51 protein-coding genes (1 of these 51 running past the window's edge) are annotated in these 56,648 nt (G+C 68.3%); 24 read left to right on the forward strand and 27 right to left on the reverse strand.

All coding sequences use genetic code 11. The features are described from left to right. Together FFS49_RS30055 and FFS49_RS30060 are read right to left on the reverse strand one after the other, a co-directional pair. The coding region (locus FFS49_RS30055; protein WP_137910132.1) for a PoNe immunity protein domain-containing protein at window positions 1-493 on the reverse strand (493 nt) is incomplete at its 3' end. Between the two features lies 1 nt (window position 494). Then, window positions 495-719, reverse strand: coding sequence for a hypothetical protein (locus FFS49_RS30060; RefSeq protein ID WP_137910131.1), 225 nt, complete (start codon window positions 717-719; stop codon window positions 495-497). A gap of 117 nt (window positions 720-836) precedes the next feature. Here FFS49_RS30060 and FFS49_RS30065 point away from each other — a divergent pair, with 117 nt between their 5' ends. From FFS49_RS30065 to FFS49_RS30075, 3 genes are all read left to right on the forward strand, one after another. After that, window positions 837-2,249, forward strand: a complete 1,413-nt coding sequence (locus FFS49_RS30065) for a 3-deoxy-D-arabino-heptulosonate 7-phosphate synthase (RefSeq protein WP_105817778.1) — start codon at window positions 837-839, stop codon at window positions 2,247-2,249. Window positions 2,250-2,436: 187 nt separating this feature from the next. Continuing rightward, window positions 2,437-4,608: a hypothetical protein gene (locus FFS49_RS30070; protein ID WP_105817777.1), complete on the forward strand. Its 2,172-nt coding sequence runs from the start codon at window positions 2,437-2,439 to the stop codon at window positions 4,606-4,608. A gap of 16 nt (window positions 4,609-4,624) precedes the next feature. Continuing rightward, a complete protein-coding gene (locus FFS49_RS30075) occupies window positions 4,625-5,332 on the forward strand; it encodes a DUF3142 domain-containing protein (RefSeq protein WP_105817793.1) in 708 nt (235 codons plus the stop codon). A 28-nt stretch (window positions 5,333-5,360) separates the two neighbouring features. Here the strand turns inward: FFS49_RS30075 and FFS49_RS30080 are convergent, their stop codons facing one another. Further along, window positions 5,361-6,011 (reverse strand): LysE family translocator, encoded by a 651-nt coding sequence (locus FFS49_RS30080; protein ID WP_105817776.1) that lies wholly within the window; start codon window positions 6,009-6,011, stop codon window positions 5,361-5,363. 165 nt (window positions 6,012-6,176) lie between these two features. Between FFS49_RS30080 and FFS49_RS30085 the strand changes: the two genes are divergently transcribed. Next, window positions 6,177-7,106, forward strand: coding sequence for a LysR substrate-binding domain-containing protein (locus tag FFS49_RS30085; protein ID WP_039362704.1), 930 nt, complete (start codon window positions 6,177-6,179; stop codon window positions 7,104-7,106). A gap of 94 nt (window positions 7,107-7,200) precedes the next feature. Here FFS49_RS30085 and FFS49_RS30090 read toward each other — a convergent pair whose 3' ends face one another. Continuing rightward, on the reverse strand, window positions 7,201-8,037 hold the full coding sequence (locus FFS49_RS30090) for an alpha/beta hydrolase (protein ID WP_039362703.1): 837 nt from the start codon (window positions 8,035-8,037) through the stop codon (window positions 7,201-7,203). Window positions 8,038-8,207: 170 nt separating this feature from the next. Next, a complete protein-coding gene (locus FFS49_RS30095; protein ID WP_105817775.1) occupies window positions 8,208-9,038 on the reverse strand; it encodes an oxidoreductase in 831 nt (276 codons plus the stop codon). Window positions 9,039-9,132: 94 nt separating this feature from the next. On the opposite strand from FFS49_RS30095, the gene FFS49_RS30100 reads away from it, so the two are divergent. After that, window positions 9,133-10,104 (forward strand): AraC family transcriptional regulator, encoded by a 972-nt coding sequence (locus FFS49_RS30100; protein ID WP_105817774.1) that lies wholly within the window; start codon window positions 9,133-9,135, stop codon window positions 10,102-10,104. A 32-nt stretch (window positions 10,105-10,136) separates the two neighbouring features. Here the strand turns inward: FFS49_RS30100 and FFS49_RS30105 are convergent, their stop codons facing one another. Beyond that, on the reverse strand, window positions 10,137-10,919 hold the full coding sequence (locus FFS49_RS30105; protein ID WP_239170780.1) for a CoA pyrophosphatase: 783 nt from the start codon (window positions 10,917-10,919) through the stop codon (window positions 10,137-10,139). Window positions 10,920-11,039: 120 nt separating this feature from the next. Here FFS49_RS30105 and FFS49_RS30110 point away from each other — a divergent pair, with 120 nt between their 5' ends. After that, window positions 11,040-11,897, forward strand: a complete 858-nt coding sequence (locus FFS49_RS30110; RefSeq protein ID WP_105817772.1) for a PhzF family phenazine biosynthesis protein — start codon at window positions 11,040-11,042, stop codon at window positions 11,895-11,897. A 27-nt stretch (window positions 11,898-11,924) separates the two neighbouring features. On the opposite strand, the gene FFS49_RS30115 is transcribed toward FFS49_RS30110, so the two are convergent. Next, window positions 11,925-13,088 (reverse strand): aldose epimerase family protein, encoded by a 1,164-nt coding sequence (locus FFS49_RS30115; protein ID WP_105817771.1) that lies wholly within the window; start codon window positions 13,086-13,088, stop codon window positions 11,925-11,927. Window positions 13,089-13,193: 105 nt separating this feature from the next. Here FFS49_RS30115 and FFS49_RS30120 point away from each other — a divergent pair, with 105 nt between their 5' ends. Beyond that, window positions 13,194-13,871, forward strand: a complete 678-nt coding sequence (locus FFS49_RS30120; protein ID WP_137910130.1) for a hypothetical protein — start codon at window positions 13,194-13,196, stop codon at window positions 13,869-13,871. A gap of 300 nt (window positions 13,872-14,171) precedes the next feature. On the opposite strand, the gene FFS49_RS30125 is transcribed toward FFS49_RS30120, so the two are convergent. After that, complete coding sequence (locus FFS49_RS30125) at window positions 14,172-15,077, reverse strand: AraC family transcriptional regulator (protein WP_105817768.1); 906 nt, start codon at window positions 15,075-15,077, stop codon at window positions 14,172-14,174. A gap of 119 nt (window positions 15,078-15,196) precedes the next feature. Here FFS49_RS30125 and FFS49_RS30130 point away from each other — a divergent pair, with 119 nt between their 5' ends. Next, a complete protein-coding gene (locus FFS49_RS30130) occupies window positions 15,197-16,105 on the forward strand; it encodes a LysR family transcriptional regulator (protein WP_105817767.1) in 909 nt (302 codons plus the stop codon). Between the two features lie 35 nt (window positions 16,106-16,140). Here the strand turns inward: FFS49_RS30130 and FFS49_RS30135 are convergent, their stop codons facing one another. The 4 genes from FFS49_RS30135 to FFS49_RS30150 form a co-directional block, all read right to left on the reverse strand. Further along, a complete protein-coding gene (locus FFS49_RS30135; RefSeq protein ID WP_105817766.1) occupies window positions 16,141-17,631 on the reverse strand; it encodes a mechanosensitive ion channel family protein in 1,491 nt (496 codons plus the stop codon). Window positions 17,632-17,720: 89 nt separating this feature from the next. Then, on the reverse strand, window positions 17,721-18,134 hold the full coding sequence (locus FFS49_RS30140; RefSeq protein WP_105817765.1) for a DoxX family protein: 414 nt from the start codon (window positions 18,132-18,134) through the stop codon (window positions 17,721-17,723). A gap of 231 nt (window positions 18,135-18,365) precedes the next feature. Continuing rightward, window positions 18,366-20,174 carry a winged helix-turn-helix domain-containing protein gene (locus FFS49_RS30145; protein ID WP_105817764.1) on the reverse strand — a complete coding sequence of 603 codons (1,809 nt, stop codon included), beginning with the start codon at window positions 20,172-20,174 and terminating at the stop codon, window positions 18,366-18,368. Between the two features lie 550 nt (window positions 20,175-20,724). Then, window positions 20,725-21,156 carry a DUF3331 domain-containing protein gene (locus FFS49_RS30150; protein WP_105817763.1) on the reverse strand — a complete coding sequence of 144 codons (432 nt, stop codon included), beginning with the start codon at window positions 21,154-21,156 and terminating at the stop codon, window positions 20,725-20,727. 365 nt (window positions 21,157-21,521) lie between these two features. On the opposite strand from FFS49_RS30150, the gene FFS49_RS30155 reads away from it, so the two are divergent. Continuing rightward, window positions 21,522-22,502, forward strand: coding sequence for an alpha/beta hydrolase (locus FFS49_RS30155; RefSeq protein ID WP_105817762.1), 981 nt, complete (start codon window positions 21,522-21,524; stop codon window positions 22,500-22,502). 83 nt (window positions 22,503-22,585) lie between these two features. Here the strand turns inward: FFS49_RS30155 and FFS49_RS30160 are convergent, their stop codons facing one another. Further along, complete coding sequence (locus FFS49_RS30160; protein WP_105817792.1) at window positions 22,586-24,154, reverse strand: MFS transporter; 1,569 nt, start codon at window positions 24,152-24,154, stop codon at window positions 22,586-22,588. A gap of 83 nt (window positions 24,155-24,237) precedes the next feature. On the opposite strand from FFS49_RS30160, the gene FFS49_RS30165 reads away from it, so the two are divergent. Next, on the forward strand, window positions 24,238-25,284 hold the full coding sequence (locus FFS49_RS30165) for an HlyD family secretion protein (protein ID WP_105817761.1): 1,047 nt from the start codon (window positions 24,238-24,240) through the stop codon (window positions 25,282-25,284). Continuing rightward, window positions 25,281-26,729, forward strand: coding sequence for an efflux transporter outer membrane subunit (locus FFS49_RS30170; protein WP_105817760.1), 1,449 nt, complete (start codon window positions 25,281-25,283; stop codon window positions 26,727-26,729). The genes FFS49_RS30165 and FFS49_RS30170 overlap by 4 nt, the downstream gene beginning before the upstream one ends. Window positions 26,730-26,754: 25 nt before the next feature. On the opposite strand, the gene FFS49_RS30175 is transcribed toward FFS49_RS30170, so the two are convergent. Next, complete coding sequence (locus FFS49_RS30175; protein ID WP_105817759.1) at window positions 26,755-28,026, reverse strand: NAD(P)/FAD-dependent oxidoreductase; 1,272 nt, start codon at window positions 28,024-28,026, stop codon at window positions 26,755-26,757. 226 nt (window positions 28,027-28,252) lie between these two features. On the opposite strand from FFS49_RS30175, the gene FFS49_RS30180 reads away from it, so the two are divergent. The 7 genes from FFS49_RS30180 to FFS49_RS30210 all read left to right on the forward strand — a co-directional run bounded on the left by FFS49_RS30180 (window position 28,253) and on the right by FFS49_RS30210 (window position 36,523). Beyond that, on the forward strand, window positions 28,253-28,525 hold the full coding sequence (locus FFS49_RS30180) for a UBP-type zinc finger domain-containing protein (RefSeq protein ID WP_039362765.1): 273 nt from the start codon (window positions 28,253-28,255) through the stop codon (window positions 28,523-28,525). A 337-nt stretch (window positions 28,526-28,862) separates the two neighbouring features. Next, complete coding sequence (locus FFS49_RS30185; protein ID WP_105817758.1) at window positions 28,863-30,149, forward strand: cytochrome c; 1,287 nt, start codon at window positions 28,863-28,865, stop codon at window positions 30,147-30,149. Further along, window positions 30,146-30,646, forward strand: coding sequence for a (2Fe-2S)-binding protein (locus FFS49_RS30190; protein ID WP_039362674.1), 501 nt, complete (start codon window positions 30,146-30,148; stop codon window positions 30,644-30,646). Before FFS49_RS30185 ends, FFS49_RS30190 begins: the two co-directional genes overlap by 4 nt. Then, complete coding sequence (locus FFS49_RS30195; protein WP_137910129.1) at window positions 30,646-32,907, forward strand: molybdopterin cofactor-binding domain-containing protein; 2,262 nt, start codon at window positions 30,646-30,648, stop codon at window positions 32,905-32,907. Before FFS49_RS30190 ends, FFS49_RS30195 begins: the two co-directional genes overlap by 1 nt. A gap of 104 nt (window positions 32,908-33,011) precedes the next feature. Next, entirely contained in the window at window positions 33,012-33,929 is a 918-nt protein-coding gene (locus FFS49_RS30200) for a LysR family transcriptional regulator (RefSeq protein ID WP_105817756.1), read from the forward strand. A 177-nt stretch (window positions 33,930-34,106) separates the two neighbouring features. Continuing rightward, window positions 34,107-35,324, forward strand: coding sequence for an MFS transporter (locus FFS49_RS30205; protein ID WP_105817755.1), 1,218 nt, complete (start codon window positions 34,107-34,109; stop codon window positions 35,322-35,324). 86 nt (window positions 35,325-35,410) lie between these two features. Continuing rightward, window positions 35,411-36,523, forward strand: coding sequence for an alkene reductase (locus FFS49_RS30210; RefSeq protein ID WP_105817754.1), 1,113 nt, complete (start codon window positions 35,411-35,413; stop codon window positions 36,521-36,523). Between the two features lie 94 nt (window positions 36,524-36,617). On the opposite strand, the gene FFS49_RS30215 is transcribed toward FFS49_RS30210, so the two are convergent. The 3 genes from FFS49_RS30215 to FFS49_RS30225 form a co-directional block, all read right to left on the reverse strand. Beyond that, window positions 36,618-37,292, reverse strand: coding sequence for a phosphohydrolase (locus FFS49_RS30215; protein WP_105817753.1), 675 nt, complete (start codon window positions 37,290-37,292; stop codon window positions 36,618-36,620). Window positions 37,293-37,366: 74 nt separating this feature from the next. Next, on the reverse strand, window positions 37,367-39,265 hold the full coding sequence (locus FFS49_RS30220; protein WP_105817791.1) for an amidohydrolase: 1,899 nt from the start codon (window positions 39,263-39,265) through the stop codon (window positions 37,367-37,369). Between the two features lie 144 nt (window positions 39,266-39,409). Beyond that, on the reverse strand, window positions 39,410-42,454 hold the full coding sequence (locus tag FFS49_RS30225; protein WP_105817752.1) for a winged helix-turn-helix domain-containing protein: 3,045 nt from the start codon (window positions 42,452-42,454) through the stop codon (window positions 39,410-39,412). 399 nt (window positions 42,455-42,853) lie between these two features. Here FFS49_RS30225 and FFS49_RS30235 point away from each other — a divergent pair, with 399 nt between their 5' ends. From FFS49_RS30235 to FFS49_RS30245, 3 genes are all read left to right on the forward strand, one after another. Next, window positions 42,854-43,774, forward strand: coding sequence for an AraC family transcriptional regulator (locus tag FFS49_RS30235; protein ID WP_105817751.1), 921 nt, complete (start codon window positions 42,854-42,856; stop codon window positions 43,772-43,774). 287 nt (window positions 43,775-44,061) lie between these two features. Then, complete coding sequence (locus tag FFS49_RS30240; RefSeq protein ID WP_105817750.1) at window positions 44,062-44,967, forward strand: LysR family transcriptional regulator; 906 nt, start codon at window positions 44,062-44,064, stop codon at window positions 44,965-44,967. A 227-nt stretch (window positions 44,968-45,194) separates the two neighbouring features. Next, window positions 45,195-45,536: a hypothetical protein gene (locus tag FFS49_RS30245; protein WP_124615767.1), complete on the forward strand. Its 342-nt coding sequence runs from the start codon at window positions 45,195-45,197 to the stop codon at window positions 45,534-45,536. Between the two features lie 389 nt (window positions 45,537-45,925). Here the strand turns inward: FFS49_RS30245 and FFS49_RS30250 are convergent, their stop codons facing one another. The 3 genes from FFS49_RS30250 to FFS49_RS30260 form a co-directional block, all read right to left on the reverse strand. Next, window positions 45,926-47,815: an amidohydrolase gene (locus FFS49_RS30250; RefSeq protein WP_105817749.1), complete on the reverse strand. Its 1,890-nt coding sequence runs from the start codon at window positions 47,813-47,815 to the stop codon at window positions 45,926-45,928. 19 nt (window positions 47,816-47,834) lie between these two features. Further along, a complete protein-coding gene (locus FFS49_RS30255) occupies window positions 47,835-48,002 on the reverse strand; it encodes a DUF1427 family protein (protein ID WP_039362659.1) in 168 nt (55 codons plus the stop codon). Window positions 48,003-48,168: 166 nt separating this feature from the next. Next, window positions 48,169-48,855 carry a hydrolase gene (locus tag FFS49_RS30260; protein ID WP_039362658.1) on the reverse strand — a complete coding sequence of 229 codons (687 nt, stop codon included), beginning with the start codon at window positions 48,853-48,855 and terminating at the stop codon, window positions 48,169-48,171. A 306-nt stretch (window positions 48,856-49,161) separates the two neighbouring features. Between FFS49_RS30260 and FFS49_RS30265 the strand changes: the two genes are divergently transcribed. Then, window positions 49,162-49,443 carry a XapX domain-containing protein gene (locus FFS49_RS30265; RefSeq protein WP_047852778.1) on the forward strand — a complete coding sequence of 94 codons (282 nt, stop codon included), beginning with the start codon at window positions 49,162-49,164 and terminating at the stop codon, window positions 49,441-49,443. Between the two features lie 151 nt (window positions 49,444-49,594). Continuing rightward, a complete protein-coding gene (locus tag FFS49_RS30270; protein ID WP_105817748.1) occupies window positions 49,595-50,503 on the forward strand; it encodes a LysR family transcriptional regulator in 909 nt (302 codons plus the stop codon). 249 nt (window positions 50,504-50,752) lie between these two features. Here the strand turns inward: FFS49_RS30270 and FFS49_RS30275 are convergent, their stop codons facing one another. From FFS49_RS30275 to FFS49_RS30290, 4 genes are read right to left on the reverse strand one after another with little or no spacing between them, the layout of a single operon-like run. Beyond that, window positions 50,753-52,243, reverse strand: a complete 1,491-nt coding sequence (locus FFS49_RS30275; RefSeq protein ID WP_105817747.1) for an alginate export family protein — start codon at window positions 52,241-52,243, stop codon at window positions 50,753-50,755. Then, complete coding sequence (locus FFS49_RS30280) at window positions 52,240-53,193, reverse strand: glyoxalase (RefSeq protein ID WP_071336232.1); 954 nt, start codon at window positions 53,191-53,193, stop codon at window positions 52,240-52,242. The genes FFS49_RS30275 and FFS49_RS30280 overlap by 4 nt, the downstream gene beginning before the upstream one ends. A 52-nt stretch (window positions 53,194-53,245) precedes the next feature. Further along, on the reverse strand, window positions 53,246-53,983 hold the full coding sequence (locus FFS49_RS30285; protein WP_039362650.1) for a YoaK family protein: 738 nt from the start codon (window positions 53,981-53,983) through the stop codon (window positions 53,246-53,248). After that, window positions 53,965-54,201 carry a DUF1427 family protein gene (locus tag FFS49_RS30290; protein ID WP_105817790.1) on the reverse strand — a complete coding sequence of 79 codons (237 nt, stop codon included), beginning with the start codon at window positions 54,199-54,201 and terminating at the stop codon, window positions 53,965-53,967. Before FFS49_RS30290 ends, FFS49_RS30285 begins: the two co-directional genes overlap by 19 nt. 451 nt (window positions 54,202-54,652) lie before the next feature. Between FFS49_RS30290 and FFS49_RS30295 the strand changes: the two genes are divergently transcribed. Then, a complete protein-coding gene (locus FFS49_RS30295; RefSeq protein WP_105817789.1) occupies window positions 54,653-55,795 on the forward strand; it encodes an FAD binding domain-containing protein in 1,143 nt (380 codons plus the stop codon). Here FFS49_RS30295 and FFS49_RS30300 read toward each other — a convergent pair. The 3 genes from FFS49_RS30300 to FFS49_RS30310 all read right to left on the reverse strand — a co-directional run. Beyond that, entirely contained in the window at window positions 55,723-55,992 is a 270-nt protein-coding gene (locus tag FFS49_RS30300) for a hypothetical protein (RefSeq protein ID WP_039362649.1), read from the reverse strand. The genes FFS49_RS30295 and FFS49_RS30300 overlap by 73 nt on opposite strands. Next, complete coding sequence (locus tag FFS49_RS30305; protein WP_105817746.1) at window positions 55,989-56,279, reverse strand: DUF4148 domain-containing protein; 291 nt, start codon at window positions 56,277-56,279, stop codon at window positions 55,989-55,991. Before FFS49_RS30305 ends, FFS49_RS30300 begins: the two co-directional genes overlap by 4 nt. A 173-nt stretch (window positions 56,280-56,452) precedes the next feature. Next, window positions 56,453-56,648, reverse strand: the 3' portion of a protein-coding gene (locus tag FFS49_RS30310; protein WP_039362646.1) for an amino acid ABC transporter ATP-binding protein. Its footprint extends 554 nt past the window's final position; only the last 196 of its 750 coding nucleotides appear in the window; its start codon lies off the right edge, out of view; it ends in the stop codon at window positions 56,453-56,455.

Here is a 56,648-nt window from a genome sequence, read left to right on the forward strand (position 1 = left end):
TCGGGTGCCGAAGTTCCGTACCAATCTTTCGGCCGTGGTCGCGACTCGCAATCACGCGATCCAACAAGACGTCCTCACCCTCATTCCCGATCAGGGCGATCAAGCGTCGCCATAGATCGTCCGGAATTTCGAGCGTCAAAGCCAATCCGACCAACCAAAAGCTGATGATGTAGAAATCCAGGTTTCTTGCCCAGCTCCGGCGCAATGCCTTTTGCTCATCCGTAAACACACTTTCACCAAGCTTTACGGATTCTTCCCACGCATCAAGAAGACCCGGGAGATGCTGCGACAAGACACTAACAGCGTCACCACGGGAATACCGATTCAGAATCAATTCAAGGTGATTCAGGGCCAATTCAAATACGTATTGCGGCCGATATCCTGGATTCTCCGGGGGTTCCTTGCACCGAGCCTGCATATCCACAATTCTGTTTTTAGAATATTCAATCCACTTATCCCAATAAGAGCGAGGAGCCAAGGAATCTCTAGTCATTTCAATTTCCAATGATTTTTGAGTCGGGCTGAATTACGAATTTTCCATTCTTGTCCAAAATTCCTACGGTGACATTTCCGTACGGATCAGTGTGGACCAGCCATTTTTCGACACGATTGCTATTGAGTGCATTCTGAATATCTACACTTAGAACTCGATCGTTACTCACGGCGTCCCGCATGCGGTTAAACCCAGTGTTGGCTCCGGTAAGCCAATCATCGCTCATCTGCAATCCGTCAGCAGTTTTCTTGAGCTTCGACGTATCATATTTGTATTCTACGATGACGTAATCAACACCCGGCTTGTTGACTTTATACAGGTCGTCAATGCCTCGATACCGACCATGTCGCTGACACCGCTTCCCGCCCTGCTCGACGAAACCCTGCGCACCGTCGCGCGCCGCTATCGGCTGCCGCCGCTCGACAGCGCGTCATCACCGGCCGACGCCGCGAACCCGGCCGCCACGCTGGCAATCGTGATCGAGGAAGCGCGCCGGATGCGAAGCGACGGACAGACGCCCGACGCGGTACTGCGGCAGCGCTTCATTGACGCCCTCGCGCAGATGATCCGCGATGCAATGGACACGCACGCCGGCGATCCCGCCTTTCAGGCCGCGGTGCTGCGCCACGATGCGCCGAGCGTGCGCGAATACGCGTCGTTGTCCGCGCACGCCGAGCAGGACCGGCGCGCGCTGCATTCGGCCGTCAACGCAATCGCGCACCCGGCCAAGCTCGAGCGCAGCGCCCGCCCATGGCAACGCGACGGGCTCGCGCGGCTGCATGCGGCCGCCACCGCCGCGTCGTGGGCCGACCTGCACGACACGCTGCGGCAGCTGCTCGCGCTGCCCGACATGGCGACCGACGCCGCGTTCGAGCAGGACATCGTCAAGCTGAAAGACAGCCCCGCGCTCGAACGCATGCTGCGCATCGACGCACTGGCATCGGACGAGCACGTGCGTCGCTACCGGGCGCTCTGGGTGCGCCAGGGCCCGCTCGAAGGCAGCACCGTCGCCGTCGCGCAGGGCGTCGCGTCGCAGCAGCGCGGCGCAGCCGTCGAAGCGCTGGCCGCGCAGGCGCTCGACGCGCTGGCGCGCCGGCTCGACGCCGTCGACGCACGCCGCACGTACCGGGTGGTGACGTCGATGCGCGTGCCGTCATCGATTCCGGGCCGCCACGATCGCGCGAAAACCGAATGGGATGCGATCCTGCTCGAACGCACGCGCGGCGATGATCCGGCGCCCGTGTGGAACGTGCGCTTCCTCGTCGAAGCGAAAGCGTCCGCGGACGCCGCCACGACCGACCTGCCGCGGCTGCTGCGCGGCCTGAACCTGCTCGCGCAGGCCGACCCGGACACGATCTATTCGTTCGAGACGCACCAGGGCACGGTGCGCGTGCAGGGTGCGTCGCTGCGCGCGCTGACGACCGACGAAGCGACGCTGCCACGCGAGGTGCTCTATTGCTGCGATGCGTCCGCGGATGCAACGCCACGCCTGCTGGGCGCCGCCAGCCGGATGCAGCTGCTGTCGGCGCAGGCGAGCCTCGAATACGCGAGCGCGCTCGTGCAGCGGCCGGATGCCGATCCGGGCGGCCTGGGTGTCGTCTGGCACGCGCTGCTGACGCTGCCGCAATGGCATGCCGTGCTGCACCAGTACCCGTCGTTGCGGCAGGTCCGCGAGCTGATGGTGGCGATCGACGACTTGCGGGCCGCGATCGACGATGTCGACGAAGGCGGTGTGGCGAGCAGCGCGTACGCGTGACGCGCGAGCCGGATCGGACCGGCGATCGACACGACTAGCCGTCCGGCGCGCACTGGTTGCCGATGCACCGGGCCGCCGCTCGTACCGGCGAAATTCGTGCATCCGTTGCGGTACGATACGCGCCGGGGCGAAACGCCTCACCTGAGAGACCCGGCCGCTGCGGCCCCCTACCCGGCACAAGAAAAAAATGCCCAAAAGCCCATTGCTGCACCGAAACCTGTTCGCCGCGCTGGCGGCCAGCCTGTTCTGCATTCCGGCGGCCCATGCCAGTGGCGACGACGGCTGCTATTCACCGACCACGCTCCGGCAGACCACCTACTCCTGCGCCAACGTGCCGATGCTGAGCCCGGCCAACGACACGCGCATCAACGCGATGCTGATGATGGTCGACAGCACCAAGGTCGCGCAGGCGTTTCCGGACCCGAAGACGATCCCCGCGAAAGACCGGATCAACCAGATCATCGTGCCGTTCCCGATGGACTTCTCCGGATGGATCTATATCGGGCAGAAGGAGCCCGACAAGACCGGCGGCGCAGCGGATACCGGAACACCGTCGAACCAGTACGCCGACGGCGAAGGCAGCATCTGCCGCAGCATGGCGTCGGGCGCCGACGCATTCAACGACGCGCTCGGCAGTGCCGGCGGCCTTCCCGCCGATGAAGCCACGCGCCTGCGCGCGGCGCGCGCCGACATCGCGCAGAAGACCTGCGCCGCCGGCGGCGCGAGTGCCGCGTGGGCCAAACCGCCCGTCAAGTCGCCGCTCGGCCAGCAGTTCGCCGCGTACCTCGACGGCACGAACGCGTTCTACCGCGCCGACTTCCTCACCGCGACCCGGGCCTTCGCAAGCGCGTCGCACAGCGCGAACCCGTGGCTGAAGGAAACCGGGCTCTATATGGCCGGGCGCGCGCAGCTGAACGCCGCTCAGGCCAACGTGTTCGACAACGACAGCCCCACGCCGACGCGCGGCCGCGTGGCGAAGGTGTCGCTCGACGCCGCGAATACGGTGTTTCGCACTTACCTGAAGGTGTACCCGCAGGGGCGCTATGCGACCTCCGCAAACGGGCTGCTGCGGCGTGTCGCGTGGCTCGGCGGGAACGTCACGCAGCAGGCCGACCTGTACGGGCACGCGCTCGCACGCTGGTCGCCGGCGACGTCGAACGTGCCGCTGATCCAGCTGGCGAACGAACTCGACAGCAAGCTGCTGTTCGGAGCGGAATTCGACGCGAGCCAGATCCAGTCGCCGACCGTGCTCGCGACCGTCGACCTGCTGCGCATGCGCACGTCGGACAGCAGCGATTCGAGCCGCGCCAAGCCGCTGACGCTGGACGAACTGCAGGCGCAGAAGCCGCGTTTCGCGAACGCGCCCGCGCTGTACGACTACCTGCTCGCGACCTGGTACGTCCAGATCGGGCACAAGCCGGACGCCGCGCTCGCATTGCTGCCGCAGACGCCCGCGGAACCGCTCGACTACTTCGGCCTGAGCCAGCAGGCGCTGCGCGGCTTCGCGCTGGAAGATAGCGGCCAGTCCGACAAGGCGCGCCAGCTGTGGCGCGACCTGATCCCGCTCGCGAAATTCCGCTTCCAGCGCGAGGCGCTGGAGCTCGCGCTCGCGATCAACCTGGAACAGGCCGGGCTCGTCAACGACGCATTCGCCAACGATTCGCCGGTGCAGAACGCCGCGATCCGCGCCGTGCTGCTGCAACGCTCGGCCAATGCGGACCTGCTGCGCGCGCAGGCGCAAAACCAGGCGAGCGGCGGCGCGCTGCGCGACACCGCGCTGACCACACTGCTGTACAAGGAGCTCACGCGCTCGCATTACGCCGAGTTCATCGCGGATGCCGCGCTGGTGTCCGACAAGCCGGCCGATCGGTTGAAGCCGTTCGTCGCAGCCGGCGCCAGGAACGAAGACGGTTATACATGCCCGTCCGCGCACGACATCGCCACGGCGCTCCAGCAGAATCCCGCCGATCCGAAAGGGCTGAACTGCCTCGCCGATTTCGTGCGCCTGCACCCGCCCGCACCCGGCGTCGAAAGCGATCCGGTGCCGATGTGGATCCGCAACGCAGCGACGAAGGCCGCCACGGGCATTCCGTCGACGCTCGGCGCGGGGCCGTCGCAGTTCGACGGCAAACCGTACGAGCGGATGTCGAGCTACGTGACGGTGATGGCCGATGCACAGGCGAACCCGAACGACCGCGCCTACGCGTACTACCGTGCGATCAAGTGCTATGCACCGGGCGGCTCCAACGAATGCGGCGGCAAGGACGTGCCGAAGAACGTGCGCAAGCGCTGGTTCGATACGCTGAAGGCCAACTATGCGGGCACCCCGTGGGCGCAGAAGCTTCGCTACTACTGGTAAGCGCCGCGTGAAGCGCATCGCTCGCCTGGCATGCATCGCACTGCTGCTGGCCGGACGCATCGCACTGGCCGGCACCGTCGACGCCGCGCGGTACGACGCGTTCTGGTTGTGGGCAGGCGTGAAGCCGCAGGCGGTCGTGCATGGCGCACGCGCCGTCTACGTGCTGCAAGGGCAGATCGAGGCGCCGCCGCGGGACGAGTCGCAGGTCCGCGTGATCGCGCAGGGCGTGGCGCTGCCGCCCGCGCCGCAGGCGCGCGTGTGGCTCGTCTATCGTGCGCATACGCTGCGCTGGACGCCGCGCGTCACGCAGATCATGCTCGCGCAGCTCACGCGCTGGCGCGCGTCGGGCCGCACGATCACCGGCATCCAGATCGACTTCGATGCGCGCACGCGTCACCTGCAGGATTACCTCGCATTCCTGCGGTCGCTGCGCGACACGCTGCCCGCCGACTATCGGCTCAGCATCACCGGGCTGCTCGACTGGAGCAGCCGCATCGGTACCGACCAGGTGAACCAGCTCAGGGGGATCGTCGACGAAGTGGTCGTGCAGACCTACCAGGGCCGCCGCACGATCCCCGACTATGCGGACTACCTGCCGCGCGTCGCACGGCTGCAGTTGCCGTTTCGCATCGGCATCATCCAGGGCGGCGAATGGGACGCGCCGCCGTACCTCGCGACGAACCCGTGGTTCCGCGGCTACGTCGTGTTCCTGCGCAACGGCTGACATGACTCGCGCGGTCAATCGGGACCGCTTACGCGGCGCCCGCGATCGTGCTGCCGAGCCCGGCGAGCGCAATCACGAGCAGCGCGCCCGCTGACGAGGCCGTGATCCATCGCTGCTTGCGATGAATCAGCGGATGGTTGATCGCGGCCATGTAGCTGGTCAGGATCGTGAAATCGACCGCGATCCACAGTGCGGCCAGGATCGCCAGGCTCACGCGCGAATCCGGCGTGATGCCGACGAACTGCGGAAAGAACGCGACGAAGAACAGCAGGTCTTTCGGATTCGCGATGCCGACGAGAAAGCCGCGCACGACGCCCGGCAAGCCGCGCGCCTGCGATGCCGGCTCGCCTTCCCGCGCGTCATTGCCGTCGCGCGTCCGGCCGGCGCGCCATTCGCCGAGCAGCGTCCGGACGGCCAGTACCGCGATGAACACGCAACCCGCCACGTGCAGCCCGGTCAACAGACGCTCGCTGACGAGTACGACGCCGAACACCATCAGCATCGCCCCCGCGATCATCACGAGGCTCGCGGCATTTGCGCCGACCGCGGTCAGCATCCCCTGGCGGAAGCCGCGCCGCGCGACGGTGCCGACCACGAGCATGACGACCGGGCCGGGCGTCGCGATGAGCAGCACGATCGCGGCGAGATAGGCGAACAGCAGCGGGTAATGAAGTGCCATGAAAAAAAGTTGTTGGGTGAATGGACGCGCGTGCCCGCCGCGGTGGCATCATCGTGCTTCAGCGCAGCGGATTGCACGGTTCTCTGAAGTATTGCGTGCCCGCCAAGCTGTTGAAAAACGGAAAATCCTGCCGGATGGCATGAGTTTTATTCATATTCGAAACCCGTGAAGGCCAAACCGCTCCCTCCCGTCTACGCGCTGCGCGCGTTCGAAAGCGCCGCGCGCACCGGCTCGTTTACGCTGGCTGCCGAGGAACTGAGCCTCACGCAAAGCGCGGTGAGCAAGCACGTGAGGACGCTCGAGGCGTACTTCGGACGGAAACTGTTCGTCCGGCACGGCCCGAAAATGACCGTGACGGCGGAAGCGCACATCTTCGCGTCGGGCCTGCGGCGCGGCTTCCGGCAGATCGAGGAAGCCTGCGTGCTGTTCCAGTCGCAGCGCGACGTGCTGCGGCTCAAGGCGCCGTCCACGCTCACGATGCGCTGGCTGCTCGACGCACTGGCCGCGTTTCGCGACACGCGGCCCGCGTTCGAGGTGCAGATCGCGAGCGTGTGGATGGACGTCGATACCGTCGATTTCTTCAGCGAATCCTACGATTGCGCGATCCTGCTCGGCGCCGGCAAGTTCGGCGAGGCCACGCAGTGCGTGAAGCTGTTCGACGAATGGCTGATTCCGGTGTGCTCGCGGGCGACCGCGACGGTCGCACGCACGAATCCGGCGGCGTGCGAGCTGATCCACCCGTCGCCCGACCGGCGCGACTGGCGCCGCTGGCTCAAGGGCAGCGGGCATGATCTCGACGTGGACATCACGCGCGGGCAGGTGTTCGACATGCTCGAACAGGGGATCGCGGCGGCGATTGCCGGCCACGGCATCTCGATCGGCGATCTCGCGCTTTGTGCGACGGCCATCGACGAGAAGCAGCTCGTGCTGCCGTTCAAGACCGCCGTCAATACGGGGGACGCGTACTACCTCGTCTGGCCGGACGACTCCGCCAAGGCCGCGCAGGTGCGCGACCTGCTCGCGTTCCTGGAGCGCCGGATGCCGCGCCTGACGTTTCCGGGCATCCGCTTCAACGGTCCGGGCCAGGACCTGTGATCCGGCCGCGTGGCCGACGGCGCGACGGGCCTACCGCGCGCCGCCGGCCCGCAATGGCAGCGCAGGCCGCCGAAGCGGGCCTGCGCTCACACCGTTACGCCTGCACGAACGCCAGCAGGTCGGCGTTGAGGACGTCGGCGTTGACGGTCAGCATCCCGTGCGAGTAGCCCGGGTACGTCTTCAGCGTGCCGTTCTTCAGCAGCTTGATCGACTTCAGCGCGGCATCCGCGATCGGCACGATCTGGTCGTCTTCGCCATGCAGCACGAGCGTCGGGACGGAGATCGACTTCAGGTCTTCGGTCTGGTCCGTTTCCGAAAACGCCTTGATGCCTTCGTAATGTGCCTTGGCGCTGCCTTCCATCCCCTGTCGCCACCAGTTGCGGATCACGCCCTGATGCACGGTTGCACCTTCGCGGTTGAACCCGTAGAACGGGCCGCTCGGCACATCGAGGAAGAACTGCGCGCGATTGTCGGCGAGCGCTTTCCGGAAGCCGTCGAACACCTCGATCGGCAAGCCTTCCGGGTTCGCTTCGGTTTTCAGCATCAGCGGCGGCACCGCGCTGACCAGCACCGCCTTCGCGACGCGGCCGGCCGGTTCGCCATGCTTCGCGACGTAGCGCGCCACTTCGCCGCCGCCGGTCGAGTGACCGATGTGCACTGCATTGCGCAGGTCGAGCGCTTCGACGACCGCGAACGCGTCCGCCGCGTAATGATCCATGTCGTGGCCGTCCGACACCTGCGCCGACCGGCCGTGGCCGCGCCGGTCGTGCGCCACGACGCGATAGCCCTTCTGGACGAAGAAGAGCATCTGCGCGTCCCAGTCGTCCGCGGACAACGGCCAGCCATGATGGAAGACGATGGGCTGCGCGTCCTTCGGGCCCCAGTCCTTGTAGAAAATCTCGACGTGATCCTTCGTTGTGACGTATGGCATCGCGATGGACTCCTGTAAGGTGGTTGAATTCGGCGTAGTGGCCGGCAGCCATTATCGAACAGGTTTGTTAAACGATGATGCCAGGATGCGAATGATCATCGGCAATTTCATCGACGTGGACGAATTCGCTACGGGCGAACGATCGTGCATCGCCGCGCTTCAACCGCACTTCAACCGTCCGTCGACACCGTCACCGCCTCCCACGCGCGAATTTCCGCGTCCAGCGCCGCCAGCTTGCCGCGCACGAGCCGCAGCGCATCGCTGCCGAGCAGCAAATGCGCGGGCGGATGGTCCGCGGCGATCGCCGCGAGCATCGCCCGCGCGGCCTTCGCGGGATCGCCCGGCTGCTTGCCGCTCTTCTCTTCGCGCGCCTGGCGGATCGGGTCGAACAGCGCGTTGTAGTCGGCGATCGAGCGCGGCGTGCGCGCCATCGAGCGACCCGCCCAGTCGGTGCGGAACGAACCCGGCGCCACGGCCGTCACCGCGATGCCGAATGGTTCGAGCTCCTTGCCGACGGTTTCGGTAATGCCTTCCAGCGCGAACTTGCTGCCGCAGTAGTAAGCGATGCCCGGCATCGTGATGTGGCCGCCCATCGACGTGATGTTGAGGATGTGGCCACGCCGCCGCTCGCGCATGGTCGGGATGACCGCCTTCATCATCGCGACCGCGCCGAACACGTTCACGTCGAACTGCCGGCGCATCTCCGCGAGCGGCGCTTCTTCCATGATCCCTTCGTGCCCGTAGCCGGCGTTGTTCACCAGGACGTCGACGGGCCCGACGTTCGCCTGGATTTCAGCGACGACACTGTCGATGCGATCGAAGTCGGTCATGTCGAGCACCCGCGCGAACGCCTGCCCGGACAGCGCTTCGAAATCCTGTGCCGCCTGCGCGCTTCGCACGGTGCCAACGACCGTGTAACCCGCCGCGAGGGCCTCCTGCGCGAGCGCGCGGCCAAAGCCGCTGCTGACGCCGGTAATGAGCATGAGCTTGCCGGATGCCATTTGAGCTTCTCCCGAATGTCGACTGGAGCGTGCATACTAGTCTGACGAGCTACGTCGAATAAGCCCGATTCCGCTGATTTTCTTGCACAAAACTATGAATGCCGATCCCATCCCTGCCCGATCCCCGTCGCTGCCGCCGCGCGACCGGAAGCGCCTGGTGACGCTGCTGCGCACGCTGGCGCCCGACGAAGGCTACAACCTGACGGCGCTGCCGAGCGTGCGCATCCTGCGCTCGAACCGCGCGCTGTCGCGCACGCCGGTGCTGTACGACCCGGGCATCGTGATCGTGTGCCAGGGATCGAAGCGCGGCTACTTCGGCGGCGAGCGCTATCTGTACGACGCGCACCACTATCTGGCCGTGTCGGTGCCCGTGCCGTTCAGCATGGAGACCGACGCCACACCCGAGCGCCCGCTGCTCGCGCTGTACCTGCACCTCGATTTCACGCTGGCCGCCGAACTCGCGGCGCAGATCGACCGCGCCGGCACGGCGGAGCCCGTGCAGGCGCCCAGGAGCATGATGTCGACGCCGATGGATGAAACGATGCACGCGTCGGTGCTGCGTTTCGTGGAGGCGTTGCACCGGCCGCTCGACGCCGCGGTGCTCGGCCCGGCGCTGCTGCGCGAGCTGTATTTCCGCGTGCTCACCGGCGCGCAGGGCAGCGCGATGCGCAGCGCGCTGGCGATGCGCGGGCAGTTCGGCCGGATCGGCCGGTCGTTGCGCGTGATCCACGCCGATTACGCGCAGCCGCTCGACGTACCGCAACTGGCCGACGCAGCCGGCATGAGCGTGCCAAGCTTTCACAGCCACTTCAAGGCGATCACGCAGGTGTCGCCGATGCAGTACCTGAAGTCGACACGGCTGCATCAGGCGCGCTTGCTGATGGTGCGCGAGGACCTGACGGCCGAGACGGCCGGCTATGCGGTCGGCTATGCGAGCCCGTCGCAGTTCAGCCGCGAATTCAAGCGCCTGTTCGGCCTGACGCCGGCGAAGGAAACGAAGCGCATGCGCGAAAGCTTCGCGATTCCGGAAGCCTTCGAGGATGCGGAATTCGTGTCGTCGCATTGACGTGCGTCGGCATGCGACCGTCACGCGTGCCGTCAACGCATCGCATCGCGCACCAGACCGGCGAGCGACCTCAGGATGAGCGCCGTCACGCCCCAGATGTCCTGCACCTGCTCCGCCCAGTACCATGCGCCCACGCGTTCGCCGTCCGTGTATTGCCGCAGCAGATCCGGATTCAGCAGCACGGCGAACGGAAACTCGAAGATCTCCGCGACTTCCGCGGGCGCCGCCTCCCATCTCGCGGTTTCCGGCACGATGCCGATCACGGGAAAGATCGCGTGATTGCGCTTTCTGGTTTTGTGGATCGGCAAGCTGCCGACCACACGGACCGCATCGGGTGCGAGGCGGATTTCCTCGAACGCCTCGCGCAAGGCGGTCGTACCGATATCGCGGTCGGACTCGGCCGGGCGTCCGCCCGGGAAACTCACATGCGACGAGTATTCGCTGAGGTCCGACGCGCGTATGGTCAGCAGGATCGTCGGCTCGCGCCGCGCGACGATCGCGACCAGCACCGCCGAGAATTTCCACTGGCCATCGTTGTCCGCGAGGGTTTGCTTCGCGGTCGGCCAATCGGTGCCGGCAGGGATGCCGTGGCTTTCCACGCCACGGACGATCGCGTTCAGGAGCGTCTGCGGCGAGCCGGTACTCACCTGAGCGCAACCGGTATTCGAAGCGCTTTCGTCAGATCCCATGTCTTCCCCTTCCACGCTTGACCTGCACGTTGCGGATAGTTGAACGATCAAACCGGATCGCCGTCGGCCAACCGGAGAACCCCGATCATGCATGAAATGCGGACAGCCCGGATGCCGCCCCTTCATCGCATCTTGCGGGCACAATGACGCATTGCATCGCGACGGCATGCCGCCGCCGCTCTGCCGCAAGCCGCCGATAAACGTACCCCTTCGGTCCGTCGATTGCCGCACCCACACGAGATTCAAATGCCTTCCTATGCCTTCCGCCTGCTGAACGTATTCGCCGAATCGACTTTCGGCGGCAACCCGCTTTGCGTATTCGAAGATGCGCGCGGCATGGACGACGCGACCATGCGGGCACTCGCGGTGCAGTTCAACCTGTCCGAGACGACCTTTGTGCTGCCGTCGGAGCGCGCGCATGCGCGGGTGCGCATCTTCACGCCGGGCCATGAGATGGCCTTTGCCGGCCATCCGACGCTCGGCACCGCGCATGTCGTGCGCGACCTGCAGGGTGCGGGCAACGCGCTCGCGCTCGAGTTCAAGGCCGGCGTGGTCGACGTGAGCGCGCACGACGACGTGTGGACGTTAACCGCGCCGCACGCAGGCATGCCGAAGACGGCGCCGTGCGAATTGTCCGACGCCCGGACGGCGACCTTGCTGGGGCTGACGGAAGACGATCTGCTCGCCCCGCCGATCTGGATCGACACCGGCGCCGACCAGTTGCTGGTCGCGCTCAAGGACCCCGCCTCCGTGCGCCGCGCGCAGCCGGACAGTGCATGCCTCGATATCTGGCCGACCAGCAGCCTCGGCCGCAAGACCGCCTACGTCTTCGCGTTCGATGCCGAGCGCCCGGGGACGGTGGTGTCGCGTTACTTCTTCGTGAAGCAAGGCAGCGTCTCTGAAGACCCGGGCACGGGGTCGGCCTGCGCGAACCTCGGCGGTTGGCTGCTTGCGATGAAGCGCGACCTGCCGGCCGCGTTTCAGGTCGAACAGGGCGACGCGATCGGCCGGCCCTGCCGGCTGCGGTTGTCGGTCAATGCGAACGGTGAAATCGGCGTCGGCGGGCGCGTGATCGAACTCGGGCGCGGCGTGGTCAACGTGTAACGGAGACGATCCGGCCCGCCCTCCGGCTCAGCGCGCCCCGACCCGCCACACCGTCACTTCGTGCAACGTCTCGCCAGGCTTGAGCACCGTCGTCGGGAATGCCGGATGATTCGGCGAATCGGGAAAATGCTCGGCCTCCAGCGCGAACGCATCGGTTTGCCGATAGACCGTCCCGCCCTTGCCCGCGACGCTGCCGTTCAATCCGTTGGCCGTATAGAACTGCAGCCCCGGCTGCGTCGTGTACACCTCGAGAAAACGCCCCGACGCCGGGTCATAGGCGCGCGCGGCAAACGCCGGCGCCGGCTGGCCGCCCTGGTCGAGCACCCAGTTCTGGTCGTACCCATGCGCAATGACGAACTGCGGATCTGCGTCGCGCAAATGCGCACCGATCGGCGTCAGCTGGCGCAGATCCATCGGCGTACCCGCCACGCTCGCCAGTTGTCCGGTCGGAATCGACGTATCGTCAGTCGGCGTGAAGCGCGAAGCGGCGATCTCGATCAGTTGCCGCTCGACGCTGCCGCCCGCCTGCCCCGCCAGATTGAAATAGCTGTGGTTGGTGAGGTTGACGACCGTGTCCTTGTCGGTGGTCGCGCGATAGTCGATCCGGACCTGGTTGTCAGGCGTCAGCGTGTAGGTCACGTCGGTCGTCAACGTGCCGGGAAAGCCGTTCTCGCCGTCGGGGCTCACGTAGCGCAGCGTGACGCTCGAACCGCTCGCGTCGCTGTGCGTACCGGTGACCGTCCATACCTTCGCGTCGAAACTGCCGGGGCCGCCATGCAGCGTGTTCGGCCCGTCGTTGACCGGCAACGTCCACGTCCGGCCATCGAGCGGGAACCGCCCGCCGGCAATGCGGTTCGCATACCGGCCGATCAGTGCGCCGAAATGGATGGTGCCGTTGTGCGCTTCGTAGTCGTGCAGCGAATCGAAGCCGAGCACGATGTCGGCAACGTGGCCGGCCCGGTCCGGCACCTCCAGTGCGGTCACGATGCCGCCATACGTGATGACTTTCAGCGTCACGCCGCGCTTGTTCGCCAGCGTGTACCGGCTCACCGGCTGCCCGGCCGCGGTCGTTCCGTCATCCGCGCGGCTGATCGATACGTCGGGCGCCGCCGATGCGAAGTCTGCGTGCAGCGCGAGCGCCCCGAACGCGCAGATCGCGAGCAGCGGGCAGCGCGGCCGGATTCGTTTCATGGCAACCTCCGATACGGTGCGATCGGTACGCGTGCGCAAGCGGCATGCCCGCTCGCGTCCCGTTTGCTATGCTTCGCGCATCGCCCGCCCGAGCCGATCGCCGCCATGAACGCCCTTGATTCCGATATCGCGCGCATGCTGCGCGCCGCCTGCGACGCGTGCTTCGGCACGACGACCGTGTGGCCGCTCGTCGAGCGCGCGTACGGCGAGCCGCAGCGCTTCTATCACACGCTCGCGCATCTGGCGGAACTGTTCGCGCACCTCGCGCCGTATCGTGCGGACCGGCTATGGCCGGCCATCGAGCTCGCCGTGTGGGCGCACGATGTCGTCTACGCAACGACACTGCCGGCGTATGCGGACAACGAAGCGCTCAGCGCGCAATGGCTCGCGCAGGTCACGCACGAGCATTGCGACGCAGCCTGGTTGCACGCGCATGCATCGCACGTGTCCGTTGCCCGCGACCTGGTGCTGGCGACGAAGTCGCACCGGCTGCCTGACGGGTTCGCCGTCGATGCGGAATTGCAGCGCGCCGCGCAAATTTTCCTCGACGCCGATCTCGCGATCCTCGCGGTCGCACCCGACCGGCTCCGCGAATACGACCGCGCGATCGCGCGCGAGTGGGCGCAGGATCCCGATGCACCGTCGGCAGCCTTCCGCGCCGGCCGCAAGCAGGCGCTCGAGCATCTGCGCGCGCAGGCCCCGTTGTTTCGATCGGCGGAATTCGCGCCGCTCGAGCAGCACGCACAACGCAATCTCGACATGCTGATCGGCCTCTACGCATAAGCGCCCTGCGCACACCGTGTCAGGCGCGCGCTCAGCGCATGCTGCGAATCGGCGCGCGCCTGGCTGGTTCGATTTCCCGGGGCAACGACCCGCCCGCCATCATTGAAACCCGCATCGCTCTTGTCGCGCGACATCCGATCATTCCGCGGCGCTCGCAACGGTTCGGCACGTCGCGGCGGCGACGCGATCGCCGCTCCCGCGCCCGCCTCGCACTCCGCCGAATCGAGCCAGGCCGGATGCATACGCTCCGATACCGAACGACGAGGCGAACCTCACCTACCCGGCCCCGCATCGCTACGATCAGGTATTGTCGGCGCGCCAGCGGCGAGGGCTGACGCCGGTCAGGCGCGTGAAGGTCCGCGAGAAGTGGCTCTGATCGGTGAAACCGCACGCGTCGGCGATCATGCTCAACGGCAGGCCCGAATTGCGCATCCACTCCTTCGCCCGTTCGACGCGCTGCACGATGAGCCAGCGATGCGGCGGCAGCCCGGTCGTCTGATAAAACGCCTTCACGAAATAGCTGCGAGACAGACCGCAGGCGCTCGCCACGTCGGCCAGCCCGAGGTTGCCGTCGAGATGCTCGAGCAGGAGCTCCTTCGCCCGGCGCGCCTGCGACGGCGTGAGTTTCCCGTACGTCTTTTCCCGTCGCTCGCTGACGCCGCCATAACGGTGGGCCACGTGCGCCTGGAACGCGAGCCCGACGTGATCGATGAAGATCTGCGATGCCTCGCCCGGCCGCGCGAGCGCGGGCAGCAGCGACTGGCCGAGCGAATGGATGATCGGATCGTGCGCGCTCAGGTGAGGCGGCAGGTAAAGCCGCGGCCGCTGCCGACTGCCGAGCTCGTCCACCGTTTCCTCGAGCAGCGGGCGCGGCATGTGGAAATGCAGGCAGTCGAACGCGCCCTTCAGATCGGCCACCCAGTTGCGGTCGAGATCGTAAACCGTGACCGTGCCCGCGCCGTACGGGACGAACGGCGCGCGGCGGCCGTCGAGCCACAGATCCTGTTCGCCGAACGGGCGCAACTGCAACACGACGAGATCCGAATTCTCCAGTTGATAGGGCGCGGTGAGCCCGCTGTCGCGGCGCAGCGACTTCAGCCGCACGATGCTGACCTGCCCCTTCGGCAGCGCTTGCGCGACGACGGTCTGCCGGACGTCGGCCGGGATGAAATCGGAAGAAGCGTTGTCCGGCTGGGGGGCAGTCATGAATGGAGGCGTGCAATGAACGACGACGCGCATCAGTCTAGCAAAGCACGATGACGCGCGCTGCCTCCCGCGCGGCACGCGCTGGTATGATGCGCCAGCCGCCCTTACCGGAACTTGCGATGAAGCTGTCATTCGAAGCGCTCGAAGCCCTCGATGCGATCGACCGTACCGGAACGTTCGCCGAAGCCGCGGAACTGCTGCATCGCGTGCCGTCCGCCCTGACCTACCTGGTGCAGAAACTCGAGAGCGATCTCGGCGTCATGCTGTTCGACCGCAGCGGACGACGCGCGAAGCTCACGCATGCGGGCCGCATCGTCGTCGAGGAAGGCCGCCGGCTCCTGCACGCGGCCGAACAGCTGGAGATGAAGGCGCAACGCGCGCAGGAAGGCTGGGAAACCGAGGTGCGCATCTGTGTCGACGAGATCCTGCCGTTCGAAGCGATGTGGCCGTTCGTGCACCGGTTCTATGCCCTCGAGATGGACACGCGGCTGCGGCTGTCGACCGAAGTGCTCGGCGGTGCGTGGGATGCGCTGATCTCGCGCCGCGCGGATCTCGTCGTCGGCGCCGCCGGCGCGCCGCCCGAACTGCCGAACATCATTGCGCGCCCGATCGGCGCGCTGAAACACGTGTTCGCCGTTGCGCCGACCCACCCGCTCGCCGCGCTTCCCGAGCCGCTGTCGATGGCAACGGTCGTCCAGTATCGCGGCGCGGTGATCAGCGATACGTCGCGTGAGTTGCCGCCGCAATCGGTTGCGATCGACGCGGGCCAGCCCTATCTCGCGGTGCCGACGCTCGCGGCCAAGCTCGATGCGCAATGCGAAGGGCTGGCGGTGGGCACGCTGCCGGAATGCATCGCCGCCCGCGCGATCGCCGACGGCAAGCTCGTCGCCCGCCGCGTGACCGGCATGCGCGACACTACGCATTGCTATCTCGCGTGGCGCAGCGACGAGGCCGGCCGCGCACTCCTGTGGTGGGTCGAGCAACTCGATCGCCCCGACCTCGTCGATCGCCTTTTGCAGATCGCCTGATCGCGTTCGGCGCCGGCGAAGGTCATCGAAGCGCGTCAGACGATCGAATCGTGCACGCGCTTCATTTCCTTCTCGAGCCACGCGATCAGGCTGAATGACGCGTGCGCCTTCTCTACCGGCGGGATCATCATCCTTTCCTCGGTCGCGATGTGCTCGGTCACCGATTCGCACATCAGCCTGCCGAGCTCCGGCTTCCTGCGGATCAGCGCCGACAAATCCTCGCTGCGCAGCTGCAGGACGGTCATCGCGGTCACCGCATGCACGGTCGCATGCAGGCGCGTACCGGCCAGCACGACCGATTGCCCGATCGCATCGCCGGGCGCCATGCGCCGCACCTCGACGTCGCCCGCCGGGCCCGGCACGAATACGGCCGCGACGCCGGATTCGACGATCGTCAGCACGCGCGTATCCGAATTCGACGCATAGATCACGTCGCCCTGGCCGAACGAACGCGAGACCAGCGCGTCGGCCAGCGCGGCGAGATCGTCGTCGACGCGCGCGAACAGGTCCACCGCACGCAACAGCAGCACCCGGCGCGATACGTCGTGCCGGCCGTGCCCGTCGCGCCCGTCCGCCGCCGCTGCCGGCGCGGTGCTCGCGAGCGGCCGCCACGCGGTGCCTGCCGCGGCCAGATGCCGATGCGCGAGATCGTACAGCGCGTTGCGCACGGCCGTCGTCTTTTGCAGCGCGTCGACGTAACCGAGGAGTTCGTAGCGGATCGCGTTGGTGCCGAATGCCTTCACGACGGCAATGGGCGCGGGGCGCGCGAGCACGTCGAGCGAACTGGCCGCCGCGCGCTCGAGCGCGCCGACCACGATCGCCGGCCGCACCGCGGGATCGACGTCGAGCGTGAGCGTCACGCCGTGCAGGCCGGACGGTTCGCTGAGGTTCACGATGGTGGCGCGGGCCGCGGCGCTGTTCGGCACGACGACCAGGTTGCCGAGGCTGTCGATCAGCTTCGTCGCCCGCCAGTTGCTCTCGACGATCCGCCCTTCGATTTCGCCGATCGACACGGTGTCGTTCAGCCGAAACGGTTGCGTGGTATTCAGCACGAGCCCGGAGAATACGTCGTTCAGCGTGTTCTGCAGCGCGAGGCCGAGGATCACCGCCACCGCGCCGGACGTCGCGACGACGCCGCTCAACGGCAGGCCGAGCACGTAGCCCAGCGCGGCGACCACGGCCGCGCCGAACACGACGCCCGCGGCGATGTCGTGAAAGAGCCGCTGGCTGCGCCACGCGGGCGGCAGCAGCAGATGATCGAGCAGCAGGCTGAAGACGATCGCGCATTGCAGCCACCACACGATGCAGATGGCCTGGAGCGCGACGCGGTCGAGGCCGGCGGCCGAGGCGGGAACGGCGAGCGGGCTCACGCCGTGCGCGAACAGCACGGCGCTCAGCGCGGCGAATGCCGCGCAACGCCACACTGCCCGCGTCGCACCGCGGCCACGCCCGAACAGGCGCCACGCGACGAGATCGGCCAGCACGATCGGCGCGCCGTAGAGCGCCGTGTCGGAGAGATTCAGCATATCGGAACGGAACGATGGCGACGGCAGCGTGACGGTCGGTCCGCCGCCGCTGCGACGAAATGATGGGCGCGGGCGTGCCCGCGGCCGCGCTACTCGCGCCGGCGCACCACGCCCGGCAACGCATAGCGGCCGGCCCCCGCGATCGCGATCGTGCCGAACAGGATCAGCAGCATCCACGCGAACTGCGCATCGCGCAGCGACCAGTCGGGATGAACGAACACCAGCGCGACGAGCGTGATGATCATCACCGGCAGCGCGGCCAGCCGCGGCCATACGCCGACGATCATGAAGACCGGGCACACGACTTCCGCGAATATCGCAAACAGGATCGACAGCGTGCGGCCGAGATGAAACGGATCCTCGATCGCGGCGGCTTCCGACGTGTAGTGAAGGACTTTGGGCAAGCCGTGCACCACGAGCAGCAGCACGCTGGCGGTGACGCGCAGGAACAGCAGGCCGAGATCGGCCGCGTGGCGGGAAAGGTCGGATTCGGGAGGTGTCATGCGGCAGTTCGTCCGGTTGGGCGGGCACGCGGCGGCGCAGGAGGCGCCGCACGTGTCGCGACGCCCGCCTGGCGGATGGCGTCGCGATATCTCGGCGCGCGCACAGGATCGCCACGCAAGCGTGCCGGGACGGCCGCGCCTTACGCTCGCAATCTACGCGTGCCGCGTGCCCGTGTCCTTGCGCCGCGCTGAAACGTTCTGAAGCGCGGAACGCACCCCGCCCATTCGCCGTCAGCTCTCGCGCGCCGGCAGCTCCGCTTCGGCCGCATCGAATCCGAGCGCGTGCACTTCCGACCACGCGTCATGCACCGCCTGCGTCGATCCGGCCGTATGCGCGAGCGCCGCCGCATACGCGGCGAGCAGGCGCACGCGCGCATCGGCAGCCTCTGCCGTGGTGTCGGTGTCGCGCATCGCATCGAGCGCCACGCGCGCCCGTTCGCGGCATTCGTCGACGAGCGACAGATCGAACAGGCACGGCACCGCGACGGCCGAGAGCGCGATGCCGAGCGCCGTATCGCCGCTCGCCGAGAATGCCCAGTCGAGCGCGGCACGCAGGTTGCCGAGTTCACGTCGCACCGCATCGAGCCGCGCGAGGCCGCCGTGCTCGCCTCCCGGCGCGCCGCCGCCATGCGCCGCATGCCGGAACAACTCGAGGTAATAGCCGGCGTGCGCACGCGCGGCCGCCGCGCCGTCGCCGTGCGCGTCGAGCTGCTGCTGCGCGTACGCACGCGTGGTCGTCAGCAGCCGGTAGCGCGGCGCGCCGTGCGCGGTCTCGAGGATCAGCAGCGATTTCGACACGAGGCCCGCGATCGTATCGAGCAGGTCGGCGCCGGCCGGCCCGTTCGGGCCGACCACCGCGCGCACGGCCTCGATCGAGAAACCGTCGCGGAACACGCCGAGCCATCGCAACAGCAGGCGCTCGGCATCGCCCAGCAGCCGGTCGCTCCAGTCGTACATCGCCTGCAGCGTCTGATGGCGCGGGAGCGCGGTGCGAAAACCGCCCGTCAGCAGCCTGAAATGATCGTCGAGATGGGCAGCCAGCACGTCGATGCCGAGTACGGCGGCACGCGCCGCGGCCAGTTCGATCGCGAGCGGCAGGCCGTCGAGCCGACGGCAGACCGACGCCATCAGCGACAGGCTGCGCGCATCGAGCGGAAAACGCGGATCGGCCGCGCGTGCGCGTGCGGCGAACAACTGCACGGCGCTCGCGTGCATCGCATCGCGATCGTCCGCGCCTTCGTCCGGCACGTCGAGCGGCAACACCGGGCACACGCGCTCGCCGTGGATGCGCAGCGATTCCCGGCTCGTCGCGAGCACGCACAGGCCGTCGTCCGCATCGGTCAGCGCGCTCGCGATCCGCGCGGCGGCATCGAGCAGGTGCTCGCAATTGTCGAGCACGAGCAGCATCCGGCGACGCGCAACCGCGGCGAGCACCGCTTCGAGGGTCAGCGCGCCGGTCGGCTGCGCGATGCCGAACGCGCCCGCGAGCGCATCCGGCACGAAGCGCGGGCACGCGACCGTCGCGAGCGACACGAACACGGTGCCTTCGGGAAAACGTGCGTCCGCACGCGCGGCCGCTTCGATCGCGATTCGCGTCTTGCCGATGCCGCCCGCGCCGACCAGCGTCACGATGCGTGCGTCCTGCAGCGCGGCCAGCACCTCGTCGACCATGCGCTCGCGGCCGAACAGCGCGCCGGGCGCGATGGACGGCCGCGACATCGCGGGGCGCACGGGCGCGCCGTCGTCGTCATGTTGCTCGATGACGAGCCGATAGCCGCGGCCCGGCACCGTCACGATCAGGTTCCGGTCGTCGGCCAGCGCCTTGCGCAGCGACGCGATGTGCACCTGCAGGTTGTTTTCTTCCACCACGGTGTGCGGCCAAACGCGCTGCATGATTTCGTCTTTCGATACCAGTGCGCCGTTCGCCCGAATCAACAGCTCGAGAATCTCGAATGCGCGACTACCGATGCGCAACAGCTTGCCGTTCGAACGAATTTCACGTCTGTCGAGAAAAACGTGAAGTGTTCCAATTCGGATCATCGCAATTTCTTGATGGTGACATTCAACGGCGCACGAGTGAAACCCGGCACCGGTTTTGCGTCAATGCTACGGTATTTGCGTAGCAGAATGATTCAAATTATCAGAATGAAGCGATCGAATTTTTTGAAATGACGAAAAACGCCGCGGCGACGTCGTGTGGCAAGCGTGTTGCCATATGCACCCGAATGCGGCAAAAGAGGCACGGCGGCGCACGATTCACGTGCGAATTACCGATTCGCTCTTAAATGCGGTTTTCCCATATATCAGACGATATGTTTGCCGGTTCGGGAAAATTCGACGCATTTTCCGTTTGATACGGCCGGTCGATCGAATGCGCGCGGGCTCCGCATTTATAGCGCCGGCAGATCATCGCTTCGTGTCGATCGCCGAACGATTCCCGCTTCGGGCAGCCGTGCGATCGGCGTGTGCAAACTGCGGCCATGCGTCGCGCGGTATCGCGCGAGCATGTCGCAGTCGCCTTCGTTCCGAGGTTGACGGCGTCACGACGTACCGCGCCGGTCGCAACCGACGCAGCGCCGCGCTGCCGGCGTCATGGCCGGGACTGTCGCGCGGCGAACAGGTCGAGCGCCGACGCGAGAATCATCTCGCGGCAGTTCGCCGGCCGTTTCGCGCCGCGCCACTGCGGCTTGTAAATGGCGTCGCCGACCCGGATCGGCATGCCGGTGAGCGCGCAGCGCCCGAGCCCGCGCGCCTTCGCGCTGATCCAGCGCTGCTCGTCGTAGCGGCAGTGCGTCGGGTCGCTCCACGACACGAGCATCGACGAATCGGTCTGCCGTTCGGCGGTGACGATCGCGCAGCGGCGGCGGTTGTCGCCGCTCGACGGCGTCGGCGCGTCGCCGCGATGGCCGCGGCGCGGGCCGTCCGCCTGTCGCGCGCGCGGCATCGGCATCGACCGGACGACCGCCATGGAAGGCGGCCCGAGCGACGTGATCATGTGCTCCCAGCGATTGAAGGCATCCATGGCGGCATATCCAGGCTAGTAACGGACGGTGCGGTCGGATCCGTGCGCGCGACGCGAAACGTGCGCGGACGATCCGATGTCGACGATAGTCGCCGCGCGCTGAAGAGTCCCGGTCGCGCGCTTAATTTTTCTGCAGCGCGGCGAATTTCCCGCCGCGGCGCGGCGCGTTCAAGAAAATTCAGCCGGATTTCAGTACGGCGCACATTGCGCCGCGATACGCTCCCGACGGCATTCGTTCGTCCGCGCCGCACGAATCGGCGTGCGACGACGCAAGCGGACCGGCTGCCGGCGGGATGGCCGCGGCCGGTCGTCACCGATCCACCATCCCGCGCGGCATCGTTGCGCCGCATACCTCAGGAGACCAGATGCACCCCGTACAGACCGACGCCGTTCCGTCGGCGCGCCGCCGCGACATGCTGCTTGCCGGCGCAACGGCCGTCGCGGCAGCCGCGCTGCCCGCGATGGCGGCCGCGGCCGGCACCCCCGCCCGCAGCGCCTCTTCAGCCCACCCAGGAGCCCATTCGATGAACACGATCACCACCCAGGACGGCACGCAGATCTATTTCAAGGACTGGGGCAGCGGCCGCCCGGTCGTGTTCTCGCACGGCTGGCCGCTGTGTGCGGACGCGTGGGACGCGCAGATGCTGTTCCTCGTGCAGCACGGCTATCGCGTGATCGCGCACGACCGCCGTGGCCACGGCCGTTCGAGCCAGCCGGCGCGCGGCAACGACATGAACACGTACGCGGACGACCTGGCCGCCCTGCTCGACGCACTGGACGTGCGCGAAGCCACGCTCGTCGGCCACTCGACGGGCGGCGGCGAAGTGGCGCGCTACATCGGCCGCCACGGTACGAAGCGCGTGTCGAAGGCCGTGCTGATCGGCGCGGTGCCGCCGCAGATGGTGAAGTCGCCGAACAATCCCGGCGGCCTGCCGATGGACGTGTTCGACGGCATCCGCAAGAACGTCGCCGAGAACCGTTCGCAGTTCTACAAGGATCTCGCGGTGCCGTTCTTCGGGTTCAACCGCCCGAACGCCAAGCCGTCGCAGGGCACGATCGACGCATTCTGGTCGCAAGGCATGATGGGCGGCATTCACGGCCAGTATCTGTGCGTGAAGGAGTTCTCCGAAGTCGACTACACGGACGACCTCAAGAAGATCGACGTGCCGACGCTCGTGCTGCACGGCGATGACGACCAGATCGTGCCGATCGACGACTCGGCCCGGCTGTCGTCGAAGATCATCAAGCACGCGCAGTTGAAGGTGATCGAAGGCGGCTCGCACGGCATGTGCGTCGTGAACGCCGATCGCATCAACGCCGAGCTGCTCGCGTTCCTGCAGGCGTAAGCGCCGTCTGCCGTCGCGGCGCGCATGCCGCTTCGGCAGACGTGCCGTTCAGGATTTTTCAGAAAAATTCAGCCGCGCCGCGCTCACTGCGCCCGCACCGGCCTCAGCAGGATGCCGATCAGCGCACCGGCGAGCGCGAACGCCATCGCCACGCGGAAATTGTCGGCCAGCGCAAGCGTGGTCGCCTGCACGCGCACCGCCCGATCGACCAGCGCGTAGGCGGCCTTGTTGCCGGTCGCGACCGTGGCGCCGTGCGTCACCAGCGACGCCGCGCCGGCGCGCAGCCGCTCGAGCGTCTCGGGATCCGACAGCGACACATGCAGACCGACGAGATTCGAATGGGTACCCTCCCTGATCCGCTGAATCACCGCGATCGACGTCGTGCCGAGCTGCCCGCTCAGCAGGCGCGTCGTCTGCACGACCGCGCCGAACGTCAACGCGTGTTCGGCCGTCACGTGCTTGCCGAAGAAGAAGATCACCGATGTGAGCGCCATCGTCTGCCCGAGCGCCTGCAGCAGTTGCGATGGAATGAAGTCGGGTTCGGCCCATGCGGACGTGAGGCGCGCGCCGAGCGCGAACGCGATCGCCACCGTCACGAAGCCGGCGACGATCAGCCGGCGCGGATCGACGCGCTGCAGCAGCAATGCGACGCACGGCGCGAACAGCAGCTGCGGGATCGCGATCCAGCGCAGCGTATCGCCGATCTGCAACGGCCGCAGCCCGTACGTGCTGGCGAGGAACAGCGACGGGATGAAGCTCGTATTGAGCACGGTGAAGCGCACGAGGCCGACGAGCACGATCAGCAGCGCGATGTTCGGTCGCGCGAGATAGCCGAGGTCGAGGCCCGCGCGCGGCGACGCGAGCTCATGGATCAGGAACGCGGCGACCATCAGGATGCCGAGCGCGAGCAGCGCGACGATCAGCGGCGACTGCAGCCAGAACAGCCGTTCGCCCTGGTCGAGCGCGACGCACAGGCACGCGAAGCCGCCGGCGCCGAGCAGCATCCCGCGCGCATCGATGCCGGACGCGAAGCGCTTGACCGGCTCGTCCGCCAGCGACAGCAGCAGGCACGCGATGAACGGCACCGTCAGCACCGCGTTCTGCCAGAACAGCCAGCGCCAGCTCAGGTGTTCGCTGTACCAGCCCTCGAGCGTCGCCGACAGGTTCAGCGACATCTCGAGATTCATTGCATACGCGGCGATGCCGAACGCAATGAGCCGCGGCGGCAGCGTACGGACGACGAAGCCCACCGTCAGCGGGACGAACACGCCGGACGCGAGCCCCGCGATCGCCTGCAACACGACGAACGCGCCGAACTGCGTGCAGAGCGGCAGCGCGGTTTCGGCGCCGAGAAACACGACGGCGCCCGCGACCAGCACGCGGCGCGTGCCGAACATGAATGCCGCGGCGATCGCCAGCGGCCCGACGAACATCTGCGACGCGGTAAACGCGGTGTTGATCCATGCGCCTTCGTCGAAGCCGATGCCGAGCGCGCCGCGCACATCGGCAAGCCCGAGCGACGTGATGCGCGAGGTGAGCGTCGCGATGATCGCGCCGAGCAGCACGGCCGCGATCGCGGCGATCGACCGAAATGTCGGGATGTCGGAGGCCGCCGCCGGCGCGGCACGACCGGTCGCAAACGTGGTGTTCATCGTCAAGCGGCTCCCCGCTGTCAAGCTGGCGCAAGCATAACGCGATGCGTCGAACCGTGCCCGTACGATGGAGTTTGCCGACCATGACCTCACCTTCCGCCGATACGCCGGTCGCTTCGGCGCCGCCGCCAGCCGCGCCCGCTCGCTCGCGCTGGCCGGCCATCGTCGCGATCGCCGCGATCGCGCTGCTGCTCGTCGCATTGCTCGTGTACGAGTTCGACGCACGCGATCGCGGCACCGACGACGCGTACGTGACCGGTCACCTGCACGTGATCTCGCCGCGCGTGGCCGGCACGGTCGAGCATGTGCTCGTCGACGACAACCAGTTCGTGCATGCCGGCGACCCGCTCGTGCAGATCGACCGGCGCGACTTCGACGTGCGGGTCGCGGCGCAGCGTGCACGCGTCGCCCAGGCGCATGCCGATGCGAGCCGCGCACACGCGCTGATCGAGCAGGCGGACGCGGCACTCGTGTCGGCGCACGCCGATGCCGACAAGGCCGAACTCGATTACGCCCGCGCACGCGAACTGACCCGCGAGACGCCGCGCGGCTTGTCGAAGCAGGAGTTCGACGCGGCCGATGCCGCACGCAAGTCGGCCCGTGCGCGCGTCGCGGCGGCCGATGCGCAACGGCGCAGCGCCATCGCCGCCGCCGAGGCCGCCGACGCCGCGGCGAGCCAGAACGACGCCGAGTTGCGCGACGCGCTTCTGCAACTCGGCTACACGGCCGTCGTCGCGCCGTCGGACGGCTACGTCGGCAAGAAGACCGTCGAGACGGGCGAACATGTCGCGCCGGGCCAGGCGCTGCTCACGCTGGTCGAGCCGCATCCGTGGATCGTCGCCAATTTCCGCGAGACGCAGCTGCGGCACGTGCGCGCCGGCGACGCCGTGCAACTGCGCTTCGATGCGCTGCCGCAGCGCACGTTCACGGGGCGCATCGACAGCCTGTCGCCCGCGACGGGCGCGCAGTTCGCGCTGCTGCCGCCCGACAACGCGACCGGCAATTTCACGAAGGTCACGCAGCGCGTGCCCGTGAAGATCCTGCTCGACGGCCCGGCCGCGACGGAGCCGCGCATCCGGCCCGGGCTGTCGGTGGTCGTCACGCTGCAGGGCGGCGGCGAATCGCGATGAAGCACGCATGCTTACTGCTCGCCGCGAGCCTGCTGGCCGCGTGCTCGATCGCGCCGCAGCCGCTCGCGCCCGTGCCGGTCGGGCACGACGGGTTCCGCCATGCCGATCCTTCGACCGGTCCGTCAACCGCTACGCGCACGCCGTCGCTCGCTGCGTGGCCGGACGGGTTCGGCGACCCGCAACTCGGCCGCCTCGTCGACGCCGCGCTCTCGCACAACCTCGATATCCGCGTGGCGGCCGCGCGCGTCGACCAGGCGCAGGCACTGCTCGGCGTGCGCGATGCCGCGCTGGCGCCGACCGTGCGCGTCGATCCGTCATTCAGCCGCACGCGCGTCTCCGGCACGGTCGACAACGCGCTGCCGAAGCGCACGATGCACAACTGGTCGGTTCCCGTCGCCGCGAGCTACGAAGTCGATCTATGGGGCCGCTTGCGCGGCGATGCCGACATCGGCGAACAGAACGTGCTGCAGGCGGCGGCCGACCGCGATGCGGTGCGTCTGCGGGTGGCGACCGAAGTGGCCGTCGACTATCTGACGCTGCGCTACGTCGACGACGATCTCGTGACGCTCACGCGCGCGATCGGGCTGCGGCGCACCGCGCTCGACGTGATCGCCGCCCGCGTGCGGGCCGGCGCGGCGAGCGATCTCGACGGGCTGCGCGCGTCGGCCGATCTCGATACCGCGCATGCCGATCTCGCGGAGAGCCGCCGGCTGCGCGAGAACCTCGTCGACGCCATCGCAGTGCTGACCGGCGTGTCGCCGACCGCATTCGACGTCGGCACGGGTACCGTGCTCGTGCAGGTGCCGGACGTGCCGTCCGGGCTGCCATCCGCGCTGCTCGCCCAACGCCCGGACGTATTCGCGGCGGCACGGCGCGCCGATGCGGCGTCGCTCGAACTGGGCATCGCGCGCACCGCATGGCTGCCGACGCTGACACTGACCGCCGACGGCGGTTTCGCCACCCGCGACCTGCGGTCGTTTCTCGACCGCAACAGCTCGCTGTGGAGTCTCGGCGCGAACGTCGCGCTGACGCTGTTCGACGGCGGCAAGCGCGATGCCGAGGTGGCTGCCGCGCGTGCCGGCATGGACGCAGCCGACGCGAACTATCGCGCGATCGCGATCGGTGCGTTGCGCGACGTGCAGGACGCGCTCAACGACATCGCCGCGCAAAAGGAGCGGATCGTGCGCTACGACGACGCGGCGCGCGCGACGGATGCGGCGGCCCGGCTGTCATTGAGCCGTTATGCGCATGGGTACGTCAGCTATCTGGAAGTGATCGACGCCGATCGCGATGCGCTGAATGCGCGACGCCAGCTGATTCACAGCCGGCAGGCGCTGGCCGTCGCGACGGTGAGCCTCGTGCGCGCATTGGGCGGCGGGTGGACGCCGCCGGCGCGCGCCGGCCGGGACGGATTGCGCGACGCGACGCAGGCGGACGCGCGATGAATCCATCGAGCGGCCCGCACCTGCGTCACGCGCTCGCGAGCCGATGTGCGTCCTCGCCGAGAAACCGGTGCACGAAGGTCACCGCCATCGCGCCTTCGCCGACCGCCGACGCGACGCGCTTGACCGATCCCGATCGCACGTCGCCGGCCGCGAACGATCCCGGCACGCTGGTTTCCAGGTGGTACGGCCGTCGCTCGAGCGGCCACACGCGCTCGAACGCCGGACAGTCGTACAGGTCGCCGCCGGTGACGAGATAACCGTCCGGATTGCGGATGATGTCGGTGTCCTTCGCCCAGTCGGTATTCGGCGCGCCGCCGATGCACACGAACAGGCGCGTGGCCGGCAGCCGTTCGCACGTGCCGTCCGCCGAGCGAAGCTCGATCGCGTCGAGCCAGCCGTCGCCGTGCAGCGCGGCGACGCTCGACCGGTAGCGGACCTCGATGTTCGGCGTGCGCTCGATCCGGTCGATCAGGTAGCGCGACAGCGTGTCCGCGAGCGACGCACCGCGCACGAGCATCGTCACCTGGCGCGCATGCCGCGAGAAATTCATCGCGGCCTGGCCGGCCGAATTGCCGCCACCGACGATGAATACCTGCTCGCCCGCGCACATCGGCGCTTCGCTCGACCCCGCGCCGTAAAACAGCCCCGCATTCAGAAACGCCGGCTCCTCCGGCAGCCCGAGGCTGCGATATTCGATGCCGGTCGCGCAGATGTTCGTGCGCGCGACCAGGATCGACCCGTCGGCGAGCTCGACGCGGATCTTGCCGTCGACGAACGTCGCATGCACGCCCTCGCGCATCGTCAGCAGCTCGACGCCGAACTTCACCGCCTGCTCGCGCGCGCGTTCCGCGAGTTCCGCGCCCGGAATGCCGTCGGGGAAGCCCATGTAGTTCTCGATCAGCGAACTCGTGCCGGCCTGCCCGCCTATCGCGCCGCGCTCGATCACGACCGCGCGCAACCCTTCGGACGCCGCGTAGACCGCCGCCGACAGCCCGGCCGGCCCCGCGCCGTAGATCGACACGTCGTATTCGACGAAGCGCGGGCGCGCGACCCAGCCGAGCCGCGCGGCAATCTCGGCCAGGGTCGGCTGGTACAGGCGCGAGCCGTCCGGAAAGATCACGACCGGCAGCCGGATGTCGCGCAGCGGCGCGATGCCGAGCACCTGCGCGCAGTCGGCGTCGGAGGTCAGCTCGCACCAGTCGTACGCAATCATGCGCCGCTGCAGGAAATCGCGGATCGCGTACGCGTCCCTGCTGCGCGGCAGACCGACGATCCGCACGTGTTGCGGTTGATCCATGAGCGCCTCCCGATGATGTCGATGTCGGATGCGGTTCGGCCGGTGCCGCGGCGTGGCCGAACGCATTCGCGACTGTACGCTGCCGCCGCGCGCCGCGCGGGCCGCTTCATGACAATTAAGGTCCGGCCGCGACGCGACGCTGCACAATGCCGCGTATCCCTCCCGCTTGCGGCCGCGTGCCGGCCGTGCCGCGAGCGTCGCTCCCGCGCCGGCATCGGAGCGCAAGATGGCCAACGCCTGTACGCATCTCGACGAAGCACGCGTGTTCGACACCGACAAGGACTACTGTGAGGAATGCATCAGATCGGGCAGCGGCTGGGTACATTTGCGGATGTGCCTGATCTGCGGGCACGTCGGTTGCTGCGACTCGTCGCCGAATCGCCACGCGAGCCGACATTTCCGTGACACCGGCCATCGGCTCGTCCGCTCGATCGAGCCCGGCGAGCGCTGGATCTGGTGCTACGCGGACGAAGTCGTCGCCGGCGAGATCCCGTCTTGACGCAGCGCGCGGGGCCGCCGCGACACGGCGCGCCCGTCATCCGCGCCGCGCGCCGCACCCGGTCGATCCGGGGCCGGACACCGTTCAGAACGTTTCAGCGCCGCTTCAGGCCATGATCGCGGCCGCTGCGTAGACTGCCGTTCATGAGCTGCCGCGCAGGACGACGCTTGCGCTCGTTATCGACTGCTGGAGTGACAAAAATGATCCCCGTCGCCAATCACCGCCGCGCCGCAAGACGGTCGCGGCCGCACCGGACGGCCACGCACGGCCGATACGCATCGTCCGGTGTTACCGCGCATCGCATGACCTGCGCCGCACCGCTTCGCCTGGAGCGCGCATGAAGCACAAACGACTCTGGATCGGCGCGGCCGGCATCGCGATCGCGGGCGTCGCGGTCGCGATCGGCATCATGGTGCGGCCGTCGATCGCGCCGATCGATCCGCCCGCCCCTACTTCGTTCGACCCGCAGCTGGTGCGCGCCGGCGCGCGCGTCGTCGCACTCGGCGACTGCGTCGTGTGCCATACCGCGAAGGACGGCAAGCCGTTCGCCGGCGGCCTGCCGCTCGCGACGCCGTTCGGCACGATCTATGCGACCAACATCACGCCGGATCCGGAAACCGGCATCGGCCGCTGGTCGCGCGACGCGTTCGCCCGCGCGCTGCGCACCGGCATCGGGCGCAACGGCCAGCCGCTGTACCCGGCGTTTCCGTACATTCATTTCACGAAGATGTCGGACGACGACATCGCCGCCGCGTATGCGTACCTGATGACACGCACGCCGGTTCGCGCGACGACGCCGGCCAACGACCTGGTGTTTCCGCTGAACTTCCGGCCGTTGGTCGCGTTCTGGAACGTGCTGTTCCTGCGCGAAGGCGCGTATCAACCCGACCCCGCGCTGTCCGCGCAATGGAACCGCGGCAGGATGCTCGTGGACGGGCTCGGCCACTGCGCGTCGTGCCATTCGCCGCTGAACGCGATCGGCGGCGAAGAGCGCGGCCGCGCATTCGACGGCGGCATCGTCGACGGCTGGGAAGCGCCGCCGCTCAATGCGCTCGGCCAGGCCGCGCGGCCGTGGACGCAGGCGCAGCTCGTCACGTACCTGCGCACCGGCCGCGCGAGCGAGCACGGCGCGGCGGCCGGGCCGATGCTGCCGGTCACGCGCGATCTCGCGACGGTGCCGGCGGAAGACGTCGAAGCAATCGCCGCGTACATCCTGTCGATCCAGAAGCCGGCGAACGGGCATGCGGCCACGGCCGCCGCACCGGCCGAACGTGCCGCGACGACGCCGGCCGCGCAGCGCGGCGCCGTGCTGTTCCAGGCATCGTGCGCGCAGTGCCACGGGCCGGCCGCGCCGATGCAGTCGATCGGCGAGCGGCCGACGCTCGCGTTCAGCACGGCCGTGAACGCCGATACGCCGCGCAATACGATCCAGATGATGTTCAACGGCATCGGCTGGCACGGCGAGGACACATTGAACTACATGCCGTCGTTCATCGACCAGTACGACGACGCGCAGATCGCCGATCTCGCCGCTTACGTGCGCGCGACCTACACCGATCGCCCCGCATGGTCCGGCGTCGACGCGATGGCCGCGAAGCTCAGAAAAGAGGACACAGCCCGATGATTACCCTCACCGTCAACGGCGTGCGGCACACGCTGGACATCGATCCGTCCACGCCGCTGCTGTACGCGCTGCGCAACGACCTGCACCTGCACGGCGCGAAGTTCGGCTGCGGCCTCGGCCAATGCGGCGCCTGCACGGTGATCGTCGACGGCAAGCCGACGTTCTCGTGCCTGATGCCGGTGGCCGCGGTCGGTGCGCGCAGCGTGCGCACCATCGAGAGCCTCGGCACTGCCGAGCATCCGGGCCCGCTGCAGCGCGCGTTCGTCGAGCATCAGGCCGCGCAGTGCGGCTACTGCATCGCGGGGATGATCATGCGCGCGCAGGCACTGCTCGAGCGCAACCCGAAGCCGACCGAACAGGAACTGCGTACGCACATGGAGCCGAACCTGTGCCGCTGCGGCACGCACATGCGGATCCTCGCGGCCGTGCGCTCGGTCGCGGGGCTGCCGCCCCCCGAACCGGCTTCCGCTCCCGTCACGATCAGCAAGGGGCTGTAATGAATTCCCACGACGACATCGACGAAGGCCGCCGGCACTTCATCGTCTCCGGCGCGCTGTTCGTCGCGTTCACGCTCGCGCCGGCCGCGCGCGCGGCCGCACAGCTCGTGATCGCGGACGAAGGGGCCGCCGTGCACGTGGCAAAAACCACCCAGACGCTCGCGGGCAGCCTGAAGACCAATCCACTGCTCGACGCGTGGATCAAGATCGCGCCGGACGGCAAGGTCACCGTATTTACCGGCAAGGTCGAGCTCGGCACCGGCGTGCGCACCGCGCTGCTGCAGGTGGCCGCCGAGGAACTCGACATGAATCCGTCGCTGATCACGTTCCTGACAGCCGACACCGGCGCATCGCCCGACGAGGGGTTGACCGCGGGCAGCCACACGATGGCCGACAGCGGTTCCGCGCTGCTGAACGCGGCCGCGCAAGTGCGCGCGCTGCTGGTGGAAGGCGCGGCGAAGCGCTTCGGCGTCGACGCGCGCACGCTGACGACCGCCGACGCAGTCATCAAGGCGCCCGACGGCCGCACGATGACCTACGGCGACGCGATCCGCACCGTCGACCTGCATCGCAACGCCGCGCCCACGTCGCCGCTGAAGAGCCCGGCGACGTTCACGGTGATCGGCACGTCGCTGCCGCGCGTCGACATCCCGAACAAGGTAACGGGCGGCGTCAGCTACGTACAGGACATGCAGTTGCCCGGCATGCTGCACGCACGCGTCGTGATGCCGCCGGTGTACGAAGCGAAGCTGCTGTCGTTAGATGAAGCGGCGATCCTGAAGCTGCCGGGCGTCGTGCGGATCGTGCGCAACGGCAGCATGCTCGCGGTGGTCGCGCAGGGCGAATGGCAGGCGGTGGTCGCGCAGCGCGCGCTTGCCGCCGCGTGCCGGTGGTCGCCCGGGCGCAAGCTGCCCGATCGCGCCACCGTGCATGCCGACCTGAAGCGGATCTCGACGCAGCGCATCGAGATCGCGAACACGCACACGGCCACCGCGCCGGCCGCGAAGACGCTCAACGCGACGTTCCTGAAGAACTACCTGCTGCACGGCTCGATCGGGCCGTCGTGTGCGGTCGCACACCTCGAGAACGGGACGATGACGGTGTGGACCCATTCGCAAGGCGTCTACCCGCTGCGCGACGCTCTGGCCGAGATGCTGTCGATGCCGAAGGCGATCGTGCGCTGCATTCATACCGAAGGGTCCGGCTGCTACGGACACAACGGGGCCGACGACGCAGCCGCGCACGCGGCGCTGATGGCCGCCGCGATGCCCGGCAAGCCGATTCGCGTGCAGTGGATGCGCGAGCAGGAACACACGTGGGATCACTTCACGCCGGCGATGGTGACCGAGGTCAGCGCATCGCTCGACGCGAACGGCCGCATCGTCGACTGGAATTACGCGTTGTGGAGCAGTTCGCACAACGAGCGGATCGTCAATGCCGGCCGGCTGCTGCCGGCGCGGATGCTTGAGCCGCCGTTCGTGCCCGCGCCGTCGACGCCGATGCTGCAACCGGAGGGCGGCGCCGATCGCAACGCGATTCCGCTGTATGCGCTGCCGAACCAGCATATCGTCAACAACTTCTCGCCGACGATGCCGCTGCAGACGTCCGCGATGCGCTCGCTCGGCGCACACACCAACGTGTGGGCGATCGAAAGCTTCATGGACGAGCTCGCGCACGCGGCCGGCGTCGATCCGGTCGAATTCCGGCTGCGTCACATGGAAGACCATCGCGCGCGGCAGGTGATCCAGCTCGCCGCGAAGCACTTCGGCTGGCCGCGGCCGCCGCGCGCGCGCAACCGCGGCGTCGGCTTCGCGTTCGGCAAGTACAAGAACCTGATGGCGTACGTCGCGCTCGCGGTCGAGGTGTCGGTCGTGCCGGAAACCGGCCAGGTGACGCTCGAGCACGCGGAAGCCGCCGTCGACGCGGGGCAGATCGTGTCGCCGGACGGGATCCGCAACCAGATCGAGGGCGGCATCCTGCAGGCCGCGAGCTGGACGCTCTACGAAGCGCTGAAGTACGACACCGAACGGATTCGCAGCTTCGACTGGAGCAGCTACCCGATCCTGCGCTTCTCGGCCGCACCGCAGAGCGTGAAGGTCCATCTGGTCAATCGCCCGGGTGCACCGTTCCTCGGCGCGGCCGAGGCGTCGATGGGGCCGACCGCCGGTGCGCTCGCCAACGCGATCTTCGATGCGACCGGCCAGCGCATGCGCGAAATGCCGTTCGCCGGCGACGCGCTGAGAAAGCGCATCGACGCCTAGCGGTTCGATCACACCCGCCACGCGACACGCTATATCCGATACCCGACAAGACGGCGCCGGCACGCACCGGCGCCGCATGCAGACAGGCTGGAGAACTTCCGACGATGGATACCTTGCTTTCGATGCGCGTGTTCACGCGCATCGTCGAAACCGGCAGCTTCACCCGCGCCTCCGACACGACCGGCCTCACGACGCCGCGCGTGTCCGCGCTGCTCAGCGCGCTCGAACAGCACCTCGGCTGCCGGCTGCTGAACCGCACGACGCGCCGCATCTCGCTGACCGAGGACGGCCAGGCATACTACGAACGTTCCGTCGCGGTGCTGCGCGAAATCGACGACATGGAAGCGTCGGTCTCGCAGGCGCGCAACGTGCCGCGCGGCCGGCTGAAGGTGAACCTGCCGCCCGCGATGGCCAAGCAGGTCGTGGTGCCCGCGCTGCCCGCGTTCCTCGATGCCCACCCCGGCATCATGATCGAACTCGGCGTGACCGACCGGCAGATCGATCTCGTCGGCGAAGGCGTCGACTGCGTGGTGCGCATCGGCGCGCTCGACGACTCGGGGATGATCGCGCGGCGCATCGGCAGCCTGACCACCTGCACGTGCGCGTCGCCCGCGTACCTGGCACGGTTCGGCGAGCCGGAGACGGTCGACGACCTCGCGCAGCACGTGGCGGTCAGCCACATCTCGGCCGATACCGGGCGCCCCCGCGTATGGGACTACGTCGTCGACGGCGAGCCGCGGGTCGTGCAGATGTGCGGCACGGTCGCCGTCAACGATGCGGACAACTACATCGAGTGCGGCATCGCGGGCATCGGCCTGATCAAGACGTCGCTGTACCTCGTCGAGCCCTATCTGAAATCGGGCCGGCTGCGCGAGGTGCTGACGGATTTCAACGCGCCGCCCCGGCCGATCTCGGTGCTGTATCCGCCCAATCGCCACGTGCCCGTCAAGCTCAAGGTGTTCGTCGACTGGCTCGCGGGCCTGTTCGAGCAGATTCCGACGCTGCAGGGCAAGCGCGGCTGACCGGGCGCGGCGCCTTTGCGTGCCGCGCAACGCTCGATTGCGCGGCGGCCCGGTTCCGGTTTTATCGACCGGCCAATAGTATGGGCGGCAACGCGGTGCACCGTATCGCGCGCCCGGCGAACTCCATGCAGGCGCGGCGACACGGTGACCCACCTCTCTCTTCTCAAGGAGCCCACCATGTCAGCCGATTCAACGCCGCGCGCGCAGCCTGCGCACGGCACCCAACTCACGCAGGGGTTGATCCTGCTGTTCGCATTCAGCTGCGGCGCGATCGTCGCGAACCTGTACTACGCGCAGCCGATCACGGAACTCATCGCGCCCGGCCTGCACATGTCCGGCGGCACGGCGAGCCTGATCGTGTCGTTGACGCAGATCGGCTATGCACTCGGCCTGTTCTTCATCGTGCCGCTCGGCGACCTGCTCGAGAACCGCAAGCTGATGATCGTGACGGCCGTCGTGTCGATTGCAAGCCTCGCCGCGGCGGCGTTCGTGCGCACACCCGGGCTCTTTCTCGCGATTTCGCTGCTGATCGGCTTCAGCTCGGTGGCCGTGCAGATCCTCGTGCCGCTCGCCGCGCACCTCGCGCCGGATCATTCGCGCGGCCGCGTGGTCGGCACGATCATGAGCGGGCTGCTGCTCGGCATCCTGCTGGCCCGCCCGCTGTCGAGCGTCGTGGCCGACGCGTTCGGCTGGCGTTTCGTGTTCGCGGCGGCCGCCGTGCTGATGACGCTCGTCACGGCCGTGCTCGCGTTGACGATTCCGCAGCGCCAACCCGACCATCGCGCGACCTATTTCGAGCTGATCGGCTCGCTGCTGCAGCTGGTTCGCACGATGCCTGTCCTGCGCCATCGCGCGTTCTACCAGGGCCTGATGTTCGCGTCGTTCAGCCTGTTCTGGACCGCCGTGCCGGTCGAGCTGACGCGTCACTACGGACTGTCGCAGTCGGCCATCGGCCTGTTCGCGCTGGTCGGGGCGATCGGCGCGACGTCGGCACCGGTGGCCGGGCGCCTCGCGGACGCCGGCCATACGGTGCGCGCGACGCTGATCGCGCTGGTCGCCGGCACGCTCTCGTACGCGATCGGGTTCGTGCACGGCACCGGCCTGTACGGGCTCGTCGTGACCGGCATCGTGCTCGACTTCGCGGTGCAGATGAACATGGTGCTCGGCCAGCGCGAGATCTACGCGCTGCACGCGGCAAGCCGCAACCGGCTGAACGCGCTGTACATGACGAGCATCTTCGTCGGCGGCGCCGTGGGCTCCGCGCTCGCAAGCCCGCTGTACGAGCATGGCGGGTGGACACTCGTCGCGGCGGTGGCCGGGGCGTTCCCGATCGTCGCGCTCGCGCACTACCTGCTCGTCGGCCGGCCGCACGCGCAACGTCACGCACTCGGCTGAACCCCGCCGCCCCCTTCAAACTTCAAACCGATTCGTTCGCGGGGCGCGTCGCCGCCCCGCTCCACGCCGAAGAAAAGGAGTCCATCATGTCTTCCCTGCTCAGTGCCTATGATCTGCGCGGCCTCGCGCTGCCGAACCGCGTCGTGATGGGGCCGATGACGCGCTCGCGCGCGCCGTCGCGCGGGCTGCCCACCGAACTGATGGCCGAGTACTACGCGCAGCGCGCGTCGGCCGGCCTGATCGTGACCGAGGCGACCAACGTCAGCCGCGCGTCCGCCGCGTTCGAGCTGACACCGGGGCTCGTCGACGATGCGCAAGCCGCCGGCTGGAAAGTCGTCACCGATGCCGTGCATGCGCGCGGCGGGCGCATCTTCGCGCAACTGTGGCACGGCGGGCGCGTCAGCTCGCTGACGCTGCTCGGCGGCGCCGTGCCGCTGTCGCCGTCCGGCGTGAACGACGACCTCGAACAGCTGCAGGTATGGGCACAGTTGCAGAACGGCTACTACACGAAGATTCACGCGACGCCGTCGCGCGCAATGACGACCGACGAAGTCGTCGCGGCCGTCGATGAATTCCGGCAAGCGGCCACGCGCGCGATGGCCGCCGGCTTCGACGGCGTCGAGATCCATGCGGCCAACGGCTACCTGCCGCACCAGTTCCTGTCGTCGACGCTGAACCGCCGCGACGATCGCTACGGCGGCTCGCTCGCGAACCGCGCGCGCTTTCTTGCGGAAATCATCGATGCGGTCGGTGGCGTGATGCCGCTCGGCCGCGTCGGCGTGCGGATCTCGCCGTACGCGAAGTACAACAACGTGCGCGATGCCGATCCGGATGCGACGCTCGCGTACGTCGGCCGGATGCTCGACGACGCGGGTGTCGCCTATCTGCACGCGGCCGACACCAACGGCTGGAGCGGCGAGCCCGATCTGCCGCGCATCGTCGAGCACGCGCGCCGGTCGTTCGGCGGCACGCTGATCGTCAACGGCGGTATTTCACCGGACGCGGCAAACGCGTTGATCGACGCGGGCGACGCCGATCTCGTCGCGTTCGCACGCGCCTATATCGCGAACCCCGATCTCGTCGAACGCCTCGCGGCACGCGTCCCGCTCGCGGAACCGAAAGCCGTCGGCTGGTACGGCGGCGACCGCGCCGGATACGTCGACTATGCGCGGCACGACGCGGCCGGATCGCCCGCGTAGCCGGCAGATGCGCCGCGCACGGCACGGGGCGTCGCGCACCCCGTCGCGATACCTCGGCCTGCGCGGCCGATTCCCGCGCGATGCAACGGCGCCGTCAAGCGTCGCTCCACCGCGCCCCCAGCACGCGCCCGCAGAAATTCGGCCGATGGAAATCCGGATCCGCGCGTTCGAGCACGTCGGCGCTCCACGTGCCGAAAGTCGACTGCGGCCGATGCTCGACGCCGCGCGCGACCGCGGCAAGGAACGTTTCGCGAAATCCGCTGCCGCGCGGGTAAGCCGCGAGCAGCGCGGTGCGCTCGTCGGCGGTGTAGCTGTCGAAATCGGTTGCCATCAAATCCGTCGACACGGCGCGTGCCAGCGCGCGGGCGAGCGGCGACGCTCGCTCGGCCACACCGGGCGTCGTATGCAGCGCGATCGCGTGCCAGACGTCGTCGCGCATGCTGCGTGCGCGCCGATGCCGCACCAGCAGCGCGCGCGCGGCATCCGCGCCGTCGAGCTCGTAACGCTCGGGCGAGCGGCAGTAAGCGGGGCTCAGCCCCATGTTCGCGTACATCGCGGCGACGTACAGCGCATCGGCATCGCACCCTTCGCCTGCACGCCGCGCGGCGAGCGACGCGAACACGAACACGCGCGCGGCATGATCGGCGAGCGCGGCAGGCAACGCTGCACGTGCCGCGTCGGCCGCCTCGACCGCAAGCGTCGTGCGCGGAATGCTGACGCCGGCCACTTCGTCGCCGGTCGACGGTGCGCGTGTGTGCGCAACGTTCATCGTGTCTCCTTCCTGTCCCGCGCACGGGACGAAAAATCGTTCAAGGCCATGCCGCGCGATGGGGTGCGTGCCGGCTAGCACGCGACGCAGCGGCGGCCGCACGCGTCGCAGCGGTCGCCGGCCGCGCAGGCCGTCGGATGGCGCGGCCGCGCGAAGCGGCGCCCGGGGCCGCGTGCCCGGCACGCATCGGTGCCGGGGTTCATGCATGCGTCGCCCGCCGCCGATGCGCGCGGGCTGCCATGCCCGTTCGCGCCGGCTTCAGGCGTGCCGCCGCCATCGGCGACCGGCGACCATCCGGGGCTGGCGGGCGGCGGCGGCGGCGCGAGCGACGCGTATTCCCGCTCCGCATGCACGACCTTCCCGTCGACGATCGTCAGCACCGACGACAGCTGCGGGATGCGCGGCGTGTCGATCGTGAAATAGTCGTCGCTGAGCACCGCGAAATCCGCGTAATGGCCGGGCACCAGCGCCCCCTTGCGATGCTCGTCGGCGGAGAACCACGCGCTGCCGACCGTGTAGCAGCGCAGCGCCTCCATCCGGCCGAGCCGGTTGCGCGGCGGATACAGCACGGTGCCGCCGACGCTGCGCCCCGACACCATCCAGTGCAGCGCGACGAACGGGTTGTAGCTCGCCGCATCCAGCGCGCCGGAGCCTGCCCCGACCGGCAACCCGGCCGCGAGCATCGCGCGGATCGGCGGCGCGCGCGTCGCCGCGGCCGCACCGTCGCGCGCGATGAACGCCTCGCCCTGGAACGCCATGCGCGGCTGCACGGTCACGCCGCCGCCCAGCGCCGCCACGCGCGCGATGTTCGCATCCGACATCGTCTCGCACCGGTCGAAACACCAGCGCAGCCCGGCGAACGGCGTATCGCGGTTCACCGCCTCGAACACGTCGAGGAAGCGGCCGATCGCCTCGTCGTAGGTCGCATGCAGCCGGAACGGCCAGCGGTGGCGGACCAGCAGCCGGACGACGGCGGTCAGTTCCGCGTCGACCGACGCGGGCAGTTCGGTGCGCGGGTCGAGAAAATTCCCCAGATCTACCGCCGAAAACAGCAGCCGCGCGCCCGCGCCGTTTGCGCGCAGGAACGCATCGCCGTCGCCGGGCGAGGTCAGCGCAATCCACTGCGCGAAGTCGTCGATTTCCCGGCCGGCGTGCCGTGCGCCCAGTGCGTACGCGATGCGCGTCGTCAGTTCGCCGCGGCGTGCAAGCGCGATGACCGCCGCGTAATCGTCCGGATACGTCAGGCCGTCGCCGCCGGCGTCGATCGCGCTCGTCACGCCCACGCGGTTCAGCGCGCGCATGAACTGCCGCGTCGAATTGACCCGGTCGGCCGCGCCGAGCACCGGCGCATGCGCGAGCGCCGCGGCCAGCACGGCCGGGTCCGGGCGCGCGAGCAGCAGCCCGGTCGGCCGCCCATGGCGGTCGCGCCGCAATTCGCCGCCCGGCGGATCGGGCGTGTCGCGCCCGTACCCGATCGCGCGCAGCGCGGCCGCATTCAGCCACGCGCTGTCGCCGAGATGCTGGACGAACACCGGCGTATCGGGTGCGATCGCATTGAGCTCGGCCACCGTCGGGCCGCGCTTCTCCGCGAACTGCAGCGCGGTCCAGCCGCCGCCCACGCGTACCCAGTGCGGCGCAGGCGTGCGCAAGGCCTGCCGATGCAGCAGGTCGAGCGCGGCGGCGAGCGACGGCACGCCGTCCCAGCGCAACTCCAGGTTGAAGTTCGCGCCGCCGCGGATGGCCTGCAGGTGCGCGTCGACAAGCCCGGGGATCACCGTGCGGCCGTTCAGGTCGATGCAGGTCGTGTCGCCGTGCGCATGACGCAGCACGTCGCGATCGTCGCCGGTCGCGACGATGCGCCCGTCCTTCACCGCAAGTGCGCTGACGAACGAGCGCTGCTCGTCCTGGGTCGCAATCTTGCCGTTGAAGACGACGAGGTCCGCCGCGCGCGCGGGTTCCGTCGCTCTAAGCACCGTCGGGCCTCCCGTGCGCACGCGCACGCCGCGCCGCGCCGCGCGTGCGTCGCATCGTCGAACGACGGAAACCCGCTGCGTCGCCCGCATCGGCACGCATGCCGCGATCGCGCAGTCGCGCGGTTGCCTGGAACTCGCGCATCGCTATGCGGCCTGCTGCGCCGCGTCGGCGGCGTCGTGGCGCGCAGGCGTGCGGGACGGCGGCGGCATGTCCTGGCGGACGAAATTCTGCACGCGCAGCAAGCGCCGCACGTCATGGGCGCGCGAATGCGGATCGAAGTGCCGCGCGACGCCGGCGACCAGCGTCGACGCGTGCGCGGTGCGCCCCCGCTCGATCAGGTGATCGGCGAGATCCAGCGCACCGCGCAGCGCCCACATCGACGCGCCCTGCCCGTTCGCGGTCTGGATCGCCATCTGCAGATGACGATGGCCGTCGGCTTCGTACGCGAGCGCGACATCGGGGGCCGCGATCCGTGCCTGTTCGAGCATCGCGACGCCCGTCACGCGCAGCAGTTCCGGCACGAACAGATGCTCGCCGTGCGCGCGGCAGCGCGCGAGCGTCGCATCGAGCCGCGTACGCGCCTCGCCTGCGCGGCCGACGCGTACGAGACCCTCCGCATACGCGACGTTCAACGGGGCGAGCAGCCGCCGGAACCCGCTCGCCTCGACACGCCGCAGCGCGGGTTCGAGCCGCGCGAGGCCCGCGCCGGGATGACCGGCCTGGATGTCGAACTGGCCGGTCAGGCATTCCGCGTGATTGCGCCAGATGTCGAAGCCGTGCGCGCTCGCGGTCGTGCGCAGCGTCGCGAGATAGTCGGACGTGATGTCGTGGTCGCCGTAGCGCAGCGCGATCGGCACGGCGGCCGCGCCCAGCACCACGCACAGCGCGAGCGCGGACGGGCCGCGGCGCGCGCACTCGACCGCTTGCGCGGCGATGCGCATCGCATGGTCGGGGTCGCCCTGCATCCACACGAGCCGCGTGAGCATCGTGCGCGCGAGCGTCGTCATGTCGACGCCGAGCGCTGCCTGCGCACAAGGCGGTTCGCCCACCTCGCCGAGTTCGGCCGTCGCCGCTTCGAGCCGCTCACGCGCCTGCGCGTGCTCGCCGAAATAGTGCAGCGACGTGGCGACCATCGCGTTGGCCAGGAGCCGCTGCGAGCGGTCGCCGCGCCGCTCGGCCGCGCGCTCGAAGCGTGTCGCGTAGCGCAGCGATTCGTGAATGTCCGACAGCGTCAGCATCGTATTCCACAGCCCGACCAGCGCGCGCGCATCGAACGTAGCGTCGCCGACATGGGCGGCAAGACCGAGCGTGCGGTCCCACATCGCGGCCGCGGCCATGGCGTCGCCGTCCGTATGCAGCAGCGCCGACGCGCAGGCCGCGCGCAACCGCATCTCACGCGCGGCATCAACGGGGTCGGCCGCGGCCGTGTCGAATGCGTCGAGCACCTGGCGCGCCCGCGCCGCGCATTCGTGCATCCGTGCCGGCTCCAGCAGCGCGCGCGCCAGGAGGTCGGCTTCGGGCGCGGGCGTTTCGTCGGCGGCCAGGGCGAGCGCGTCGGTTGATGCGTCGGCTGGTGCGTCGTTCGGCGCTTGCGTGACCGCATCGACTGTTACGTCGTTCAGTACTACGGCGCCCCCATCCGCTGATGCGTCGTTCGGTGCTTCCGCGACCACATCCGTTGATCCGTCGTTCGGTGCTTCGGCGACCACATCGTCGCGCCGCGCGGCGTCCACGTTCGCCGCCGCGTGCTCGTGCCCCTGCTCGCGTTCGTGCCCCTGCTCGTGCTCGTACCGTGCGTGACGCGCCGTGATGCGCTCGAACTCGCCCTCGTTATGCAGTTTTTCCAGCGCATACGCGCGCGTCGATTCGGTCAGCCGGTACCGCGCATAGGCGCCGTGGAACTCGACGGTCACCAGCGACTTCGCGACCAGTTCGCCGAGCACTGCGATCATGTCCGCGGCCGACGTGCCGGGCTCAGTGGCGACCGCGTACGCGGCATCGAACGTAAACGGCCCGATGAAGCATCCCATCCGGCGGAACAGCGCACGTGCGGCCGGGTCGAGCAGCACGTAGCTCCAGTCGAACGTCGCTCGCAGCGTCTGATGACGCGGCAGCGCCGAGCGCAGCCCGCCGGTCAGCAGGTTCAGCCGGTCGTCCAGCCGCGACGCGACGACCGCGAGCCCGAGCGTCGCGACGCGCGCCGCGGCCAGTTCGATCGCGAGCGGCAGCCCGTCGAGCCGCCGGCAGATATCGGCGATCAGCCGCATGCCGGCTTCGTCGACCGGACAATCCGGCGCAGCCGTGCGAACCCGTTCCAGGAACAGCTCGACGGCGGAACAACGAACGATCTCGTCGGTGCGCGCGTCGTCGCCGGGCACCGCAAGCGGGCTCATGCGCAGCACCGCTTCGGCCGAGATATGCAGCGGCTCGCGGCTCGTCACGAGTACGCGCAGCGAGCCGGCGCACGACGTCAGCGTTTCGACGAGGCTCGCGACGAGATCGACGATGTGCTCGGCATTGTCGAGTACGAGCAGGTAGCGCGACGCCGCGAATGCGGCGCCGATGTCCTCGATGGCGGGCACGCGCTGCGTGTCCAGGCCGAGCTCGGCCGCGAGGGCGATCAGCATGTCGGCGCGCGTCCCCGCGCGCGCCAGCTCCACGAACAGCACGCGCTCGCGCGAGCGGCTACGCACCGCGTGGGCCACGCGTACGGCGAGGCTCGTCTTGCCGATCCCGCCCGCGCCGACGAGCGTGACGACCGGCGTGCGTTCGAGCATCTCGACGATCTGCGCGATTTCGGTGTCGCGTCCGACGAGCGGCGCGGGCGGCGACGACGCGTGGGCATCGGCCGGCATCGCGGCCGGCGCGTCGGCCGCGGGCGGGCGTTCCGGGCCGGGCGACGCACACGCGACCAGCAGGTAGCCGCGCCCGGGCACCGTCTTGATCAGATCGCGGCTCGTGCCGAGCGCCTTGCGCAGCGTCGCCACGTGCACCTGAAGGCGGTTTTCCTCGACGATCAGCCCCGGCCAGACCGCGTCCATGATGTCGTCTTTCGACACGACCGACCCGCTCGCGCGGTGCAGCACTTCGAGAATGTCGAGCGCGCGTGCACCGATGCGCAGCGATGCGCCCTGACGGCGAATGTCGCGCTGCTCGAAATCCACCGACAACGTTCCGATCTGGATCATGGCCGCCTCCGGGTCCCTCAGGATGACCGCCCGGTGAACGCGGCAGTCCACCCGGCAGGATGTCCGGCCCCGGCGCACCGTGGCGCCGGCCGGACAATGTTCAATGACGGCCTGAGTGTAGACGGGGGCGCGACGAAAATCTTGAAGGAAAATGCGCTGTGGGGCGGCGGCCGGATCACGCAACCGGCGCATTCGCTTGCATGTAAAAGTGGGGCGCTATACTCTTCCGGGCCGCGCGCACGCCTGTCGTGACGGGCGATGCGGCGGCCGCGCGCCGTCATTGAAAGCATTTCGTCAGATTCGCGAGCGGACGTTTGTGCAAATTCATTTTGAATGTTCACATGCGTCGCTAAACTGGACTCGCCATTTCGCGCGCCGAGTCACTTGCCCGGGAATTCCATGTCAGACTCCGTTACCGCAGCGCCGGCGGTATCCCCGCCACCACCGCCGAAGGACACGCTCGGTTGCGTGGCCAGCTTGCTGGCGAAGGACGTCGAGACCGCCACCGGCGGCCTGCGGCTTCACCGCAAATGCATGCGCGAAGCGCACGTGGAGCACATCGACATGCCCGCGTGCGACCGCGGCTTCCTGGTCGGCGTGTCGCTGGCCGCCGGCCATCGTCGCACGCTCTATGGGCGCGCCGGCGCGAGCGAGCGCCGGTTCCAGCATCACTCGATCTACATTCGCGATTTCTCGCGCCACTTCCATGCGGACCTGTACGGCAACTTCGACTTCGTGCTGGTCGAGCTGCCGCACGCGTATCTCGAGCGCGTCGGCCCGGAGCACGGCGGGCAGGCAATCGGCGGCCTCACGTGCCGCCCCGACGTGCGCGATCCGGTGCTCGGCCACCTCGCGCACGCGGTGGCCGGCAGCCTCGACGCGCCCGGCCCGCTGAACGCGCTGTTCATCGAGCAGGTGGGGCTCGCGATCGGCACGCACCTCGTGCGCCGTTACGGCAACGCGCGCACGCCCGAACTCGACCACAAGGGCAGCCTGTCGCCGGCGAAACTGGCGCTCGCGCAAGAGCTGTTGCTGGAAAAGGCGGATCTGGGCGTATCGATCGAGGAAGTGGCGAGCGAATGCGACCTGTCGCGGGGCTACTTCATCCGCGCGTTCTCGCGCACCACCGGCCGCACGCCGCACCAGTGGCTGCTCGAACAGCGCGTGACGCGTGCCCGCGAACTGATCGAGACATCCGACATGACGCTCGCCGACATCGCGATCGCGTGCGGCTTTGCGGACCAGAGCCACTTGAACCGCGTCTTCGCGCGGATCGTCGGCCATCCGCCCGGCGCGTGGCGGCGCGCACGCTCGCGCTGAAGCATCTGCGTGGTCGCGGTCGTACGCACCGATAGTCCGGCCGATTGCTCAGTGGATGTTCATGTCTTGCCCGTGACACATGGTGCACGCGCCTGACTTCGAGCAGGATGCCACGCACGGCAGCACGAGATGCCGCGCGGCCGGCTGCGCTCCAGCGCCGCCGATGGTGCCCGCCCTACCCTGAATCGTGCTGAAGCGGCGACGCACAGCTCGTGCGGCCGCGCCGCCCGGCGCTAGAATGCGAACCGCATGCAACGCGACTTTGCAACACGCACAAGGGCATTCCGATGGACAAATTCTCCGCGCTGCGCGCGTTCGTGGAAGTCGCGGAAGCCGGCGGCTTCTCGAGCGCCGGCCGGCGTCTCGACCTCGCCGCTTCGTCGGTCGTGCGCGCGGTGGACGCGCTCGAGGCATCGCTCGGCACCGTGCTGCTGAACCGCACGACGCGGCAGGTCACGCTGTCCGATGCGGGCGCCGTCTACTATGCGCGGGCGAAACGCGTGCTGGAGGAACTCGCGGATGCCGACGCGCTCGTCGCCGATCGCGGCGACGAGCCGTCCGGGCCGCTGCGCGTGTCGGTGCCGGTCGCCTATGGGCTGCGCCGGATCGCGCCGCACGTCGCCGCGTTCGTCGCGCGCCATCCGAAGCTCGACGTCGACCTGCAGCTGACCGACGAACGTGTCGATCTGGTGAGCGCGCGGATCGACGTCGCGATCCGGCTCGGCGATGCCGCGCCAAGCGCGGACGTCGTCGCGCGACCGCTCGGCACGTTCCGCCGCTACGTGGTCGCGAGCCCCGCTTACCTCGACGCACACGGCACGCCCGCGACGCCGGGCGAGCTGGTCGATCACGCGTGCCTGCGCTTTCACTTCGGCGCCGACCAGCAGGCGTGGACGTTCGCCGATGCACGGGGCACGACGCCCGTGATCGTCGCCGGCCGGCTGAAATCGAATCACAGCGAGGTGCTGCGCGAAGCCGCGCTCGACGGCGCCGGCATCGCGCTGCTCCCTGACTGGATGGTGGGCCCGGACATCGACGCGGGCCGCCTGCGACGGTTGTTCGAACGGTACGACGTGACGCCCGGCTCGGCGCGCTCGGTGATCACCGCCCTGTACCTGCCGAACCAGCGCGGCTCGAAACGCGTGACCGCGTTCATCGATTTCGTCGAATCGCTCGCGCGCACGGAGCCCTGACAGAAGCGACGGTGTCGAGATTCACTCTACTTGGAATTTCCCTCGCTCAACGTTGACCTGTGAAGTTACTTCAAGGTTGTGGTCGGAGCCGGTGCGCCAGCTTTAGGGTTGCGCTGTGGCTCGGTTCGGCCATGAAGGGACCTTCGACATCGGCGCATAGATCGTCGACAATTCGCCGGAGAACCTCGGAACTCGCCTGCATAATCTAACTCGTACAAGGACCGGTAATGAGTTTTGACATCATCGCCATTAAACCAACGAATCTCGATGCGGAAAGTCTGAACGCCGTTCGCGAAGTAAGCCCTTTGGGCGATGCCGAGTCCGTCCGGAGAATCTTTGAAGCCAAGTTCCCGGGAGCTACAACCGGCCTGTTCGTGAATCGCGAGGAATATAGTCTGGAAGTCACCCTGGCGAATGACCCGGTGGGTTCCGCGCATCTCGCTCTGCGCTCTGGTCAGGCATGGTCAACATCATCTCGCGACCAGTTTATTGAGCGTCTCGGTGAACTTTGTCGTCACCTCCAGTGTGTGGCTTTCGCCGTGTCAGATAATTCTCGGCTGGCTCCTTGAATCCACCGAAATTGCAAAATGAACGACCGGATTGGAGAAGGGTGAAGGGCCGTTCGGGGTCGATGAGAGCCGGTCGGCCGTGCGCGAACGGGCCAAGCTGCCCTTGAAAGTTCAAGGTTGAATGAACGGCAAAGCAGATAGGCCAACGTTGAGTGAATCTCGACAGACGCCGTGCGCCGAGCGCCTCGACATCCCGGCGCTACTCGTCGCCCTGGCGGCGCATGCCGCCATCTGCCTGATCCGACATATTGCGAAGGCAGCCCGCTCCATCCACCTTTCTCGTGGATGGAGCGGGCACATCGCTTTATCCCGGCCGTCGTATCGTCACCGAATTGCGTGACGACTGCCTGCCGGGTCCCGCCTGTGTCGCATCGGTCTGCGTCGCCGTATCAGACCGCCCAGCAGGAGCACCCGAACGCGCCCCAGAAGTCCTTTGCGTCCGACGTCGGCAGCGCACTTGCCCATGCGCTCGCGTGCGCGTGCTGGTGAACGTTGCACGCGTTCGCGCAACCGCACATCGCAGCGGCGGCCGCCCGTTGCAGCGGCGCGCCGGCGCGCTGCGTCGCGCCCCAGCCGCCATAGCCGCCGAACTCGCGCACGGGCGACCAGTCGGGCATCGCGGGAGGGATCGGCGCGTCGTACGACTGGAACGGCCCCGCGCCCCACACGATCTTTCCGTCCACAACCGTCAGCAACGCAGTCGTGCCGGCGATGTCGTCCTCGGCACACGCGAAGAAATCGCGATCCGGGACCACCAGGTCGGCAAGCTGCCCCACCGCGATGCGCCCTTTCTTGCCCTCTTCGTTCGAGAACCACGTCACGTACTCGGTCCACATGCGCAGTGCCGTCTCCCGATCGAGCAGGTTGCGCTGCGGGTACATCCGCAGGCCGCCGACCGTCTTGCCGCTGACGAGCCATGCAAGCGACACCCACGGGTTGTATGACGCCACGCGGGTCGCGTCGGTGCCGGCCGACACCTTGAGGCCTTTCGACAGCATCTTCGCGACCGGCGGCGTCGCTTCGGCCGCCTGCGCGCCGTAGCGCTCGACGAAGTATTCGCCCTGGTACGCCATCCGGTGCTGCACCGCGATGCCGCCGCCGAGCGCGGCGATCCGGTCCATCGATTTCTCGGTGATGGTTTCCGCATGATCGAAGAACCAGTTCAGCCCTTCGAGCGGGATGTCCTCGTTCACCTTTTCGAACACGTCGAGCGCGCGGCTGATGGTCTCGTCGTAGGTCGCGTGCATGCGCCACGGCCAACGGTTTTCCGCGAGCACGCGCACGACGCCCTCGAGATCATCCTCCATCTGGTCGGGCAGGTCCGGGCGTGCCACCCGGAAGTCTTCGAAGTCGGCCGCGGAAAACGCCAGCATCTCGCCCGCGCCGTTATTGCGGAAGTAGTCGGTGCCGTCGTGGTACTTAACGCTCTTCGTCCAGTTCACGAAGTCTTCCTTCTCCGCATTCGGCTTCTGCGTGAACAGGTTGTACGCGATGCGGATCGTCATCTCGCCCGCGTCATGCAGCTTGCGGATCACTTCGTAATCGTCGGGGTAATTCTGCGAGCCGCCGCCCGCGTCGATCACGCCCGTCACGCCGAGCCGGTTCAGCTCGCGCATGAAATGGCGCGTCGAGTTGTACTGATACTCGAACGGCAGCTTCGGGCCCCTCGCGAGCGTCGCGTAGAGGATCGTCGCGTTCGGGTTCGCAAGCAGCAGGCCGGTCGGGTTGCCGGCGGCATCGCGAACGATGGTCCCACCCGGCGGCTCCGGCGTGTCCTTCGTGTAGCCGACGACACGCAGCGCGGCCGCGTTCAGCAGCGCGCGATCGTACAGGTGCAGGATGAAAACCGGGGTGTCCGGCGCGGCGGCATTGAGTTCATCGATCGTCGGGAGCCGCTTCTCCACGAATTGATGCTCGGTGAAGCCACCGACCACGCGGACCCACTGCGGCGCGGGCGTCACGGCCACCTGGCGCTTGAGCATTTCCATCGCGACCGCGAGCGACGGCACGCCGTCCCAACGCAGTTCCATGTTGTAGTTCAGGCCGCCGCGAATCACGTGGCAGTGGTTGTCGATCAGGCCCGGCAGTACGCCACGGCCGCCGAGATCGACCACCTTCGTCGCGCGGCCCGCGAGCGGCATCACGTCCGCGTCGCTGCCGACGGCGACGAAGCGGCCGGCGGCAATCGCGACAGCCGTCGCGACGGGGTTCGCGCGGTCGAGCGTCGTGAATCTGCCGTTATGCAGGATCAGATCCGGCTGGGTCACGGTTGCGGTCATATGCATCACCTCTAATTGATCAGAAGCCAAGCAGCTGTTTCACGGTGGGCAAGGCTTGCACGCCGATCAGCATGCCGAGCAACCCGACCAGCGCAATCAGCGGCGGTGCGGGAGAGCGAACCTTGATGGCGCTGTAAATCACACCGATCAGCAGGCCCGCACCAAGGGAAACCAGATAAGGTTCCATGCGATGAATCTCCCGGAAAATTCGAATGCAAGGGCCGTCTTCCAATCAGCCTGCTGCGGGCGGCATGCGTGTTTCGATCACGTACGCCACCCGCGCAATGAAGCCAATGCGGCGCGTTCGAATCGAACCCGCCGCACCGGCATCAGCGATCGCTGGCCCTCTGCGCTTACTTCGCCGGAACGGGCGCGATCGACTCGTGCGGCGTCGCGGTGCGCGGCGCGGCCTTGTGGACCATCGTGTACGCGTAGTCGACACCCATACCGTACGCGCCCGAATGCTCCTTCGCGATCGCCATCACGGCGTCGTACGTCTCGCGGTGCGCCCAGTCGCGCTGCCACTCGAGCAGCACCTGCTGCCACGTGACGGGCACGACGCCCGCCTGCACCATGCGCTGCATCGCGAAGTCGTGCGCGGCCTGCGTGGTGCCGCCCGACGCGTCGGCGACCATGTAGATTTCGTAGTCGCCTTCGAGCATCGCGCACAGTGCGAACGTCGTGTTGCAGACTTCGGTCCACAGGCCGGACACGATCACCTTCTTGCGGCCGTTTGCGGCCAGTGCGTCGCGCACCTTCTGGTCGTCCCACGAATTCATCGACGTGCGTTCGAGCGTCTTCTGGTTCGGGAAAACGTCGAGCAGCTCCGGATACGTGTGACCGGAGAAGCTCTCGCTTTCGACCGTCGTGATCGTGGTCGGGATGTTGAAGACCTTCGCAGCCTTCGCGAGCCCGACGACGTTGTTCTTCAGCGTCTGGCGATCGATCGATTGCACGCCGAACGCCATCTGCGGCTGCTGATCGATGAAGATCAGTTGGCTGTTGTGCGGGGTAAGTACTTCAAGCTTGGGGTTGCTCATGGCGGTGATGTCCTTTGACGCAGGGAGAAATGAGGCTCGCCGGGCCGACGAATCCGCAACGCGTCGAACGCGTTGGTCGGAAGGCTCGACAGCCGGCCACCATCATTCAACAGGCGAATGAGCGGCCACACCAATTAATTGTTCTGATTCCCGCGACCTTCATGAATCCAGGCTGAAAAGATCTGAATTTCATTGAATGGACCCACAACGCACATGCGGAACTGATAGGCTGACCCAGGAAATTCGGATCGACGCCAGATCGGTAGTTATCCCTATTTTTTACTGTCGTCACGCCATTTCAAACCTATGAAACCGTACTCTGCTTCGCTGTTCGCCGGCATCCTCGCCGGCATCGTTTACGCGCTGATCGGCGTGCAATCGCCGGCGCCGCCCGCCGTCGCGCTGGCGGGCCTGCTCGGCATCCTGGCCGGCGAACAGATCCTTCCGCTCGCGCGACGGATGTTCGGCGGAATCCGGCTGGGAACCGCATGGCGCGAAGCGAAGTGCAGCCAGCACATGTTCGGTGCGCTGCCGGGCGCCCATGCGCCTGACGCTGCCGCGAAGCGCCGTGAATCGACGCCGACGTGATCCGACGGTTCGAGCGAATGCGACCGGGACGGTCGGGGCGCTTGCGCGTGCGTCAGGACGTTCGTCGATGAACCGCATCCAGACGGGATCGGATGCACCGCCGTCAGCCTGAAGCTGGCCGCCCGATGTCTCTTTCGCAGTGAGATTCGCCATGAAGCTGTCCTTCGAAGCACTCGAGGCACTGGACGCGATCGACCGCACCGGGACGTTCGCCGACGCCGCGGAGTTGATGCATCGCGTGCCGTCCGCACTGACGTACCTCGTCCAGAAGCTCGAGAGTGACCTCGGCGTCGCGTTGTTCGATCGCAGCGGGCGTCGCGCCAGGCTCACGCACGCGGGCCGCGTGGTCGTCGAAGAAGGCCGTCGGCTGCTGCGCGCCGCCGAACAGCTGGAACGCAAAGCGCAACGCGCACAGCAAGGTTGGGAAACAGAGGTCCGCATCTGCATCGCGGAGATCCTGCCTTTGGACACGATGTGGCCGTACGTGCACGCGTTCTACGACCTTGAAATGGACACGCGGCTGCGACTGTCCACCGAAGTGCTCGGCGGCACCTGGGATGCGCTCGTTTCGCGGCGCGCCGACCTGGTCGTCGGCGCAGCGGGTGAGCCCCCGGAGCTGCCGGACATCGTGGCCCATCCGATCGGCACGCTCAGGCACGTATTCGCGGTCGCCCCGTCCCATCCGCTCGCCGCCCTGCCCGAACCGCTGTCGATGTCGTCCGTCGTCGCGTATCGCGCCGCGGTGATCTCCGACACGTCCCGCGAACTGCAACCGCGCTCGGTCGCCGTCGATGCCGGGCAACCGTATCTTGCCGTGCCGACGCTCGCCGCGAAACTGGCCGCGCAATGCGAAGGACTCGCGGTGGGCACGCTGCCGGACTGCATAGCAACGCCCGCGATCGCGCAAGGCAGGCTCGTCGCACGTGAGGTCACAGGCATGCGCGACACGACTCATTGCTATATCGCGTGGCGTGCCGACGAGGCTGGCCAGGCGCTACATTGGTGGGTCGAGCAACTTGATCGCCGGGACCTCGTCGACCGGCTCACCGCGCCGGCGTGACGCCACCTTTTCTGCGACCGTCCGACGGCAGCGCCACTAGCTGCTCGGGCGACGTATGACGCATGCTCCGCATCCGATCGGCACGCCGACCCGACCTTCGCCGAGATCGGGGCCGTTTGCGACGTTTCCTGTTCCGATCAATACCGTCTGAACGACGCATCGGCGCAGGTCGGGGGCTCCCTGCCCCGTGCCTGGCGTCGTTCGGTCACACGCGCGCCGCCCTGACAAACAGCGGCGGCGCGCGCCGCGTCACCAACCGAACTTCGCTTCCACGCCGACATAGTCGGCATTGCGCGCGCCCAGTGCGCGAATCGAATCGGCGAGCTGAAAGTGCACCGCCTCGACGGCCAGGGCCGTGTTCGCATTGACGAGCCAGTCCACGCGAGCCTGCGCGTACATCCCCGTCCACGCGCCGCCCTTGCCCGCCGTGCCCGGCACGGCCGACATGCCCTGCCCATAGATCGCATCGGCCGTCGTCTGCCGCCACTGGAAGCCGACGGCGGTGAGCACCGTGACCGAGCTCGCCGGTTTGAACGTCAGCGACGGCTTCACGTGGATCAGGTTGCTGTATCCGGTGTAACCGGCGAGCGTGAAGTAATAGCCGTTCGGAAACATCGGGTTGAACGTGCCGACGCGCCGATCGCCCGGGTGAGCATCGCCGGACGCGCCGTCGATCTGGATGCCGATGCGCGGCGTGCCGGCCGTCTTCGCGAACGTATAGCCGCCCAGCGCGCCGAACGCCCACGCGCCCACCGTGTCCTGCCCGACGTGGCCCGTCTGCAGCATCGCCTCGACGTCCCAGTCGAGCCCGTCGGCCTTGCCTGCGTAGCGCATGTCGAACACGTCGCGCCGCTCGGTGCCCGACGCATCAGGAAAGCGCGCGTTGTCGCGCGTGTAGCGCGACCAGTACGCGGACAGGTCGCCGGGCCCCGTGCCGTTGCGCTCGACGCGCACGCCGTCGAATCGCAGGTGCCGGTTCGACACGTCGTCGAACGCGGCCGCGTCGCGATACTGCACCGGGCGCGTCACGTAGCCGATCAGCCGCCACTTGCCGATTTCGTAATCGGCCCACAACGCGTCGAACGCCTGCCGCACGTTCGGGCCGTCGCGCACCGACACGAAGCGTTGCAAGTCGAACGCCATCTCCTGCCGGCCGACCCGCGTCTTCAACGTGCCGGGGCCGATCTGGTCGACATACGCGACGAACGCCTGCTCGATGTCGAGCTGGTCCTTGTCGACTGGGCCGACCGTATTCTTGCCGAACGGCCGCGCATCGACGAACTGCACGAACGCCTGCAGATGGCCGCGATAGCGCAGGTCCGCGTGCACGTTCGTGCGCTGGATCACGTAGTTGTCGTCGTGCGCGGAGCCGAGGCCGAACAGCGGCGCGTTGTTCAGCTCGAAACGCTCGCGCAGGTTCGCGCCGAGCGACAGGTAGGTCGACGGGTCATCGCCGAGCGGCACGTATTTCAGTGCGTCGAACGGCTTGCGCGGCACGCACGGGTTCGCGAGTACCGACCAGTCCTCCTGCCAGCGGTTGAACAGCACGGTCGGACGCTTCGCAGTGCACGACACGGCGGCGCTCGCGGCCGCCGGCGTCGGCGCCAGCGGCTGAGCGGCTGCGGCGGCCGGCGCATCGGCACCGGCCGCCGTCCCGGCATGCAGCGCGACGCCGCCGGCCAGCACGACGCCCGGCAGCGCGCCGCGCCACGATGGTTTGATCGGCCGGCGCACCGTCATTTCGACCGGGCGTGGATTTCGGCGACGTAGCCGCCCGGGAACTGCACGAGCGCCGCGTCACGGCCGTCCGACGTGAACGGCGGCACGAGCACGGTCACGCCCGCGGCTTCCGCCTGCTTCAGCGTCGCGGCCAGGTCGGCGACTTCATAGCCGGTCATCTCGCGCCCGAACGGGTAAGGCAGATGGCCGTCCGTCGCGAGCACCGTCATCTTGCCGAAGCCCGATTCGATACGAATGCGGCGGTACGTGTCGTTCGGCCGGCCGATCTCGATGCCCGGCGCCTTGCGCACGTCCGACACGATCTTGCCGTGCGAGAACGCGGCGAAGTCGTGCGCGAGCTTGCTCGCGCGTTCCGGCGACACGTACACGCGGTTTTCCGGCACCGTCTGCAGCGGGTCGTAATTCGGCGCCTGCGTGTGCCAGTACAGCTGCATGTTCACGCCGCCCGGCCAGCGGATGATCGCGTCGCGCCCGATCGGATCGGGGAACGTCGCGACGACCACGTCCGCGCCATGCGCACGCGCCGACTTCACGGCCACGTCCATGTCGGTCACCAGATAGCCGGTGCGCTCCTCGCAGAACGGATACGGGATCGGCGTCTTGAAGCCGAACACCGAGATCGTGCCGACCGGCGTGAGCACCAGTTGCGACATCGTCTGGCTCGGCGTCGGCGTGACCTGGAACACGCCCTGCTTCGACTTCTTGCCGCCGAACGTCGCGACGAAGCTGTCGGTGAAGCGGTCGAAGTCTTCCGGCGCCACGCACACGTGCGTCGTGTCGTACTGCGGGCCGACCGCGACTGCCGGGAAGCGCGCGGCGGCCGGCTGGCGCGCCGTGTCGTCCAGATGCGTTTCGTCGGCATGCGACGGGGCGGCCGCCAGCAACGCGGCGAGCATCGCCGTCGACGCGGTCGTCATGCGCAGCACGTGGCGCAGGTTCAGTGAAATCATCGGGTTCTCCTTGAAGGTGGCGCGCAGCGGCACGCTGCGCACGAAAACGGGTTCAGCGCGAGGCCGGCAGCTCGGCCGCGCGCGCGGATCGATACGTGAGAAAGCCCAGCACCGCGAGCGGCAGCGCGAGCGCCCAGAACGCGGCATACAGGTAAGCAGTCGCGCCGGCGCCCGCGCCGAGTGCGAAACCGGCCACCGGCGGCAGCGTGCGCTGCAGCCGCGCGCGGGCGGCGTCCCGTTCGGCCGGCGCGGCGATCGGCACGAGCCAGTCGAATGCATCGATGACGGCCTGCGTGACGTTGCCGGTCATCACCGTGTTGGCGACCACCGAGCGCGCGGTCAGCCGGCCATGCGCGTTCTGCACGCCCATCGCCGCCGCGCCGAGCAGCCCGCAGACGATCGTCGCGGGCGCATCGGCGCTGCCGATCGGCGACGCCGCGATCCCCGCGAACATGAAGCCGGCGAGCAGGATCGCCTGCAATGCATACAGCGAACAGGCACGCGCGCCGTGGCCGCGCACGCGCATCCGGTGGTCGAGCAGGCGCGCGGCCACGATCCCGGCGATGAACGCCGGAAACGCGAGCCATTTGATCAGCAGCCCCTGCCCGACCCCGGCCAGGCCCGAGCCGATCAGGATGAAGTTGCCGGTCACATGGGCGGTGAAGAGGCCGAACAGCGCGACGAAGCCGAGCGTGTCGACATAGCCCGCGATCGACGCGAGAAAAACGTCCTCGCCGGGCAGGCGATCGGGCGCGGCCGCACCGGCGGCCGTTACTTGTCCAGGTTGCATGTCGTGGTTTCCGTGGTTTTGCCGGTGGAGTCCGCCTCCTGGACCTGTGCGGCCGGCGGGCACACGTGCGCCGGCACGAACGGGATCGCGTGCTCGCCGGGCACGATGCCGGGCAGCCCGGCCAGTGCGATCCGCGGCGGCGCGCAAGATTGCCTGCGCACCAGGTCATACAGCAGGCCGACTGCGATGCCGGCTCCCAGCGGGATCAGGTAGGGCATGGTCCGTTCCGGTTGCGCCGCCGCGCCGGGCCGGACGGACGGCGCCCGGCCCATGCGGCGGTTCGGTAGCAAGACTAGGGGACGCGCACCTGAAAGTCATGGCGGCGAACTGAATTCTTCTGAAGCAACGCCGGTGTCGGAAGCGCGGCGCAACGCGGAAATCGAACGGGTCTGGCGCCTGCACGCGAGCCTCTTCCGTCCCGGCGTGCGCAAGTGGGTATGTGGATTGCCGGTGCCCGACGATCTCGACGCCGAAATCGAACGGCGGGCCGACGCATTCCTGAACGGCACGCCGGCCGCACCGCAATGCGTGGCATCCGCCGCCTCCGCCAACCGCCGCCGGGATCGAGCGGCGGCGCACGCGTCACGCTGTCACCCGGGCCGCTTCAGAACGATTCAACCGCTGCGTCCGGTGCTTGCCCTATGCTCGGCCATCATCGGGAGACATCGGATGGAACACGGATCGGGCCGCAAGGCCGTCATCGTCGGCGGGTCGGTCGGCGGGCTGTTCACCGCGACCGCACTGCGCGCAGCCGGCTGGGACGTCGACGTATTCGAGCAATCACCGCACGACCTGGACAGCCGCGGCGGCGGCATCGTGCTGCAGCCGCCGATCGAGCGGGCGTTCGCATTCGGCAACGTACCGCTGCCGCGCGAGGCCGCCGTCGATTCGATCGACCGGATCTACGTCGATGCGCACGACCGCATCGTGCAACGCTTCGCGATGCCGCAAACGCAGACCGCGTGGAACGTGATCTACACGGCGTTGAAGCGCGCGCTGCCGGCCTGCATCGTCCATGCGGGCGACGCGTTCGAGCGATTCGAGCAGGACGGCGAGCGCATCGTCGCGCATTTCGCGAGCGGCCACGCCGAGACGGCCGACCTGCTGATCGGTGCGGACGGCGGCCGCTCGGCGGTACGTGCGCAGTTGATGCCGGACGTGCGGCCGACGTATGCGGGCTATGTCGCCTGGCGCGGGCTCGTCGACGAGCGGGTGCTGCCCGAACAGGTGCTGTATCTGCTGCGCGAGCGCTTCACGTTTCAGCAAGGCGACGCGCACCTGTTCCTCACCTATCTGGTGCCCGGTGCGGACGGCGCGACCGAGGCAGGCAAGCGGCGCGTGAACTGGGTCTGGTACCGGCGTCTCGCGTCCGACCGGCTGCCGTCGCTGTTCCTGGCGCGCGACGGCACGCAGCGCGACGGGTCGCTGCCGCCCGGCGCGATGCGCGACGACAACCGCGCGGAACTCGTCGACGCCGCTGGCCGGATGCTCGCACCGACGCTCGCCGCGCTCGTCGACGCGACACCCGCGCCGTTCGCGCAGGCGATCCAGGATCTCGCGGTCGAACGGATGGCGGTGGGGCGTGCGGTGCTGCTGGGCGACGCCGCGTGCCTCGTTCGCCCGCACACGGCGGCCGGTGTCGCGAAAGCGGCGGACGACGCGGTCGGCCTCGCGCAAGCGCTGCGCGAAGTCGGCCACGGCCGCGGGTTCGGCGCCGCGCTGGCGGGTTGGGACGCGCGTCAGCGCGCCGCGAGCGCGGTGATCGCTGCGCGCGGCATCGCGCTGGGCGCCCGCTTGATGGGCGCGGCCTGAACGTGGGCCGGACGCGCGTCGGCGGGCCGGCGCAGCGTCTCGCTCGACGGGTTGAGCGCGCGCAGCACGCTGGCACGCCCGCCATCGTCGTCGGGCAGTTGCGGCTGGCCGCGCGCGGCGGCCGGCGCGCCATGGGCCGCGAGCAACGCGGCGAGCGCCAGGCCCGCCGCGCGTGCCGATACCGTGGCCCGCTTCATTGCGCGCTCGCCGTCGAGACCGGCGCCGCCGCAGGCGTTCCCACGCTCGCCGTCGCGGTGCGCGGCTCGCCGTGCGCGATCGCATACAGTTCGCGATTGCGCGCGATCGTCTGCGCGCTCGGCGGATAGTCCCAGTTCGGTGTGGGCAGCGTGCCGTCGCGTTCCGCCTGAATCAGGTCGGCGACCACGTCGGCGCGTGTGAGCGCAGGGTCGGCGGTTTGCGCCAATGCGGCAATGGGTGCGCTCAGTGCGCAGGAAAGCAGGACTGCACGAATCAGGTTGTTCATGACGTTCACCTCTCGAGATGGCGTGTTCGCGTCCGCAGATCAGGCCGGACATCCGCTCCGCATCGATGTGATGAAGAGTGGTGTCCATTCTGCGATTCGCGCGCTTTCCGGAAGGTGAGGCTTCGATTACGGTCCTGTCATCTGGTCGCGGCCCGGCCGCACGGCCGTGTCAGTCAGCGCGTAGCCGTTTCCGGGTTCCGCACGCTGCCCAGAAACCGCGTCAATTCCACCGTCTGCGGACGCTCGAAGATCTCGTCGGCCGTCCCGGTCTCCCACACGCGCCCCTGGTGCATGAACACGATCCTGTCGCTCACCGCACGCGCGAAGTTCATCTCGTGCGTGACCATGATCAGCGTCATGTCCTCGCGC

Origin of the sequence: Burkholderia sp. 4NA327C6 (assembly GCF_005502655.1) — a bacterium.
Taxonomy (GTDB): Bacteria; Pseudomonadota; Gammaproteobacteria; order Burkholderiales; family Burkholderiaceae; genus Burkholderia; species Burkholderia contaminans.

What these genes read in the sequence shown, in the direction of transcription:
- FFS49_RS30060 (WP_137910131.1), bottom strand. Translation starts at nt 719, where the DNA reads ATGAGCGATGATTGGCTTACCGGAGCCAACACTGGGTTTAACCGCATG.
- FFS49_RS30065 (WP_105817778.1), top strand. Translation starts at nt 837, where the DNA reads ATGTCGCTGACACCGCTTCCCGCCCTGCTCGACGAAACCCTGCGCACC.
- FFS49_RS30070 (WP_105817777.1), top strand. Translation starts at nt 2,437, where the DNA reads ATGCCCAAAAGCCCATTGCTGCACCGAAACCTGTTCGCCGCGCTGGCG.
- FFS49_RS30080 (WP_105817776.1), bottom strand. Translation starts at nt 6,011, where the DNA reads ATGGCACTTCATTACCCGCTGCTGTTCGCCTATCTCGCCGCGATCGTG.
- FFS49_RS30090 (WP_039362703.1), bottom strand. Translation starts at nt 8,037, where the DNA reads ATGCCATACGTCACAACGAAGGATCACGTCGAGATTTTCTACAAGGAC.
- FFS49_RS30095 (WP_105817775.1), bottom strand. Translation starts at nt 9,038, where the DNA reads ATGGCATCCGGCAAGCTCATGCTCATTACCGGCGTCAGCAGCGGCTTT.
- FFS49_RS30100 (WP_105817774.1), top strand. Translation starts at nt 9,133, where the DNA reads ATGAATGCCGATCCCATCCCTGCCCGATCCCCGTCGCTGCCGCCGCGC.
- FFS49_RS30105 (WP_239170780.1), bottom strand. Translation starts at nt 10,919, where the DNA reads ATGAAGGGGCGGCATCCGGGCTGTCCGCATTTCATGCATGATCGGGGT.
- FFS49_RS30110 (WP_105817772.1), top strand. Translation starts at nt 11,040, where the DNA reads ATGCCTTCCTATGCCTTCCGCCTGCTGAACGTATTCGCCGAATCGACT.
- FFS49_RS30115 (WP_105817771.1), bottom strand. Translation starts at nt 13,088, where the DNA reads ATGAAACGAATCCGGCCGCGCTGCCCGCTGCTCGCGATCTGCGCGTTC.
- FFS49_RS30120 (WP_137910130.1), top strand. Translation starts at nt 13,194, where the DNA reads ATGAACGCCCTTGATTCCGATATCGCGCGCATGCTGCGCGCCGCCTGC.
- FFS49_RS30125 (WP_105817768.1), bottom strand. Translation starts at nt 15,077, where the DNA reads ATGACTGCCCCCCAGCCGGACAACGCTTCTTCCGATTTCATCCCGGCC.
- FFS49_RS30130 (WP_105817767.1), top strand. Translation starts at nt 15,197, where the DNA reads ATGAAGCTGTCATTCGAAGCGCTCGAAGCCCTCGATGCGATCGACCGT.
- FFS49_RS30135 (WP_105817766.1), bottom strand. Translation starts at nt 17,631, where the DNA reads ATGCTGAATCTCTCCGACACGGCGCTCTACGGCGCGCCGATCGTGCTG.
- FFS49_RS30140 (WP_105817765.1), bottom strand. Translation starts at nt 18,134, where the DNA reads ATGACACCTCCCGAATCCGACCTTTCCCGCCACGCGGCCGATCTCGGC.
- FFS49_RS30145 (WP_105817764.1), bottom strand. Translation starts at nt 20,174, where the DNA reads ATGATCCGAATTGGAACACTTCACGTTTTTCTCGACAGACGTGAAATT.
- FFS49_RS30150 (WP_105817763.1), bottom strand. Translation starts at nt 21,156, where the DNA reads ATGGATGCCTTCAATCGCTGGGAGCACATGATCACGTCGCTCGGGCCG.
- FFS49_RS30155 (WP_105817762.1), top strand. Translation starts at nt 21,522, where the DNA reads ATGCACCCCGTACAGACCGACGCCGTTCCGTCGGCGCGCCGCCGCGAC.
- FFS49_RS30160 (WP_105817792.1), bottom strand. Translation starts at nt 24,154, where the DNA reads ATGAACACCACGTTTGCGACCGGTCGTGCCGCGCCGGCGGCGGCCTCC.
- FFS49_RS30165 (WP_105817761.1), top strand. Translation starts at nt 24,238, where the DNA reads ATGACCTCACCTTCCGCCGATACGCCGGTCGCTTCGGCGCCGCCGCCA.
- FFS49_RS30170 (WP_105817760.1), top strand. Translation starts at nt 25,281, where the DNA reads ATGAAGCACGCATGCTTACTGCTCGCCGCGAGCCTGCTGGCCGCGTGC.
- FFS49_RS30175 (WP_105817759.1), bottom strand. Translation starts at nt 28,026, where the DNA reads ATGGATCAACCGCAACACGTGCGGATCGTCGGTCTGCCGCGCAGCAGG.
- FFS49_RS30180 (WP_039362765.1), top strand. Translation starts at nt 28,253, where the DNA reads ATGGCCAACGCCTGTACGCATCTCGACGAAGCACGCGTGTTCGACACC.
- FFS49_RS30185 (WP_105817758.1), top strand. Translation starts at nt 28,863, where the DNA reads ATGAAGCACAAACGACTCTGGATCGGCGCGGCCGGCATCGCGATCGCG.
- FFS49_RS30190 (WP_039362674.1), top strand. Translation starts at nt 30,146, where the DNA reads ATGATTACCCTCACCGTCAACGGCGTGCGGCACACGCTGGACATCGAT.
- FFS49_RS30195 (WP_137910129.1), top strand. Translation starts at nt 30,646, where the DNA reads ATGAATTCCCACGACGACATCGACGAAGGCCGCCGGCACTTCATCGTC.
- FFS49_RS30200 (WP_105817756.1), top strand. Translation starts at nt 33,012, where the DNA reads ATGGATACCTTGCTTTCGATGCGCGTGTTCACGCGCATCGTCGAAACC.
- FFS49_RS30205 (WP_105817755.1), top strand. Translation starts at nt 34,107, where the DNA reads ATGTCAGCCGATTCAACGCCGCGCGCGCAGCCTGCGCACGGCACCCAA.
- FFS49_RS30210 (WP_105817754.1), top strand. Translation starts at nt 35,411, where the DNA reads ATGTCTTCCCTGCTCAGTGCCTATGATCTGCGCGGCCTCGCGCTGCCG.
- FFS49_RS30215 (WP_105817753.1), bottom strand. Translation starts at nt 37,292, where the DNA reads ATGAACGTTGCGCACACACGCGCACCGTCGACCGGCGACGAAGTGGCC.
- FFS49_RS30225 (WP_105817752.1), bottom strand. Translation starts at nt 42,454, where the DNA reads ATGATCCAGATCGGAACGTTGTCGGTGGATTTCGAGCAGCGCGACATT.
- FFS49_RS30235 (WP_105817751.1), top strand. Translation starts at nt 42,854, where the DNA reads ATGTCAGACTCCGTTACCGCAGCGCCGGCGGTATCCCCGCCACCACCG.
- FFS49_RS30240 (WP_105817750.1), top strand. Translation starts at nt 44,062, where the DNA reads ATGGACAAATTCTCCGCGCTGCGCGCGTTCGTGGAAGTCGCGGAAGCC.
- FFS49_RS30245 (WP_124615767.1), top strand. Translation starts at nt 45,195, where the DNA reads ATGAGTTTTGACATCATCGCCATTAAACCAACGAATCTCGATGCGGAA.
- FFS49_RS30250 (WP_105817749.1), bottom strand. Translation starts at nt 47,815, where the DNA reads ATGACCGCAACCGTGACCCAGCCGGATCTGATCCTGCATAACGGCAGA.
- FFS49_RS30255 (WP_039362659.1), bottom strand. Translation starts at nt 48,002, where the DNA reads ATGGAACCTTATCTGGTTTCCCTTGGTGCGGGCCTGCTGATCGGTGTG.
- FFS49_RS30260 (WP_039362658.1), bottom strand. Translation starts at nt 48,855, where the DNA reads ATGAGCAACCCCAAGCTTGAAGTACTTACCCCGCACAACAGCCAACTG.
- FFS49_RS30265 (WP_047852778.1), top strand. Translation starts at nt 49,162, where the DNA reads ATGAAACCGTACTCTGCTTCGCTGTTCGCCGGCATCCTCGCCGGCATC.
- FFS49_RS30270 (WP_105817748.1), top strand. Translation starts at nt 49,595, where the DNA reads ATGAAGCTGTCCTTCGAAGCACTCGAGGCACTGGACGCGATCGACCGC.
- FFS49_RS30275 (WP_105817747.1), bottom strand. Translation starts at nt 52,243, where the DNA reads ATGACGGTGCGCCGGCCGATCAAACCATCGTGGCGCGGCGCGCTGCCG.
- FFS49_RS30280 (WP_071336232.1), bottom strand. Translation starts at nt 53,193, where the DNA reads ATGATTTCACTGAACCTGCGCCACGTGCTGCGCATGACGACCGCGTCG.
- FFS49_RS30285 (WP_039362650.1), bottom strand. Translation starts at nt 53,983, where the DNA reads ATGCAACCTGGACAAGTAACGGCCGCCGGTGCGGCCGCGCCCGATCGC.
- FFS49_RS30290 (WP_105817790.1), bottom strand. Translation starts at nt 54,201, where the DNA reads ATGCCCTACCTGATCCCGCTGGGAGCCGGCATCGCAGTCGGCCTGCTG.
- FFS49_RS30295 (WP_105817789.1), top strand. Translation starts at nt 54,653, where the DNA reads ATGGAACACGGATCGGGCCGCAAGGCCGTCATCGTCGGCGGGTCGGTC.
- FFS49_RS30300 (WP_039362649.1), bottom strand. Translation starts at nt 55,992, where the DNA reads ATGAAGCGGGCCACGGTATCGGCACGCGCGGCGGGCCTGGCGCTCGCC.
- FFS49_RS30305 (WP_105817746.1), bottom strand. Translation starts at nt 56,279, where the DNA reads ATGAACAACCTGATTCGTGCAGTCCTGCTTTCCTGCGCACTGAGCGCA.